Source organism: Thomasclavelia spiroformis DSM 1552, from assembly GCF_025149465.1.
GTDB lineage: Bacteria > Bacillota_I > Bacilli_A > Erysipelotrichales > Coprobacillaceae > Thomasclavelia > Thomasclavelia spiroformis.
This window is the reverse complement of sequence record NZ_CP102275.1, coordinates 1,903,161-1,960,831: the sequence shown is the minus strand read 5'-3', so window position 1 is coordinate 1,960,831 and position 57,671 is coordinate 1,903,161. Positions and strand designations below refer to the sequence as shown.

Sequence of the window (57,671 nt, the reverse complement as noted above, 5' to 3'; positions counted from 1 at the left end):
GTGTATGGCTTTCATATCCATTAACTGAATTGCTTGTTGCTTTGTTTGCTGTTATAATATATTTTAAAATTTCAAGATATGAAAAAAGATTATAATAATAAAATAAACCCTAATTATTTGAATCCAAATAATAGGGTTTATTTTATTATAGTTTTTCAATTATTTAAACCATCTACAAAAGCTAAATCAAAACCAAACATAATACCAGTATTAGGATTATTAATACCCCCTAATGCTTCATCGATAACTTTTCGTGCAATTTCTACTTTTTCTTTTTCTAAAATAAAAAATAAAGTTTTACTAGCTTCTCGAGGATCTTCTAAAAAGATTTTTAGTGATTCAATAATAAAATTATTATTACTTTTTAATGTGTTGATCATTCCTTTACTTTCAATAATTGTACCACCAGTAATTCCATTATTTTGTAAAACAACTAATAAATCATCTAGTTTTTCTACTTTGTGTAAAACTAAAAATAAAACTTGCATAAAATTACTTTAATATATCTTAATTGATATACTTTTCCTTTCTTCTAATTTATTTAGAAATTAACTTTATCTTATTATAAACTAAATTATAGTGCTTTGCATTAATAAATGTTTAGTTTATAATAAAATATATAAAGGGGGCAAAATAATGGAATTTGAGTTTTCAAAACGAATTAGTGGTGTAAAAGCATCAGCAATTAGAGAAATTTTAAAAATGATGAATGATCCACAAATCATTAGCTTTGGAGGTGGTAATCCAGCTAGTGAGACTTTTCCAATTGAAAAATTAAAAGAAATTAGCAATGATATTTTCAATAATAATCCAAATTCAATTTTAGAATATGGTATTAGTGAAGGAGATATTGATTTTAAACAAGAAGCAATTAAATTTTTATCACGACATGAAAATATTATAAAAGAATATGATCAAGTAATGGTTACTTCAGGATCACAACAAATTATGGATTTTATGGCAAAATGCTTATGTAATGAAGGGGATTTGGTAGTTTGTGAAAATCCTAGTTTTTTAGGAGCCTTAAATGCTTTTAAAAGTAATGGTGCCAAATTAGTTGGGGTTGAAATGGAAGATGATGGAATCAATTTAACTAAATTAGAAGAAGTGTTAAATCAACCTAAAAAGCCTAAGTTTATTTATTTGATTCCAAATTTTCAAAATCCTACAGGAATTACAACATCCCTTGCAAAACGTAAAGCAATATATGAACTTGCAAAAAAATATCAAGTATTGATTTTAGAAGATAACCCATATGGTGATTTAAGATTTAAAAATGAAGCTGTGCCTTCTATTAAATCATTAGATGATGAAGGGTTAGTAGTATATGCAGCTAGTTTTTCTAAAATAATTGCACCGGGTATGCGTGTTGCAATTATGATTGGTCATCGTGATTTTATGGTAAAATGTACAGTTGCTAAACAAACGAGTGATGTTCATACAAATGCCTGGGCTCAAAAAGTTATGGCACGTTTTTTACATGAAACAGACATGGATGAGCATTTAAAAAAATTACAATTAGTATATAAAAATAAATGTGAATTAATGTTGCGAGAAATGGAAAAACATTTTAGTAAGGATTGTACTTGGACGATTCCTGATGGTGGAATGTTTATTTGGGTTACTTTGCCTATGCGAATTGATATGCCAAGTTTTGTTAAAAAAGCGATTGAACATAAAGTTGCAGTTGTGCCTGGTAATGCATTTTTAGATGATGATAGTAAGGCGTGTCAATCATTTAGAATGAATTTTTCTATGCCGACTGATCAACAAATTATTAAAGGGGTAGCTATTTTAGGGAAATTAATGTCTAAGTGATAAATTACTAGATAAATAGCAAGTAAAATGGTAGAATACTAGAGAATTAAATAGAAATTTAAAGAAGTAAGAGGGTATTTATGAATACAGGAGATGTGATTGCGGGTAAGAGGAAGAAAAGAAGAATAAGAAAAGAATTTATTGTTATTTTATCGTTGATACTATTAATTATTTTTATTTATTTTATTGGCAGTATTTATTTTAATGATAAGTTTTTAAGGGGCACTTATATTAATGCTCTTGATGTAAGTGGGTTAACGATAGATGAAGCTAATAAAGAACTTGCTAAAACGATTGATGATTATACATTAGAATTAAGATTTAGAGATGGAAATGTTGAGCAATTATCAGGTGAAGATTTGCAAGTTAAGTATAATGAAAATAATAATGTAAAAGATGTATTAGAAAAACAAAATTCTTTTGAATGGATTCAAGCTTTTTTTTCAAAACAAAATCATACAGTTAATAATTTAGCATTAGTTGACGAAAATGTTTTAAAAGAAAAACTAGCTTCTTTACAACATTTACAAACAGCTACACAAATACCGCCAGAAGATGCTAAAATAGAGTATGTAGATAATAAGTTTGTAATTAAAAATGAAGTAATGGGATCGACAATAGATCTAGAAAAAGCAAGCCAAGCAATTATTTTAGCATTTAGTGAAGGGAGTAAAGTTCTTGATTTAGATAAAAGCAATTGTTATGTTGAACCAAATGTAAAGGCTAGTGATGAATTAATTCAACAACAGTGTCAAGCTGCAAATCAATATGCTTCAGCCATTATTACATATAAGACAAGATCAGGTGATGTTGTTTTAGATGGGAATGAATTAATTACATGGTTATCAATTGATGAAACGGGAAAATATTATCGAGATGATAGTGTTTTTAAGAAAAAAGCTACAGAATTTGTAAGTTCTTTAGCTAAAAAAATAAATAGTGTAGGTGAAACAAGAACTTTTGTAGGTGCTAATAATCGAACTATCACGGTTAGTGGTGGAAATTATGGTGTGAGATTACAAAATAGTAAAGAAGTTACGGGCTTATTGAAGGATATTTATGCTAATAAAGTAGGAGTTAGAACTCCAATTACAGTAGGTAAAGAAGCTTCGATTGACAATGGTGGTTTAGGTAACACTTTTGTTGAAATCGATTTAAAAGGACAACATATGTGGTATCATAAAGATGGGCAAATTATTTTAGAATCAGATATTGTTTCAGGAACTTATAATGATCCTGATAGAAGAACTCCAGCAGGTACTTATTATCTTTATAATAAGGAAAGAAATCGTGTTTTAAGGGGAACAAAATTACCTGATGGTACATGGCCATATGAAACACCTGTTTCATATTGGATGCCATTTAATAAAGGTATTGGTTTACACGATTCTTCTTCATGGCGAAGTAAATGGGGTGGAACGATTTATATGAATAGTGGATCTCATGGTTGTATTAATTTACCTACTAATATAGCAGCTCAGTTATACAATAATATTGAAATAAATTGTCCAGTAGTTTGTTATTATTGATTTTATGAAATTAAATATTAAAGTAGAATATGAATGAATTTTCTTTTATTGAAAATATGCGTTAAAAATAAATATTATGATGAATAGTGTCTAATAGTGTGGTATAATTAAGTGGCGACATTGACATTATAAATGTATTTTGTTAGTATTCTTATAGATGTAGTTATCTGTATGATTTTGCTCTAAATGATGATTAAAGGAGGAATTTGTAATGAATAAAAAAAAGTAGAATTAAAGATATAATCAATAAAACGATTTTTGTTGAAGAAGAAGAGGAAGAAGAAGTTGCTGCTGATGTAAAGGTTAAAACGACACCAGTAAATTCTACAAAAACAACAAAATCTGTTGAACCAAAAATTGAAAAAAATGTGCAAGTTAAAACTTTTAAAGAAGAAACTCCAAAACCAACTACTTTTGCGAAACAACCTAAAGTTGAACCTGAATATGCACCGACTGTTATTTCTAATGGAACAAAAATAAACGGTGATATTACTTGTAAAGCAGATTTACAAATTGAAGGTAGTGTAGAAGGTAATATTAATTGTGATAAGAGTGTAACAATTAAAGGAAATGTTAAAGGAAATATTAAAGCTAATTCATTAACTACAATTGATGCAACAATTGTTGGAAATGTTGGTTGTAAAGGAATGGTTAATATTTTAGGAACAACTAATTTACAAGGTGATGTAAATAGTAGTGATGTTGTATTAGAAGGTGAAATTAAAGGTAATATCGTTGCTGAAAACAAAGTTTCTTTGAAAGGAACATCTGTTTTAGATGGTAATACAACTTCTGCTAAGATCATGGTTGAAGAGGGATCAACTATTATTGGAAGTATTCAAACTGTTTCTAACAAAGCCGCAAAAAAATAATTGCTTTCTTATTAACAATATTTCAGTTTTTACTGGGATATTGTTTTTTTAGACAATTATTTATTTAATATTATTAAATATTTAGTTTTCATTGTCATGTGTCATTTTTATTTTATGGTGATATAATAAATACTGATATAGGTGGTGGAAAGAGATGAACGAAAAAACAGAAAATTTAGTATTAGATTTTTCTCATACTTATCCTCAAGATATAGAAAAATATGTGAGAAATTTAAAAAGAATAGATTTAAGTGATATTAAAGAAACAGCAATGTATTGTTCGTTGGAAGCTAAACAAGAAATTAAAAGACGTTTATGTAATTATGGAGTGCATGGTATTCATTTTTTGGATAACGGCAACTATCATTATATGACAAAAATATTTGCAGAAAAGATTAATATGCCTTTTTCACTTGTTTTGTTTGATCATCATAACGATATGCAACAACCTTTGATTCATCAATTAACAGGTTGTGGCAGCTGGGCAGCAGAGATGTTACAGGAAAATATTTATTTAAAACAATTAATTTTAATTGGTCCTAATCAAGAAACAATTAGAGAAATTGATGATGATTTTAAAGAAAAATTAGTATGTATTAGTATTAATGAAATTGAAGAGGGTTTAGCAAAAGAGGAAATTAAAAAAATAGATATAACTTTACCTGCCTATATATCTATTGATAAAGATGTTTTAAATCATTATCACGCAAGAACGAATTGGGATCAGGGAAATATGTCTGTTTATACTTTGAAAAAATTACTTGAAGAAGTTTTTAAACATCAAGAAGTTATTGGTATAGATATTTGTGGAGAGTGTAATTTACAAGAACCCTTACAGCAATTAATAGAAGATGAAAAGATTAATCATATTACAAATGATATTTTATATCATTTTCTATCTCGATATATTTCATGAATATATGATTGCTAAATACTTTTATAAAAGTTTCTTTTAAATTATGAAATGTAAAAAAGCTGAACGTTCGTTACAGCTTTTAATATTCGATACTATGTTTTTTTAATAGTAAATAACAACTTATAATCATAAAACTTAAAATGATTAATAAAGGGAAAAAATCATTTAAATTGAATTTATTTTGAATAAGTAATGAATAAGCCCATGATGCAGGAAATAGTTTACCAAGATTACTTAAGAATTTTGGTAAAAGATTTATAGGAAACATAATTCCTGATAACATAATTGATGGTAAAAAAACTAGTTGACTAAACATAGTTAATTTTGCTTGGTTTTTAACTAATAGTCCTAAAACACAAGCGATACTTATAGAAGTAATAATAAATAATATTAATGATCCAAAATATAATAGTAAATTAGAAGGAATTTTAGCATCAAAAACAATTGGTGCAATTATAATGATGATTATGCTCATTATAATTAAATGAATTAAAGTTGAAATCGTTAAAGAGACTAAACCAAAATATATAGGTACATTATTTGCATAATACATTTTTTTAATCTTTGTACCATAAATTTCTATTATTGAAGGCGGTAGACCTATCAATGTACCCATTGATATGCCCATAATTGTCATTGATTGGATCAAAGTATTTTTAGATTCAGGGATAATTGATGTGAAAATTTCTCCCATAATAGCAAAAAATAATAGTGGTACAAGATAGCATGTGATTAATAAAGATTTACTACGAATGTCCATTTTAAATTGTAAAATTATTCCATAAAATAAGGCTTTCATTTTAGTGCTCCTTTGTAATATCAATAAAATGTTGTTCTAATGTCCCATGGTTAATTTTAATATCTAAAATCTCTAAATTTTTTGTTTTATAGTCTTTTAAAATAGACAATAAAGTATCATTAATATTATCAGTTATATATTTGTCTTGACCTAATTTAGTTAATATTTCAATATTATATTTCTTTTTAATTTGTAATGTTAATTTATCAATCGTTCCTAAAAAAGCAATTTTACCATTATTTAAAATAGCAATGCGATCACATAAATTTTCAACTTCACTCATATCATGACTAGCAAGAATAATCGTAGTCCCATGTGCTTTTAATTTACGAATTTCATTATGAAGTGATATTCTTCCTTCAACATCTAATCCATCAGTTGGCTCATCGAGAAAAAGAATATCCGGTTTACCAATTAATGCAAGAACTAAATGTAAACGACGTTTTTGACCAGTAGAGAGTTCAAGATATTTTTTATCTTTTAACTTATCTATTTTATAAGTAGTTAAAATAGAATTGTCTATTTTAACTTTTTTCCATTTAGAAAATAGTTTAATAGCCTCAATAACCTTGATATAAGCAGGTAGAGATGATGATTGTAACTGGATACCAATTTTACCATTAATTAAAATTTTACCATCATCATATTTACAAAGACTTTCAATACATTCAAGCAATGTTGTTTTTCCAGCTCCATTAACACCTAATATTCCAAAAATCTCTCCTTTTTTAACATTAAAACTTAAATCTTTTAATACATTATTATTTCCATAACTCTTTTTTAAATTAGAAACTTGAATCACATAGTTCATAATTATCGCTCTCCAGAAGGATCAACATTAGAATTTTTAAAATATAGTTGTAATGCAGGTTGAATATATTCGTTGATCGTTGCTTGTTTTTTAAACCATTCATTATCTTCTTTTAAATTACTAAACTCTATTAGTTTTGGTAATATAGACATATCACCGTTTGTAAATTCCATAACCATCTGCCAAAATTCTTTAGCAAGAGCTTGAACACGACTATCTTCTGGAGGAATGTTTTTATGTTGTAAAGCCAATATCTTATCATTTAACTGATTAAAATGCTCAATGAATTGGAGGCCACTTTCTTTATCAAATTGATTTCTAATATGATCTAACGTATCGTTATCAAAGTATTTGATAAGCCAATAATGTTCATTATTCATTTGAAGATTAATAATAATATCTGCATATTTTTTAAAATCAACAGTCTTCATTTGTAAGACTTCTGTTTTTAAAGTTTCAATAGCAATCAATGTTTCTTCTAGCTTAGTTATTTTATCTTTAATTAGTGTTGCTTGTTTATTTAAAACATCAATTACTTGATTAGGAGTATCAAGTGAAACTAGATTATTTTCGATTTCATCTAATGAAAAACCTAATGATTTTAGAGTTTGAATTTGATGAAGTTTGATCATATTCTTATAATTATAAAGTCTACGGCCACCAATACTTTTAGTAGTTGGTGATAGTAATCCTTTTTTATCATAGTATTGTAAAGTACGAACAGTTGTTTTCATTATTTTAGCGAGTTGACCAATAGTCATTAAATCGTTTGAAATATCTTGTTTTGACATATTATTTACCTCCTAGTTATATTATAGTTTATGACGTAACGTCATAAACAAGGTTTTTTATAATAATTTTTATATTAATAAAAATAAAATATTTGATATAATAAATTAAAAGATTTAATAAGTTAAGGAGTTTTTATGAAATATGATGATTATTTAGTAGTTCAAAATAAAATAAATAATGATGTTGTTAGTTTAAAGAAGCGCTCTACAGCAATATCATTATTAAGATTTTTAACGATGATAGGATGTTTGATTTGTTTATTAGCAGGATATTTTTTTAATCGAGAATATTTATATATTATAGTATTAGTAGCGGTTATTTTATTTAGTTATTTAGTTTATTTACATAGTCAAGTAACTAATCAATTAATGTATTTTGAAGCTAAATTGGTTGTAATTAATAATTATCTTGCACGTTTTGAAGATAAGTGGCATTCTTTTAAAGAAAATGGAGCTGATTATGTTGATAAAATAAGTGGCTTGATGAAAGATTTGGATATTGTCGGTAACAATTCTTTATTTCAATATCTAAATACAGCAAGTACTCGAAGTGGTAAAATAAGATTATTACATAAATTAACTAGAAGAGATTATGATATTAAAGCATTAATTGAAGAACAAGAAGCAGTTAAAGAATTAGGAAATAATGATGATTTTGTTATTGATATAGAAACATATGGTAAAATGATAAAAAAACCTAAATTTGTTGAAAAAACTGTTGAAGAGTTTATTAATGGAATAAAAGATTATCAAATTAGTTATGATTTAAAACTACTTTTAATAATTATTCCCATATTAACAATTATCATGTTTTTAATGTTTACTTTTAATATCATGTTTAAAGTTGCTGTAATTGCAGTAGCAATTTTAATTTTTGGTCAATGGATTTCAACGCTTATTTTTTTGCCTAAACATAGCGAAATATTTAAACAGGTTAGTGATTTATCAAAATGTTTAAATAGTTATCAAAATATTTGTAGATTAACATTACAAACTACATTTACTTCAAAACATTTAAATAAGTTAAAAAGTCAATTAAATCAAGCTTATGAAGCTTTCGATGAATTAAAAAAAACAAGTTCAATTGTAAAACAGAGAAATAATATTTTAGCCGCAATATTATTAAATGGAATTTTATTATGGGATTTTAATTGTAAAAGAGCTTATGATAATTGGATCAAAAAATACGGAGATGAAGTAGAAAGTTGGCTAGATGCAATTGGAGAATTAGAAAGTTTAATTAGTTTACAAGTGTTATTAAAAACAAAGAAACAAACAACATTTCCGTTATTTAGTGATGAATTATGTTTAGAGTTTGAAGGAGCTTATCATCCTTTGATTGATGATCGAAAAGTTGTTGCTAATTCATTTATGATGAAAAAGCAAGTTTGTGTTATAACTGGTTCAAATATGTCAGGTAAAACTACTTTTTTAAGAACGATTGGGACAAATTTAGTATTAGCTTTTGCTGGAGGGCCAGTTATGGCAAAAACATTTAAATGTTCTTTGATGAAAATATATACTTCAATGAGATTAGAAGATGATCTTAGTGGGATTTCAACTTTTTATGCGGAATTATTGAGAATAAAAGAAATTGTTGATGCTAATGACCGTGGAGAAAAAATGATTGCTTTAATTGATGAAATTTTCAAAGGAACTAATTCTAAAGATCGAATATATGGAGCAGCCAAAACAGTAGAACAATTATCTAGTAGTAATATTTTTACTTTTATTACGACTCATGATTTTGAATTATGTGAATTAGAAAATCAAATACCATGTACTAATTATCATTTTAGTGAGTATTATCAAGATAATAAGATTATGTTTGATTATTTAATTAAAGATGGACGTTGTAAAACGACTAATGCAAAGTATTTATTAAAGATGGTTGGTATTACAAAATAGCTGATATTTCAGCTATTTTTTGTATTATGATAACTGTAGATATTTTTAATTATTATGACAATAAATTCTTATTCATGAGTAAATTTTTATGTAAAGATATTGAAATAAAATAGTAAATACAGTAGAATACAAAAGATAATGTTATATTTATGAAAAATATAACAACACTATTGATAAGATATAAGAAAGGAGACGTATGATAAAAAATATCATACACGTGAAAAATGAAAATAGGATTTGATAACGATAAATATTTAACGATGCAATCTACCCATATTAAAGAAAGAATAAACCAATTTGGTGATAAGTTATATTTGGAATTTGGTGGTAAATTATTTGACGATTATCATGCTTCTCGAGTTTTACCAGGTTTTGCACCAGATAGTAAATTACAGATGTTGTTACAATTAAAAGATCAAGCTGAAGTTGTTATTGCGATTTCTGCTAGTGATATTGAACGAAATAAAGTTCGTGGTGATTTGGGAATAACTTATGATGATGATGTTTTAAGATTAGTTGAAATATATCAAAGTAAAGGTTTATATGTTGGTAGTGTTGTTATTACTCAATATGATGGACAAAAAGCAGCTGATATCTTTAAAAGTCGTCTAGAAAAAAGAGATATTAAAGTATATTTACATTATTTAATTGATGGTTATCCAACAAATACTAAAAAAATAATTAGTAAAGATGGATTTGGTAAAAATGATTATATTGAAACAACTAAACCATTAGTAGTAGTAACAGCTCCAGGACCTGGTAGTGGTAAAATGGCAACATGTTTATCACAGTTATACCATGAAAATATAAGAGGAATAAAAGCGGGTTATGCTAAATTTGAAACATTCCCAATTTGGAATATTCCTTTAAATCATCCAGTTAATTTAGCTTATGAGGCAGCAACTGCAGATTTAAATGATGTTAATATGATCGATCCATTTCATTTAGAAGCGTACAATGAAGTTACTGTTAATTATAATCGTGATATTGAAATTTTCCCAGTATTAAAAAATATGTTTGAAGAAATTTATGGAACAAGTCCATATAATTCACCAACTGATATGGGAGTAAATATGGCAGGACATTGTATTAGTGATGATGAAGTATGCAAAGAAGCTAGTCGACAAGAAATTATTAGAAGATATTATAATACAAGAAATCGTTATGTAAAAGAACAATGTTCTTTAGATGAATATAATAAACAAGAGCTTGTAATGAACCAAGCTAAAGTTAATGTAGAAGATCGTAAATGTGTTGCTGCTGCTAATAAAAAAGCTAGTGAAGCAAATTGTTATGCTGGAGCTATTGAATTAGATGATGGAACAATTATCACAGGTAAGACATCTGATTTTATGGGGTCATGTTCAGCTATCTTAATTAATGCTATTAAATATTTAGCTGATATTAATGAAGATATTCATTTAATTTCTCCTAGTGCTTTTGGACCAATTCAACATTTAAAAACAGAATATTTAGGTAGTATCAATCCAAGATTACATAGTGATGAGGTATTGATTGCTTTATCATTAAGTGCTGTAGATAATGACAATGCTAAACTAGCATTAGAACAATTACCTAAGTTAAAAGGAACACAAGCACACATTACTTCATCGATTGGACCAATGGATGCTAAAGTATTTAGCAATCTAGGAATAGAAGTAACATATGATGCTAAACAACAATAATATTAAAGCTATGATAAATAGTTTTTAACTGTTTATTCATAGCTTTTTTAAAATAAAAGCACAACAGTTTAACTGTTGTGTATATTTTTAAATATTATAATCTTAACCCTTTGATATCTTTAATACGTGAAAATATCATGTTACAAGAACATTCTAAAACTCCTGGTAGACAGTCTATAGTTTCATAAATTAATTTTTCCATTTCTTCATGGCAAGAAGCAATGGCATGTACATGGAGTTTACTTTTTCCAGTTACTCGATAAATTTGGGTAATGGTATTATTTTTTTCAAGAATTTTAGCGACTTCCATTAATGTTTCAGGTGTTGTTTCAATTTCAAAATAACAAGAAATAGCACCACTGATTTTTTGCGGGTTAATAATTGTTGTATATTCTTCAATAATACCTTTTTTTTCTAATGCTTGTACTCTCATTTTTACAGCTACCCTTGAGATTCCAATTTTTTGTCCAATATCAGAATATGACATTCTTGCATTTTTGATAAGCAGCTGAACAATTTTTTGATCAAGTTCGTCTAATCCATCTAAAAACATAAGTTTATTTCTCCTGTCTTATATTGAATTTAAAATATTATATAATGTTCTTTTTTTTTAAGTCAAGCTAATAGTTGACATTAAGAAAATAAAAAAATATAATATATTACGAATGTTAATATAAATATTTCGAAACGAAAGTTTGGTGATGGGATGAAAAATGAATTAACACATGGACCAGTTATGAAAACCATGTTACGTTTTGCAATACCAATGATTTTGGGAAATCTTTTACAACAATGTTATAATATTGCAGATACACTTATTGTTGGTCGATTTTTAGGATCGGATGCTCTTGCAGCAGTTGGATCATCATTTACCCTTATGACTTTTCTTACATCGATTTTATTAGGACTTTCAATGGGGAGTGGAACAGTTTTTTCAATTCGTTTTGGTCAAAAGGATATACAAGGATTAAAAGAAGGGATACTTGCATCATTTTTTCTTTTAAGTGTAGTTACAGTTGTTTTAAATGTTTTTATTTTTGTTGGAATTGATTGGATTATTTGGTTTCTTCGCACTCCAATGCAATTAGTTGATTTAATGAAAGAATATCTTATTATTATATTTTCAGGTTTAGTAGGTATTTTTCTCTACAATTATTTTGCTTCATTATTACGTTCGCTTGGTAATTCACTAACACCACTGATATTTTTAGCTATTTCTGCTATATTAAATATAATATTAGATATTTATTTTGTAACTAGTTTAAATCGAGGTGTCGCTGGAGCTGCTGAGGCTACAGTTATATCACAGTATGTATCTGGTATTGGGATTGCAATTTATACGAAAATAAAGTATTCAGATTTATTAAAAAGAGATCAAAATATTCGTTTGCGATTGAGTCGAATAAAAGAAATTACAAGTTTTTCAACTTTAACTTGTTTACAACAATCCATCATGAATTTTGGTATTTTGGCAGTTCAAGGATTAGTCAATAGTTTTGGAACAACTGTAATGGCAGCTTTTGCAGCAGCTGTGAAGATTGATGCTTTTGCATATCTGCCGGTTCAAGATTTTGGAAATGCATTTTCAATATTTATTGCACAAAATTATGGAGCTCAAAATACAAAGCGAATTAAAACAGGAATACGTGTTGCTACTATTGTATCAATAAGTTTTAGTCTTGTTGTTTCGTTATGTGTTTTTCTATTTGCTGAACCATTAATGACTTTTTTTATCAATGCAAAAGAAGTATCGGTTATTATGGAGGGAGTTCGTTATTTAAGAATTGAAGGAGCTTTTTATTTTTTAATAGGTGGATTATTTTTATTGTATGGCTTATATCGGGCTATTGCCAAGCCTGGAATGTCAGTTGTTTTAACTGTTGTTTCACTTGGGGTAAGGGTCATTTTATCATATATATTATCTTCTATAAGTATTATAGGTGTAATAGGTATATGGTGGTCTATACCGATTGGATGGCTTTTAGCAGATATATTAGGTGTAGGATATTATTTCTTTAAATATAAAAAGCTTAATTTGTTTATAAATAAAATAGATTGATTTAAGATAATATTTCTATGATTTAATTACATCAAAAAAGGCAATGTAAATCAGTTGATACTGATAACATTGCCTCTTTTTGGCTGTTACGATTTATCGTTACAGTCTTTTGCATGCTGAGATTTTTAATGCCATTAGTTCTCGACAGCTTTTTAAAAGGAGGTGATTTAATATACTACTCTAATTCCTGCTTAAATAATATACTTTAAATAGAATTATTGCAATTATAATGATAATAAAATTAAAAAAAATCGCATTGTAACAATATTTTTGCTATGGAAATTAGTTCTATGCTATAATAAATATATATAAACTGAAGGAGGGGTAGAATGAATTTTATATTTATTTCACCGATGTTTCCTAAATCATATTGGCATTTTTGTGATAGGATGAAAAATCATGGTGTAAATGTTTTGGCAATTGGGGACATGCCAAATGAATTAATTAGCAATGAATTAAAAAATTCAGTAACTGAATATTGTTATGTAAACAATATGGAAAATTATGAAAATGTTTATCGATGTGTTGCTTATTTAATTAGTAAATATGGAAGAATTGATTGGATAGAATCAAATAATGAATACTGGTTAGAACTTGATGCACGTTTAAGAACAGATTTTAATATTAATACGGGAATGAAAGAGGATGTAATAAAGATTTTTAAGACTAAATCGGGAATGAAAGATTATTATAAAAAAGCTGGGGTTAAAACAGCTCGATATCATTTAGTTGATACTTTGGAAAATGGAAAAAGATTTGTTAGCGAAGTAGGTTATCCTGTTGTTGTAAAACCGGATAATGGAGTTGGAGCGGCAGCTACGTATAAAATCAGTAATGATAAAGAACTAGAAGAGTTTTATAAAATTGAACATATTACACAGTATATTATGGAAGAATTTGTTAATGGTTTAATAATTTCTTATGATGGTATTGCTAATAGTAAACATGAAGTTATTTTTGAAACATCTCATGTATTTCCTAATTCGATTATGGATGTAGTAAATAAAAATAGCGATATGCATTATTATTCTTTAAGAAATATTCCTGATAAATTAGCTGAACTTGGAAGAAGTGTTGTTAAAGAGTTTCCGGTTAATCGTAGGTTTTTTCATTGTGAGTTTTTTAAATTATTAGAAGATCGACCAGGTTTGGGTAAAAAAGGAGATTTTATTGGATTAGAAGTTAATATGCGACCTCCAGGAGGTTATACACCAGATATGATGAATTTTGCTAATGATATTGATGTGTATAATATTTATAGTGATATGGTTGTTAATGATTATAGTAATTATTATACGAGACGTCCTTATTATTGTGTTTATTGTGGTAGACGTGATGGTAAAGAATATTGTTTAAATAATGAAGAAATTGTTTTAAGGTATAAAAATAATCTTGTGATGAATGAAAGAATGCCTGATATATTATCAGGTGCAATGGGGAATTATACGTATACAGCACGTTTTGAAACAATGGATGAGGTAAATAGTTTTATAAATACGGTATTACAGGAGGTAAATTATGAAAGTTGAGTATTTTAAAAAATATAGTAATTGTTTACAACGAGATATGGAGTTTAAAATTTATGGTCATGGAGGAATTCCGTTATTAGTGTTTCCAGCTCAAGATGGACGCTTTTATGATTTTGAAAATTTTGGAATGATTAATACGATCAGTGACAAAATTGAAGAAGGAAAAGTACAAGTATTTTGTATAGATAGTGTTGATAGTGAGAGTTGGTCTGATGAATGTGGGGATAAAAGACATCGTGTCTATATAATGGAACAATGGTATTATTATGTGGTTGATGAGCTAGTGCCTACTATTTTTGATATAAATGGTAATGGGAAGTTAATCTATACAACTGGATGTTCAATGGGGGCTAGTCATGCAGCTAATTTTATGTTTAGAAGACCAGATTTATTTCAAGGGTGCATTTGTTTAAGTGGATATTATGATAGTGATTTATTTTTTGGGGATTATCATGATGAAATTTTGTATAATAATAGTCCAATTCAGTTTTTAAATGGAATGTCGTATGATCATCCATATGTAGAAATGTATCGTCATCGAGATATTATTTTATGTTGTGGTCAAGGCGCTTGGGAAGATAATATGATTCGTTCAACAAATAGAATGAAGGAGTTATTAGAATATAAAGATATTCCGGTATGGATTGATTTTTGGGGAAAAGATGTTAATCATGATTGGAATTGGTGGCAAGTTCAATTACCTTATTTTTTAAATCATATTTTAAAAAAGGAGGAAGATTAAATGAATGTAGTATTTATTTCTCCTCACTTTCCTCTTTATTTTCATAATTTTTGTTCTCGTTTAAAACAGCGTAATGTTAATGTTCTAGGAATCATTGATACTGATTATCAAAATATTAGTCAAGAAACTAAAAATAGCTTAACTGATTGCTATTGTGTTAATAGTTTAGATAATTATGATGAGGTTTATCGTGCTGTTGCTTATTTTATAAGTAAGTATGGAAGAATTGATTTTATTGAAAGTCAAAATGAGTATTGGTTAGAGATGGAAGCTAAGTTAAGAGATGATTTTAATATTGTACATGGAACTAGATTTAATGATTTATCATGGATGAAATATAAATCTAAAATGAAACAAGTTTTTTTTAAAGCTGGGGTAAATGTTGCTAGATATTGTTTAGTAAATAGTTTTGAAGAAGTAAAGGCTTTTATTGAAAAAGTTGGTTATCCAGTTGTTGTTAAACCTGATAATGGAGTAGGTGCAAGTTCTACATATAAATTAAATAATTATCAGGATTTAGAATACTTTTTTGCAACTAAAGATGATAAAGTTTATATTATGGAAGAATTTGTAAAAGGTCATGTTGAAACTTATGATGGAATTTGTGACAGTAATAAAAATGTTTTGATTGCTAATAGTTCAATCATGTTGAATTCAATCATGGATAATGTAAATGAGCACTGTGATACAGCGTTTAAAAATCGTTATGTAGTCAATAGTGATATTGAAGAAATTGGTAAACGAGTTGTTGAAGCTTTTGATACTAGAAGTCGTTTTTTTCATTTTGAATTTTTTAGATTAGATGAAGATCAAGAAGGATTAGGTAAAAGAGGTGATATAATTGGTTTAGAAGTTAATATGCGAGCTCCAGGAGCATATATGCCAGATATGATTAATTTTAGTTATGATAGTGATGTTTATACATTGTGGGCAGACATGATTATTCATGATAAATGTTTCATGAATTTAAATCAAAAGTATTTAGTAGCTTATATTGGAAGACGTAATGACTTTGGATATATGTACAGTGATGAACAATTAAGAAATTGGTATAAAAATGAGATTGTTTTAGATGTTGATGTGCCCGAATCTTTAAGTGCTGCTATGGGAGATCATGTATTTATGGTAAGAAATAGTGATCCTAAAAGATTGGATTATTTAGTTGATGAGTTTTTAAAAAGAGCAAATGGAAGTAATTGGAAGTAAACTAAAGTATATTTTTAGGTGTTTATATTAAAAATATTTAACACATATTGTGTTATTTAAAAAAAAGCTTTTCTTTTTATTTTATTGTGGTATTATGTAAATGGCTCAAGTGAGTGCGTTATAAAATTAGGGAAGCTTCTAAAAGGGCATAAGAGGCAAAATAAAGGGATCCGCAAGGATCTTTTTTGTTTTTATATAAGAGAAATGACTAAATGTTATTAAGAATGTACGTGGTTTTATATTATATATTGATTTGTTGTAATTTGATATAGTAAGATAGATGTGTATTTTATATATAGGAGGTCTACAATGAAATTAGTTATATTTGATATGGATGGATTAATGTTTGCAACAGAAGGTGTTGATATGCAATGTTTTAAAAAAGCATGTAATGAATTTGGTTATACAATTGAAGAAGAGTTTCAAATGGGATTAATTGGAATGAATGAACATGATACTATTTTAAAACTTCAAGCTAAATTTGGAGAAACTTTTCCAGTTTATGATATTAGAGCATTATCATGGAAGATGAAAATGGAATATTTTTATGAAAAAGGCTTACCAATAAAAAAAGGTTTAAAAGAGTTAGTAAGTTATTTAAAAGAAATGAAGATTAAAATTGCAGTAGCGTCTTCTTCATCAATTAAAATAATAAATGAATATTTACAATTATCTGATTTAGAAAATCAGTTTGATTATATTGTTGGTGGTGATAAAGTAGTTCATAGTAAACCTGATCCAGAAATCTTTATAAAAGTATTGGAACATTTTAACTTTGATAGTAGTGAAGCACTTGTATTAGAAGATTCAAATAACGGAATTCTTGCAAGTCATCGTGCTAATATTCCGGTTATTTGTGTACCTGATTTAGTTGAAAATAAACCTGAACTTTTAGCACTTACATATAAAACTTTACCATCTTTACTAGAAGTTAAAGATGAAATAGCTAAGATTTTAGAGGGTAGTAAATGTTAGGGACATTAGTTAATACATTTGCCGTTATTATTGGAGCAAGTATTGGGCTATTGATTAAAAAAGGCATTCCTGAAAGAATCGGTGATTCTTTAATGAAGGGACTTGGTTTATGTAGTCTTTATATTGGGATTAGTGGTGCATTTAAAGGTGAAAATACTTTAATTATGATTGTATCAATAGTAGTGGGGATTATTATTGGTGAAGGAATTGATATTGATAGCCGAGTAAATAGTGTTGTAAAAAGAATAGAAAGTAAGTTTTTTAGAAAAAAAGGTAAAAATAATATTGCTCAGGGATTTATTAGCGCTAGTTTACTTTTTTGTGTTGGTTCAATGACATTGGTAGGTGCTATGAATGCTGGATTATTGGGCGATAATACGATGTTATATACGAAATCAGCAATGGATTTTTGTTCATCAATTATTTTTGCCTCTACATTAGGAATTGGAGTGTTATTGTCGGCAATATTTGTACTTATTTATCAAGGAGGTCTTACTCTATTAGCAATTTATGCAGCCCCATTATTAAATAATCAAGTGATTAATGAAATGACATGTGTTGGATCGTTAATTATTATTGCAATGGGTTTAAATATATTAGGAATCACTAAGATTAAATTGATGAATTATATACCGGCAATGTTTTTACCAATCGTTATATGTATGTTTATGTAATAAAAATGTAAAGAAATTGTTATAACTATTTTAGCAATTTCTTTATTTTTTTAAGTCTAAGTTAAAATAATTAAGTGTTAGTTAAAAGTATTGTTCAGGTGAAAATTGGATGCTAAGATGTGCCTGTAAAACTTGAGAAGGAGAAATAACATGAAAAAACAACAGAGTAAAGTTTTAAAAGTTTCAATGGCTACATTAGCATTATTAATGGGAGCAGGGTACGTGGCTGATAGTTATCAAGTAATGCCAGCACATGCTGATACTGTTAGACAAAATGAAACAACAAATCTAATTAATGCTTCAACAACTTGGAATTATCTAGATAACAATGTTGATCCTGGAACTAGTGAAGATCGTTATGCATGGACTAAAGAAGGATATCAAGTTGATAGCTGGAAAAGTGCAGCGGGCAAATTTGGTGCTAAAAATGGAGCTTTAGGAAATCTTGGTGGAGGGTTTACACCAACTGTATTGTTAAATCAATATATTGAAGGAACAAGTAATGACATTCCTACTTTCTTCTTTAGAACAACAGTTAATGTAAATAGTTTAGATGATTTAGGTTCACTTACAGGTAACCTTTATTATGATGATGCAGCAATCGTTTATATTAATGGAATCGAAGTAGCATCATTTGATAAACCATCAAGTGGTTATGATACAAATATGTCTTATGGTGGATCAAATGATAGTAATCCAAGAGAAGGACAAATTAATTTAACAGCAGACCAATTAAAAGATGTATTAAAAGTAGGAGAAAACGTAATTGCAGTTGAATTGCATCAAGGTAGAGCTAGTAGTTCTGATGTATATTTTGAATTTGCAAATTTACAAGTTAATTACGGACAAACTCCAATTGAACAAAAAGCACTTAACTTAACAGTAGGTAAAGATGAAACAGAAATGAATTTGACTTGGTATGCTAATACTAGTGAAATCGGAACTGTAGAGTATGCTAAAGCTAGTGAAGATGGTGAGTTCCCAAGTGAATTTACAACTGTAAATGCTACTGGTAATCAATCAAATGACAATGGTTTCTATTACAATCAAGCAACTTTAACAAACTTAGAAGAAAATACAAAATATGTATATCGTCTTGTAAACGATGATACAGTAAGTAAAACTTACGAATTTACAACTGAAGACTTTGATGGATCATATAACTTTATTTTAGCAGGGGACCCTCAAATTGGTGCAAGTGGAAATGCAACAAATGATACAGAAGGATGGAAAAAAACACTTCAAGATTCAATCAATAAATTTGATCCAGACTTTATCTTATCAGCTGGAGATCAAGTAAATACTGCAAGTAATGAATCTCAATATAGTGGTTATTTAGCATCAGAATATTTAACAAATACACCTCAAGCAAACGTTGTTGGTAACCATGATTCAAGTTCAAATGCTTACTCACAACATTTCAACTTACCAAACGTATCAGGTAAAGGAGCAACAACTGCTGGAAGTGATTACTGGTATGTTTACAACAATACATTATTCATGAACATCAACTCAAATAACATGTCAACTGCAGAACATAAAGCATTTATGGAAGAAGCAATTGCTGCTAATCCAGATGCTCGTTGGAAAGTGGTTTCATTCCACCATTCAGTATATTCTGTAGCAAGTCATGCTGTTGAAGGAGATATTTTACAACGTCGTGAAGAATTGACACCTGTATTTGATGATTTAGGAATTGATGTAGTATTAATGGGACATGATCATGTTTATGTACGTAGTAATATTATGAAAGGTATGCAAGTAGTTACTGATACTAGTAATTTACAAAGCGTTACTGATCCAGATGGAGTATTGTATGTAACAGCAAACTCTGCTTCAGGAAGTAAGTATTATAATATTAAAACAGATATTAGTACTGAATTTGTTGCAAAAATGGATCAATCAAAACAACGTTCTATTTCAAATATTGAAGTAAGTGAGAATGAATTCAAAATCACAACATATTTATATGATGCAAATAATGATGATTGGGCAGTTTTAGATACATTTGCAATCAATAAAACTGAAGTACAAGAAGCAGATAAAACAGCATTAAAAATTGCAGTAGATTTAGCAAATGCCATTACAGATGAAGATTTAACTAATGTTGTACCAGCAGTAGTTGATGAATTCATCGTGGCTAGAGATGAGGCTAATACAGTATATAATAACGCAAGTGCTACACAAGTTGAAGTAAATAATGCATTTGACAGACTTGCTAGTATCATGCAAAAATTAGAATTCTTCAAAGGAGATAAAACAGCATTAAAAGCATTCATCGATAAAGTTAGCGGGTTAGATTCAACTCAATACACTGAAGCTACATGGACAGTATTCAATGATGCATTAATAGCAGCAAATAGTGTATATAATAATGTTAATGCGATGCAAGAAGAAGTAAATAATACATACAGTGAATTAGTAACAGCATTTATAAACTTAAGATTAATACCAAATAAAGATTTATTAGAAGATTTAATTAATCAAGCAGAAGGGTTAAATAGTGCAAATTACACTGAGGAATCATATAAAGTCTTAAATGAAGCTTTAGTTAATGCCAAAGCAGTATTTGAAAATCCAAATGCTTCACAAGTTGAAGTAAATAGTGCAAAAGATGTATTAGAAAAAGCAATCAATAGCTTAGAAAATACAACAACATCAGTAGACAACACAGTAAAAACACCAGTAAATAAAGGTGATAGTACAAGTGTTAAAACAGGTGATAATAGTAGTTTAATTGGATATGCAACATTATTATTTACAGCACTTGGTAGTGCATTTGTAGGAATTAAAACTAGAAAAAATAAACAAGAAAACTAAGAAGTAAATAAATTTAGTGGTAATAAAAATTACCACTAAATTTTATAATTAGAGGTAGTAGATGAAAAGATTTATTAAAGAACTTAAAGAAAACCGTTTGATTATCATTATTATTTTATTAACAGTTATTTTAACATCATTATTTAACACATATTTAAAAAAAGATTACTCAAGAGTAAACAATGAGACTACAGATTTTGTTAGTGCAAAAGTCACAGAAGTAACAAGTTCTGAAGTTGAATATGATAATAATTTAGATATTAATTTAGGGGAACAAGTAGTAAAAGTTGAAATTTTAGAAGGTAAGAGTAAAGGTAAAGAACTTACTATTGATAATTATTTAACAGCTGCTCACAATGTAGAAGTTAAAACTGGTTCAAGAGTAATTATTTCTGCTGATGAACCAGATGGAATAGAAGCGTATTATACAGTTTATAATTTTGATCGTGAATTGGGGATGATTATTTTTACCTTAGTTTTATTTATAGCAGTTATTACTATTGGTAAATCAAAGGGATTGAAATCAATTATTGGATTGGCTTATACATTATATTTAGTAATTTTCTTATTATTACCAACTGTATTTTCAGGTTATCCGCCAATTATTATGAGTGTAATTTGTGCAATACTCTCTACGGTTGTTACATTGATGTTATTAAATGGAAATTCTAAAAAGACATATGGAGCAATAATTGCTACTGTTTTAGGAGTTGTGTTAAGTGCAATTTGTTTTTATTTAATGTCTGAGGTATTAAAAATTAATGGATTTAGTAGTGATGAGGCTGAAAGTTTAGTACTTATTAATGAAGCAACTAATTTACAAATTAAAGATATTTTATTTGCAGGAATTTTGATTTCTTCACTTGGAGCAATTATGGATACAGGAATGTCAATTGTTTCAGCTTTATTTGAGGTTTATCATCATCAACCAAATCTCACGAGAAAAGAATTATTTAATTCTGGAATAGAAATTGGTAAGGATATGATAGGAACAATGACGAATACTTTGATTTTAGCATTCACAGGAAGTGCCTTTGTATCATTATTGGTATTATTTTCTTATAATGTTGATGTACAGCAATTAATGAATTCTAACTATATAGCAATTGAATTTGCACAAGGTATTGCAGGAACTTTGGGAATAGTTTTAACTGTGCCGATTGCTTCTTTGATTGCATCTACTTTTTTGGTTAAACAAGATTAGTGGTTTATTTAAAGTGATAACTAATATGGTTTTAAAGTACTTTAATAAAGATATAATGTTAGATTAAAAATAATAATGATTTGGACAACTAGAATTTATTCTAGTTGTTTTTGTTTTGGTTGAGGAATATTTTAGATAATAGTATAATTATTTATGCATTTTGGAGGAATATATGAAAGAACGAGGTTATTTTTTAACGATTTTATCTGCGATTATTTTTGGGTTTACACCAATATTAGCTAAAATTACATATAATATGGGTAGTAATGGGATTACTTTAGCTTTTTTTAGGCATTTATTTGTCATACCGATATTGTTTTTAATAATTAAATTATTAAAAATTAATTATAAAATTACACTGGAGCAATTAAAGAAAATTATTTTAGTAGGTGTAATAGGAAATGCTTTTACAGTTGCAATGTTATATACATCGTATAGTTATATTCAAGTAGGTAGTGCAACAGTATTGCATTTTCTTTATCCAATGTTTGTTTCATTGATTTGCTTTTTTTATTATAAAGAACAGTTATCAAAAGCAGTAATAATTTGTTTAGTAATTGCAAGCATTGGAATATTGTTTTTTATTGAGGGTGGAAATACTTCTTTTATTGGTTTGTTTTTAGCGTTATTTTCGGGAATAACGTTTGCTTATTATATAGTTGGTGTTGAAAAATTAGGTTTACAAACAATTAATCCTTATGTTTTAAATTTTTATTTTGCAATTGTAATTGCTATTACATTACTAATTATTGGAATTATTAGTAATCAATTAGTTTTAAGTTTACCAATGAAGGCATATAGTTATTCATTTATAATTGCTATTTTAACTTCAATCATTGGAATAATTTGTTTACAACAAGGGATAAAATATTTAGGCGCAACAACAGCTTCAATATTAAGTATGTTTGAGCCAGTTACTAGTGTTATTTTTGGAATTATTATTTTACATGAACGATTGACAATTGTTAAAGCAAGCGGTTGTTTGATTATTTTAGGGGCAGTAATTGGACTAATAGTAAGTAGTTCAAAAAAGGAAGACTAATGTGTTTAAGTATATTATAGCGTTAGATCAAGGAACAACCAGTAGTCGATGTATTATTTTTGATTATTATGGAAAGATTGTAGCAAAAGCACAAAAAGAAATCACACAGATATTTCTTAAACCTAGTTGGGTTGAACATGACCCAATAAAAATCTGGGAAACACAATTAGAAGTGATTAGTGAAGCAATTAAAGCAAGTAATGCTAAAATGAATGAATTTGTGGCAATTGGGATTACTAATCAACGTTAAACAACGGTAATTTGGAATAAAGAAACAGGTAAGCCAATTTATAATGTTATTGTCTGGCAGTGTCGAAGAACGGCCAAAATGGTTGATAAATTAAATGAAGATGGTTTAAAATAAAAAATTATTGAACCAAGAGCTTTAATGGTAATTTATTTAGCGTGATTTGCAGTTGATTTTTGGAAAAGTAAAGAGAAAAAATAACTGACTATTAAATAAAAACTTTAAACCAGTCATTGATAATACACAAAGAGATCAATTATTAACTAATTGGCATAAAGCAATTCATTTAGCATTATTATGGAAAGATATTTAAAAAGAAAAGAGTATAGATTATTGATTAATAATTTATACTCTTATTATTTTGAACTAAAATTAGTTAAATAGGTAATCTAATAATATATAAAATCTAATTATATATTATTTTTTTAAATAAAAATGGCACAGATTTTAATAAATATACAATAATTTTAAAAGATGAATGTTGTTACTAAAATAATTTAAAAAAAAATATCGGTTATGGTAGAATTTTTATTAAAGGAGATGAAAATTATGGGGCGATTGGTATTAGGTCTAGATATTGGAATAACCTCTGTTGGATATGGGGTTATTGATATTGATAAAAATGAATTTGTTGATTATGGAGTTCGATTATTTAAAGAAGGAACTGCTATTAATAATGAAGAAAGAAGATCGAAAAGAGGAGCTAGAAGATTAAAAAGAAGAAAGACAAATCGAATAGCAGACATGAAAAAGCTTTTAGAAAGAAATGGATTAATTGATGAGCAATATACGGCCTTAAATAATCCCTATGAAATTAGAAAGAAAGGTCTAAAGAATAAGCTTTCAAATTATGAATTAGCAACTGCAATTTTACATATTACAAAAAATAGAGGAACTTGTTTAGAAAGTAATGCAGATGAAACTCAAGATGAAGAAAGTACAAAAAATATCTTATCTAAAAATGCACTGGAATTAAAAGATAAATATATTTGTGAAATTCAATTAGCTAGATTAGAAGAAAGTGGAAAGATTAGGGGGATTAATAATAATTTTAAAACCGAAGATTATTTAAAGGAATTAAGTAAGATATTAGAAAATCAGGATTTAGAAAAAGAAACAATTGATAAAATAAAAGAAATTGTAGCTAGACGTAGACGTTATGATCAAGGTCCTGGAAGTGAAAAATCACCAACACCATATGGTAGTTATCGAATGGAAAATGGTGAATTAGTACATGTTAATCTTATTGATATGATGAGAGGAAAATGTAGTGTTTTCCCTGACCAATTAAGGGCACCACAACAATCATATAGTGCAGAATTATTTAATTTGTTGAATGATTTGAATAATCTAAAAATAAATGGTGAAAAATTATCTAGTACTGAAAAACAAAAAATTATAGATTTTGTAAACGAAAAAGGTGGTATTACTGTAAAACAACTTTTGAAACTAATTGATGTAGGAATTACAGAAATAAGTGGTTTTAGAATTGATAAAAATGAAAAGCCATTAATTACAGAATTTAAAGGATATAAAAAAGTATTAAAAGTCTTTAAAAACTATAATCAAGAAAGTTTGTTAAATGATAAAAGTATTGTTGATACGATTATGGATATTAACACAAAAATTAAGAGCATTGATGAAAGATCAGACCAATTAAAACAAGTACTACCTAGCTTAGATACATCAATTATAAATGATTTAGCTTCTATAAAAGGAGTATCAGGATATCATTCTTTATCATTAAAAGCATTGAATTTGATTAATAATGAAATGTTAAAAACAGAAATGAATCAAATGCAAGTATTACATCAATTAGATATTTTTGATAAAAATAGGGTATCATTAAAAGGACAAAGACAAATATACGCTGATGATAATGCAATTTTATCACCAGTTGCTAAAAGAGCGCATCGTGAAACTTTTAAAGTAATAAATAAATTAAGAAGTATTTATGGTGAATTTGATAGTATTGTTATTGAAACAACTAGAGATAAAAACACTCAAGATCAAAAGAAAAGAATAAAAAATAACCAAAAAAATTATGAAGAAAGAAATACTGAGGTAAATAACTTTTTAAAAGAAGCAGGATATAATCCCGAAAATATTAATGCTAAAACAAAAATGAAAATAAGATTATATATTGAACAAGACGCTAAAAGTGCCTATACATTACAAGACATAAATTTAAAAGAATTAATCGAAGATGAAAAAGCATATGAAATAGATCATATTATTCCTATTTCGATTTCTTTAGATGATTCATTTAATAATAAGGTGTTGACAACACATGATGAAAATCAAGAAAAAGGTAACCTAACGCCAATATCAGCGTTTTTAAAAGGAAAATTTCATAATGGTAACTTAAATACTTATAAAGTATTTATTCAAAATAATAAAAATTTAAACAGAAAAAAGAAAGAATACTTATTATGTGAAGATGATATAACTAGATATGAAGTAGTTCAAAATTTTATAAATCGTAATTTAGTAGATACTAGCTATGCATGTAGAACAGTAATGAATACTTTAGTGCACTATTTTAAAGATAATGAAATAAATACAAAAGTACATACTATAAAAGGACAGGCAACAAGTACTTTTAGAAAAAGAATAGGTCTAATTAAAGATCGTGAAGAGGATTATTTCCATCATGCTATTGATGCATTAATTGTTGCATCTTTGAAGAAAATGAATTTAATAAATTCATATTTAATGAAAGTTGATTTTAATGAAATGTATGATGAAGAAACAGGTGAGATATTTAATGTCTTACCGGATAACAGTTATTTAGATGAAAAATATATTTCATTTGTTTCAAATTTAAAAAATATTTATGAAGAATCAAATAAATATATTAGAGGCGTAATGATAAAAGAGAAAATGACGTATCCATTGATTAAAGTATCACATAAAATAGACACGAAACCTAATCGTAAAATTTCTGATGATACTATATATAGTACGCGTAATGTAGACAATCAAGATATGTTAGTAGAACGTATTAAAAATATCTATGATCCTAAAGAAAATGCAGCAAATACATTAATTAATGACATTATTAATGATAATACTGATAAATATATTATGTATCATAAAGATCCACAAACTTTTGATAAAATAAAAGCAATTGTTTTAAATCATTTTAATGAATTTAAAACAGATAAAAATTGCTATATTGTAACTAAAGAGGGATTATATAAATTAAAAGGAACAAGTCCTTTAGCTTTATATTATGAAGAGTTTGGTCCAATTACAAAATATGCTAAAAAGAATAATGGACCTACTATTCATTCAATGAAATTCTATTCAGAAAAATTAGGAAATCATTTATCAATCACGCATAAATACAGTACGGTAAATAAAAAAGTTATTACTAAACAGATAAGTCCATATCGTACAGATTTTTATCAATCGCCTGAAGGAAAATATAAATTTGTAACAGTTCGTTATAAGGATGTAGCATATAATGCAAAAAAAGATAAATATATAATTGATCATAGCTGGTATAGAGAACAAAAAAAATTGAAAAAAATTGCTGATGAATGGATTTTTGTTTGTTCAGTACATCGTGATGAATTAATTGGTATTATGAAAGCGGATGGACAAAAAAGAATTTTTGATTCATCAACTGAAAGTGATGGTGAAACTTTATATCATGATGCTAAAACTTATGAAATCTTAAAATTTACTGCAACAAATAATGATATTACTGGTAGATTTGAAGTCAAACCAATCTATTGTTATTGTAAAAAACAACTAATGGTAAGTATTGGAACGTGTAGAAAGATTCAAAAATTTGCAACTGATGTATTAGGAAATCTATATATTGTTAAAGATAATGTGTTGAAATTAGAGTTTAAATAGGATATAATGAATATGGTTATATTCTAGCAAAAATTTATATGACCTAACAAAACAAGGGTTTATCCCGGATTCGGCTCTTTTTAGAGCCTTTTTTTTGTATATAAAATGAGTCATAGAATAATATATATTGAAAAATGTGAATGTTTGAGATTATATTTAGATAATTTAAAAGTTGAATGGAAAGATGATGAGCTTTTATTACCAATCTCAGATATTCAAATATTAGTAATAGACAATTATAAATCGAATTTAAGTGTTCCATTAATTAACAAATTAACTGAAAATAATGTATGTACTATTTTGTGTGGAATTGATCATTTACCTAAGAGTTATATATATCCAATGAATGGTCATTTTTCTCAAAGTGGTAATATTGATAAACAAATAAACTGGGATAATACAAAAAAACAAATAATTCATCAGAAAATAGTTAAAGCAAAAATTTATAATCAAATAGAAGTTTTAAAATATAATAATAAAAATTCTTTGGTTATTGATAAACTAATGCAATTTATGAATGAAGTCGAATTAGATGATATAACAAATCGTGAAGGATTATCAGCGAAAATGTATTTTAGAGAGTTGTTTGGTGATGATTTTATTAGATTTGAAAATGATGTGATTAATGCAGGATTAAATTATGGTTACAGTATTTTTCGTTCACTAATAACATCAATTATTGTAGCTAAAGGTTATTTACCTAACATGGGGATTTTTCATAGAGGAAAACAAAATATGTTTAATTTAAGTGATGATATTATAGAAGTATTTAGACCAATTGTTGATAATTATGTTTATAATCATATGCTTGAAGATATTTTATTTAAACAAGAACATCGAGAACAACTTATTCAATTAATATTAAAAAAAGTAATTATAGATAACCGAAAACAAACTATCACTAATGCAATTTATGTTTACCTTGAAAATATTTTTAAAGAAATTGAAACTGGTGAATTATCTTATATATTTCCTAAATTGGATTTTTATGATTTATGAGTTTATGAGATTAGTAATATTTTTTGATTTACCAATGACTACTAAAAAAGAAAAGCGTGTTTACAGTCGATTTAGAAAATATTTAATAAAAAATGGATATATGATGATGCAATATTCCGTATATTGTAAAATATTTCCTAATCGTGATGCAGCAGTTAAGCATGTTTCAATTTTAAGAAAAAATGTTCCCAATGATGGACAAATTAGATTGCTTATGGTTACAGAAAAGCAATATTCTAAAATAGAAATAATTGTAGGTGGTAAATCTAATCAAGAAAAAATAATTAATAGCGAGTCATTTATTAAACTATGAAAAATTTAGTTATAAAAAAAGGAATATATAAATATCAATTACAAATAGATAAGATTAAATATTGCTTAGGTTTTAATTTTGTAGAAAAGTATCAATTCAAAAATATGCTTTTTGAATATTTTTATAATTCAAAATTAAGTGAATACAGTAAAGAAAATATTGGTGAAGTATGTTTGGAAATAAATGAAAATAAAATAAAAAATAGAGACGTTTCTTTTTATTATGTGGATCATAATTATTCAATTGATATAGATTTAAAATTAAATAGTAAATCATTAATATCAGCATATCTAGAGATGTTGTTGTTGGATGAACAATATATTGACACAATTAATTCAATCAATATCTTATTTGAAGCTTTTGCTAGTGAATTGGATGATAATTTAATTACATCTAAATTTATCACATATACACCCAAACAATTTTTAAAAATACTCTCACCTATGTTTTGTTATGAAGAAGAGCAAGCAAATGAACATGATTTATCATATAATGAATTAATTATTTTTCAATTAAAAATGATTAATTATATTGCTAAAAAGCAGCAAAAAATAGTTGTTTGTCTTGTAGAAATACCTGAATTAACAATAGAAATAAATGAAATTTTAAAAAATATGAATAATTGCATAGTTATTGTTTTACTTTGTAAATACAACTTAGAATTGAATCTAAAAGATATAATTTTGTTTGATAACATAGTCTTAGATTTAAATGATGAAGAACAGCTTTATAACTATTTTATTGACAAAGGAATATACACGGTACAGGAGGCTAAAGATAAAATGAAAAAAATTATTGATAATGGAATTACTAAAATTGATATGTCTATACTAAAAGACTAAAATTTTATGATTTATTAGTTTTCAAATATATGCTATTATGTATTTGAGGTTTTGTTACCATATGGATTTTTGCTAGAATGAGACCAGAATGGAAAAAAATATGTATATCCTATTGTTTTGTTACCATATGGATTTTTGCTAGAATGAGACATTACCGTATACCCTAGCATCATCGCATACGTTTTGTTACCATATGGATTTTTGCTAGAATGAGACTTGAAACTGATAAATGTGATGGGTGCGTATGTTTTGTTACCATATGGATTTTTGCTAGAATGAGACGAAATTCATCACTAAATATATCTAATTTAGGTTTTGTTACCATATGGATTTTTGCTAGAATGAGACTACCACCGGTTGGACTTTGTTTAACTAACTGTTTTGTTACCATATGGATTTTTGCTAGAATAAGATGAACATAAGGTTTGTCCATTTTGTCCGCCAGTTTTGTTACCATATGGATTTTTACAAAAGTGGATGATCATAGATTATATATTTTTATTATAAAACGGAAAATAAATAAGACAGGATCAATACTAATCTATTGATTCTGTCTTTTTAGATGATAATCTTTAATTTTATTCTTCCATAATAAACATTTTATATATTGCTCTAATTGCATTATTAAAATGAATATTTTTAACACCAACAATAATATTTAATTCTGAAGAACCTTGATCAATCATTTTTATATTAATATTTTCACGTGCTAAAGCTGTAAATATTTTAGCAGCAGTGCCACGACCATCTTTCATTCCTCGACCCACGATTGCAATTAAAGCTAAATCTGATTCTAACTCAATTGAATCTGGTTGAACAGCACGATGGATACCAGATAAAATTTCTTGTTCTTTTTTGATAAAAGATTGTGTTTCAACAATGATTGTCATTGTATCAATTCCTGAAGGAGTATGTTCATAGGAAATATTATTATTTTCTAAAACTTGTAAGACTTTACGACCAAAGCCAATTTCACTATTCATCATGTCTTTTTCAATCATAATTGTTGCAAACCCTTTTTTACCCGCAATTCCAGTAATTACATGATCAGGTTTATGACATGTTGTTTCAACAATCAAAGTTCCTGGATCTTCAGGATTATTAGTGTTTTTAATTTGGATTGGAATTCCTTCACTACGTACTGGAAAGATTGAGTTTTCATGAAGAACACTAGCTCCCATGTATGATAATTCTCTTAATTCTTTATATGTTATTGTTCTAATTGTTGCAGGATTTCTAACGATTCTTGGATCAGCAATTAAAAATCCCGAAACATCAGTCCAATTTTCATATAAATCAACATGTCCATTTCGAGCAACAATTGATCCTGTTACATCACTACCACCGCGTGAAAATGTTTTTATTTTTTTACTGCCATCATTTAATGAGCCATAAAATCCTGGAATAACAGCATTTTTTATTTTACTTAAACGCTTTGATAAAATAGGATCAGTCTTTGTTTCATCATAATTTCCATTTTCATCAATAAAAATTACTTCACTAGCATCAATAAATTCAAATCCTAAATAATTAGCTAAAACAATTCCATTTAAATATTCACCACGACTTGCAGCGTAATCAATTCCAACTTTTTCTAAAAATGCTTTTTTTATTACCTTAAATTCATTTTCTAAAGATAAATCTAGATTTAATTCATCGATAATATTCTGAAAACGATGTTTAATTTGATTAAATATCGTTTCAAAAGTTTTATTATCCTTGGCATTATATGCCTGATATAATAAATCTGTTACTTTAATATCTTCACTAAAACGTTTTCCTGGTGCTGAAGGCACTACAAAACGTCTAGATTCATCACTTTTTATAATTTTTGCAACTTTTTTAAATTGAGTTGCATCAGCTAAAGATGAACCCCCAAATTTAACTATTTTTTTCATGTTTTTCCCCCTTAAAATCTCTTTAATAAAAAATAACATTTTTTTATTATTTCATCAAGTTAATTATATAAAAAGATCTTTTTAACAATTTTTAGTTAAGTAATTAATATATTACTTGAAAAATATTGACTGTTTTTGATATAAATAAACTGGAGGAGAAAAAATGGAATATATTAAATTAATAGGTATTGTTATAATTGTTGTGGGATTTGCACTAAAGTTAGATGTACTAGCTGTAGTCATTGTTTCTGGAATTGTAACAGGATTAGTATCTGGAATAGATTTTATAGAAGTTTTAAGAATATTAGGAGAATCATTTGTGAATAATAGATTGATGTCTATTTTCTTAATTATTTTTCCAGCGATTGCAATTATCGAAAGATATGGTTTAAAAGAAAGAGCCGCATATTTAATTGGAAAAATCAAAAATGCATCAGCTGGAAAAGTTTTATGTATCTATAGTGTGATTAGATCAATTGCATCAGCGTTAAATGTAAGAATTGGTGGCCATGTACAATTTGTTAGACCACTAATTTTACCAATGAGTGAAGCAGCAGCAACTGCTAGAAAGAAAGCTCCTTTAACAGAAAATGAAAATGAAAAAATTAAGGGATTATCAGCAGCAGTAGAGAATTATGGTAATTTTTTTGCACAAAACTGTTTTCCTGCGAGTTCAGGAGTTGTTTTGATTCAAGGTACATTAGTTGGTTTAGGGATTGAAGAAGTTACTTTATCAATGATTGCATCTTCTTCTATGTATATTGCTCTTATATCTGTAGTACTTACATTTATTCAAGTACTTTGGTTTGATAAGAAGACAAAGAAAGGAGATAAATAATGATCGATTTTTTAGGTACATATTTACCAGAGTTTTTCTATGTCTTATGTGGTTTAGTAAGTTTTGATACAGCATACCGTGCTACTAAAAATAAAGAGGCTCGTATTGGAACTTCATTATTTTGGTTTTTATTAGGAGTTATTTTTATGTTTGGAAAAATAATTCCACCTGTTGGTGTTGGAGTACTATTAATTTTAATGGGGTGTTTAACAGCTTTAAAACAAGTTAAAATGGGCAGTTTTGTAGAATCAACTCCAGAATTTAGAAAAAAAGCCAGCGAAAGAGTAGGTAATAAAATTTTTATTCCTGCTGTTGCTATTGGGGTAGTTGCATTATTGTTATCATTTATTCAATATAGTAGTGATGGAATATATTTTGTATTTAAACAAGTCGTAATTAAATTGATATCATTTAGTAGTAATGGTGATGTTGGTTTAACAGCATTAAATGGTGCGGTAATGACAGGAATTGGTTGTTTATTAGCGTTTTTATTAGCGCTTATTATATGTAAACCAAAGATGTCAGAAACTAGGGCTGATACATCACGTCTTTTAATGCAAGTAGGAGCGGCATGTTTATTACCACAATTATTAGGAGCGCTTGGAAGTGTGTTTTCTGAAGCAGGAGTAGGTGATGTGATTTCAAATATTATTGCAGGTGTTATTCCAGCTGGTAATCCTGTTATAGGGGTTATTGTTTATGTTTTAGGAATGGTTATTTTTACAATGATCATGGGTAATGCTTTTGCAGCTTTTACAGTTATTACAATTGGTATTGGTTATCCTTTTGTAATTGCTCAAGGTGGTAACCCGGCAGTTATTGGTGCTTTAGGGATGACAGCTGGTTATTGTGGGACTTTATTAACTCCAATGGCAGCTAATTTTAATATTGTGCCATGTGCGGTCTTGGAGACTAAAGATCAAAAATGGGCTGTTATTAAAGAACAGTTACCAATGGCATTAATTATGATTGTTATTCATATTGTTTTAATGTTAGTTTTAGGTTTTTAGGAGGTAATGATGAAAATATTAGTAACAGGATTTGATCCTTTTGGTGGTGAAAAAATCAATCCAGCAATTGAATCAGTAAAAAAACTTCCTGATGAAATTTCAGGAGCAAAAATAATTAAATTAGAAATTCCTACTGTTTGTCATCAATCATTGAAGGTAATTGATGAAGCGATTGCAAAATATAATCCTGATATAATTTTGTCAATTGGTCAAGCAGGCGGACGCAGTGAAATTAGTGTTGAAAGAATTGGGATAAATATTGATGATTGTAGAATTCCTGATAATGCGGGAAATCAAATTATTGACGAACCTGTTTTTAAAGATGGACCTGCAGCATATTTTGTTAATCTCCCAATTAAAGCGATGGTTGCTAAGATAAAAGAACATCAAATTCCAGCAGCAGTATCAAATACAGCTGGTACATTTGTATGCAATCATGTTACATATGGTGTAAGACATTTAATAGAAACAAAATATCAAGGTAAAAGAAGCGGTTTTATTCATATTCCTTTTTTACCACAACAAGTAGTTGATAAAAAAAATATGCCTTCGATGTCTTTAGATACAATTGTTCAAGCTTTAGTTTTAGCTATTGAAGCAATTGTTGAAACAAAAGAAGATATTAAAGTTACTGGAGGTGCCACTCATTAATGGCAAGAATTTTTGTATATGGGACATTACGTACAGGAATGTACAATTATGATCAATATTTAAAAGATAAGCAGAGCTTTAAAAAATATGGTTATATTAAAGGTAAATTGATGAGTATTAAGGGTCAAAAATATCCAGCTTTTTTACTTGAAGGTGATGATATGATTTTAGGTGAGATTCATGAAGTTGATGATGAGTTTATCAAGGTATTAGATGTATTGGAAAGTTATTTTGGTGAAAATAATCCTAATAATGAATATAATAAAATTGTTTGTGATATTTATGATGATAATGAAACGATAATTGAACAAATTCCTGTTTATGTCTATAATGATAAAAATGAGGATAATGCTAGATTGTTGGATGAAGAAATTGGAAATGATTTCGTTAAATATTTTTTAAATAAGAGCTAGTAATAGCTCTTTTTTGATTATATACTAATAAAAAGGAGAAAATATATGGAAGATTATGTAATTGGGTTTGCTAAAAAAATATTAGCTATTGATAGTCCTACGGGATATTGTAAAAATGTAATTGAATATGTTAATAAAGAGGTAAAGAAAATGGGTTATCAAACTTCAATGAATAATAAGGGAAATTTATTTATTCATGTTGAAGGAAAGAGTGATAAAACAATTGGATTATGTGCGCATGTAGATACTCTTGGTCTAATGGTAAGAAGTATCAAGGAAAATGGAGATTTATCTTTTACTAATGTAGGGGGACCGATTATTCCTACTTTAGATGGTGAATATTGTCGTGTTATTACTCGTGATAAAAAAGTATATACTGGAACGATTTTAAGTGATTATCCAGCAGCACATGTATATGAAGAATCGAAAACAGCAATTCGTAAATGTGAAAATATGCATATTCGTTTAGATGAAATTGTTAAAAATAAAGAAGATGTAAAAGATTTAGGAATTGAAAATGGTGATTTTATTGCAATTGATCCTAAAACAGTATATACAGATAGTGGTTTTTTAAAATCAAGATTTTTAGACGATAAGTTAAGTGTTGCTTGTTTAATAACAGTTTTAAAGGAGCTAAAAGAAAAGAATATTGTTCCATCTAATAATGTAACTATGATAATCTCAACTTATGAAGAAGTTGGTCATGGAAGTTCTAATATACCTGAAAATATTAGTGAATTGATTGCGGTTGATATGGGATGCATTGGTGGTGATTTAGCATGTAGAGAATATGATGTAAGTATTTGTGCTAAGGATTCAAGTGGACCATATGATTATGAAATTGTTTCTAAATTTATTGAACTTGCTAAAAGTAATGATTTAAATTATGCGGTTGATATTTATCCGTTTTATGGAAGTGATGTAAGTGCTGCTTTAAGAGGTGGCAATGATATTAAAGGTGGGTTGATTGGACCGGGAGTTCATGCTTCACATGGTATGGAGCGTAGTCATAAAATGGCTATTGATAGTACAATTAAACTTATTTTAGCTTATTTACAAGATTAAAATAGACACCAAACATAACTCAAATAGAGATGTTTGGTTTTTATTTTATTTATTTACATAATTAAAAATGATCAAATTTTTCTTAAAAATTACAAATATAATTCCTTGCTAATGCAATATTTATCAAGTATCATAATAATAGAAAGGGTTTACACTATATCGTAGGAAAGGATAGGAGATGATATAAAAAATAAAAATTTTGATCATTAAAATATTTTAAATATGTATATTAAAAATGTCATTAACTATGGAGGAAGATATGAAAAAGAAAATAAGTGTTCTTTTCTTAACATTAATGATGGTTGTTGGATTGTTACCATTTTCATCGATTAATGTTAGTGCACAAGAATCAGAACTAATTATTAATGACTCTGAAGTTGGTCAAGAATTGCATCAATTCAATTACCAAGGAAATTGGGGAACAAGTGAAGGTTATCCAGAGCGTTTTTATGGTGGAGATGAACATTGGTTTAATTTTCAACGTTATACACAAGGAGATCCATTACCAAGTTATGAAATTAAATTTAAAGGAACTGGTATTGAATTATATGGTGAAAAACAACCTCAATTAGGTATTTATAATATCTATTTAGATGGTGAAAAAATTGATACTGTTGATGCTTATAGTGCACAAAATGTAGCAAGCGGAAAAATTTATTCAAAAACAGGTATTGAGTATGGTGAACATACTTTAAAAGTAGAGTTATCTAATACTAAAAATCCTTCATCATCAGCATGTGATGGGGAAATAGATTATGCTAAAGTATTAGGAGTACAAGAAGAACAAACAGATACTTTTGTTTCTAAAATCGAAGACAGTGATGTAACTAATGATAATGAATTATTCAAATTTAAATACACTGGAGCTTGGACAGCAGGAACAGGTAGTAGTGCTTTTTCAAATGGTGATGAACACTATGCACATGCAGGTGATTATTTTGAAATTACATTTATTGGTACTAAAGTAGAAATTTACGCTACATTAGATAGTGGGCATGGTGTTTATGATGTGTTCATTGATGGTGAAGCGGCAGGAACAGCTGATGGAACTACAACAGGTGGACGCGTTAATCAACAATTGATTTATGAATCTGAAGAATTATCAGATGGACAACATATAATCAAAGTTATGTTACCAGAAGATGCTACTGGAGCAATTCAAGTAGATTTTGCAAAAATCTATCATGGACCAATCGCTCCTACAGGAATTTCATTAAGTGAAACAGCTGTTCGTTTAGAAAGTGGTATGACTAAACAAATTACAGCTGAAGTATCACCAAGTGTCGCAACTAATAAAGATATTATTTGGGAAAGTGAAGATGAAACAGTTGCAACTGTAGATGAAAATGGACTTATTAGGGCGGTTGGTACTAAGGAAGCTACAACAACTGTAACTGCTACAGTTAAAGGAACTGATGTTAGTGCAACTGTAGATGTAAAAGTAGTACCAGCTATAGAATATTTATCTGCTACAGTAGGTGATATTAATGCCTTAGACACACAAGAAGACTATAATGATTTGATTGCAGCATATGAAGATAGTTGGAAAGATGTAGCTTGGAAAGGTGATGTTTTAAATTCTAAAATTATTACTTGTACAAGAAAAGCAGTAAACAATGCTCAAATTACAGCAACTGATTTTGTAAGTGGTGATGCTGTTATTTCATCTGATAATGTTGAAATTAAATGGCTAAAAGAAATCAAAGCTAATATTGGTCGTGGAAATTCTTCCGCACCAGTTAAATCATTCCCAGATATTATTTATAAAGGTGGAAGTCTTGATATCGAAGCTAATAAAGTACAACAAGCTTGGATCAATATCAATGTTCCAAAAGATGCTAAACCAGGAGTATATAAAGGAACAGTAACTGTAACTGCAGATGAATTAGAAACACCTTATGTATTTAACTATGAATTTGAAGTATTGGATTTAGTACAACCAGAAACTAGTGAAGTAGGTACAGAAATTCAAGTTTGGCAACATCCATTCTCTGTTGCAAATCATTATTTAGGATTAGGTTCTACTCCATCTGGAGGAATTTCAAATGAACTTGCAGAAGATTTCTATTTTACAGAAGAACATTTTAATTTAATGAGAGCATCAATGGAAGAATATCGTGATTTAGGCGGAAGAGATGTTGTTGCTAATATTGTAGAAGAAGCATGGAATCATCAATCATATTATAATGATTTATCAATGGTAAAATGGACAAAGAATGCAGATGGAACATTTGAATTCGACTATACATGGTATGATGCATGGATTAATTTCCAAATTGAATGTGGTGTACTTGATCCAGAAAATGGAATTGGACAAATCAAATGTTATAGTATTGTACCATGGAATAATCAAATCGCTTATTATGATGAAGCAACACAACAAACAGTAAAAAGATCATATACTCCAGGAAGTGCAGACTGGAAAGAGATATGGGAAATTTTCTTAACAGATTTCATGAAACATTCAAAAGAAAAAGGATGGTTTGAAATCACATATATTTCAATGGATGAAAGAGGATTGGATCAATTAGAACCAGCTGTTGAAATGATTGAATCAATTACAGATGAAGAAGGGAATCATTTTAAAATTTCATCAGCATTGAATTATGCAGCACCACAATACTATGATTTTACAGATAGAATTGATGATATTTCAATCAATCAAGGTAATGCTGCTAATAGAGAACAAATGCAAGCATTATCACAACATCGAAAAGAAAGAGGATTGAAAACAACAATTTATACATGTACAGGAGATTATCCAAGTAACTATACAATCAGTGATCCAGCAGATAACTATTGGACAATGTGGTATTCATTAACTACTCAAACAGACGGATTTATGAGATGGGCATGGGATAACTATGTATACAATATGCATGAAAACATCAGTTATCGTTATTGGGAACCTGGAGATGGATGGTTTATCTACCCAGTAGAAAAAGAAGAATTAGATGAAAATTATAATGCTTCTTTCTATAGTACTCCAAGATACGAAATGCTTAAAAAAGGAATTAGAGATATTAATAAAGCAAAATATCTAATGGAACAATCAGATGAACTAAAAGAAAAAGTTAATGATTTAGTTGGTTCAATGGAAATCCCAAATGCTGGGGGATCTTATGGAAGTAAGGTACCAGCAAGTGAAGCTGATCGTCAATTAGTATATTCAGAAGTAAATAGAATGAAAGACGGAATTATTGAGCTTTCAAGAGAACTATTAACTGAAACACCAGGAACAGTAAATAAAGTTGCCTTAGAAACAGCAGTAACTACTGCTAAAGCTCTTGTAGAACAAGGAGCATTAGATGATGTTATTCCTGCTGTAGTAACAGAATTCAATGCAGCACTTGCAGAAGCTGAAACAATCTTAGCTGATCTAAATGCTGATCAAGCTACTGTTGATACATCATTCTTCCGTTTAGCAAAAGCTATTCAAATGGTAGACTTTAAAAAAGGTAATAAAGAAGAATTAATTAAATTGATTGAAGAATACAGTAAACTTGATGAAAAAGATTATACAGCAGATTCATGGAAAGTATTCAAAGATGCATTAGATGCAGCAATTGCTGTTAATGATGATGTAAATGCATTAGAATACGAAGTACAAGATGCATTAAATAACTTAAAAGACGGATATGCTCAATTAGTTGTAGTAGCAGATAAGACTGCATTACAAGCAATGGTAGATAAAATTAATGGATTAGACAGTGAATTATATACAGAAACTTCATGGAATAATTTAACTGGTCCAATGACTACTGCTCAAGCAGTATTAGATAATCCAGCAGCAACACAAGATGAAGTAAATGCTGCTTATGAAGCATTAGTAAGAGCATACTTAGATTTAAGATTAATTCCTAATAAAGATTTATTAGAAGAATTAATCAATAAGGCAGAAGGATTAAACGGGGCAAACTATACAAAAGCAACATTTGATGGCTTAACAAAAGCATTAAATGAAGCAAAAGCAGTATTTGATGATCCAGATGCAACTCAAGAAGAAGTAGATAATGCAAAAGATGTTCTAGCCAAAGCTCTTGCAGGATTACAAGCAAGTACACCATCAAATGTAGATAACACAGTAAGTACACCAGTAAATAATGGTGATACAACTGCAAGTGTAAAAACCGGAGATGAAAGCTTAGCAGGAATGTTTGCAACAATTGCATTATTAAGTGTAGCTGGATATACAGTACTTAGAAGAAAAGAAAATTAAAATTTGTTATGCAAAAGGTAATATTTTATTGAAAATGTTACCTTTTTGGATACATTTGTTGATTTATGAGAATTTTGCTACATATTTATAAATGATATAATGTTAACAGATAGAAAAATATATTAATTTTGACATGTATTTATGAATTAATAGTAGTATAATATAAACAGAGGTAAGGAATTAAATAAGGGTGGTAAAATAAATAAGATATTATTTTTACTTGGAAGTTATAGTAAATGAAAAATGTTGTAAATTTATGCTTTATTGTTATTTTTAAGTAATGTGATTTAAAATTTTATTTTACGAAATAATATTGATAATAGTTATTTTTATATATGAATTTGATGATTTTAGTAAAGTTAAAAATATATTATATTTTATAGCTGAATAATTAATTGTGTTTTTTATTTATTTTTTACAACAATATGAGAATGATTCTTTGATTAAGTATAAAAAATACCTAATATTATAATGTACATATGATTGATTTTATAAAAAAATAATTAGTTATAAAACGTTTGTTAAAGTAAGCGCTTAAATATATAGAGGAATGTGTTATTGTAATGATATATTGGATAGAAAATAGTAAGATAGATAAGAGGAATATATAATAATATTTATTCTTTCTGTCTTTTTGATAAAATTATTTTATTTAAAAAAAGAAGTAGATATTATAGGAGGTGATAAGGGAAATTTTTAATGGGGAAAAGTTTAATAAATAGTTTATTAGGTACGTAGTAATACGGGAAAGGAAAAGAATATGGGGAAAAAATTAAAAAAAGTATTAACAATCGTTGTAACATTTGCGATGGTATTTAGTTCATTGATTATATTAAATCCAGTAAATGCAGAAGACGAGGAACAAACATATGCTGTTTTTCCAACACCTCATGAAGTAGTTTACAGAGAAGGAAATTTTGTTATTTCTGATGATGTAAATGTAGTATATGGTAAAGGAATTGATAGCTATACTAAAGATCATACAGTTGATGTATTAGGTTTATTAAATAAGACATGTACAGTTGGTGAAGCTGTTAATGTTGAAAAAACAAATGTAGTTGTAGGAATTTATAATTCTGATGATTATGTAGACAAATATTTTAAAGAAAATAATTTAATTGATAGTGAAGAATTATTTGATAAATATGATTCTTATATTTTAAGTATTAATGATGGTACTATTGCAGTACTAGGAAAAGATACTGATGCTGCTTTCCACGGGATAACATCATTAAAACATATTTTTACACAAGTAGAAGATAGTACTATTTTGAACTTGAAAATGAATGATTATGCAGATGTTAAGGCCAGAGGTTTCATTGAAGGATATTATGGAAATCCATGGTCAAATGAAGATCGTGCAGATTTAATGACTTTTGGAGGAGATTATAAATTAAATCAATATATCTATGCTCCTAAAGATGATCCTAAGCATAATAGCAATTGGAGAGAATTATATACTAAAGAAGAATTAGAAGGAATATCTATGGCTGCAGAAGCAGGTAATAGAAGTAAATGCTATTATGTATATGCATTACATCCATTTATGTCAAACGCCTTTAGATTCTATTCTGATGAAGTTTATAATGAGGATTTAAATGTTGTTAAAACAAAATTTGAACAATTAATGGATGCAGGAATAAGACAATTTGCAATCTTAGCTGATGATGCTTCTATGCCATATGGAGGCGATTCAAGTTATATAAGATTAATGACAGATTTGACAAATTGGTTAAATGAAAAACAAGAAACAGTAGAAGGATTAAGAACAGATATGATGTTCTGTCCAGCTAATTATTATGGAAATGGTACAGGTGTAACAGGATTAAGAGGAATGCCTGAAAGTGTTAAAATCATTCAAACTGGTGGACAAGTATTTGGATCAACAAATTCAACTTTCTTAAATAATTTCAATAACAGTATGTCAAGAAGCCCATATATGTGGATTAATTGGCCATGTAGTGATCAAACTAAAGATGGATTAATCATGGGTGGAGCAACTAGATTCTTAATTCCAGGTGCTGATCCAGAAAAAATAGCTGGAATTGTTTTAAATCCAATGCAACAATCAGAAGCAAGTAAACATGGAATTTTGGCTAATGCAGATTATGCATGGAATATCTGGGAAAGTGAAAGTGATTATGAAAAAGTATGGCATGATTCTTTCAATTATATGGATCATGGAACAGTTTATGATACAGAAGCATCAATTGCTCTAAGAGAACTTGGAAAGCACATGATGAATTCTAATACAGGAATTCCAGAATCTGTAGAGCTAGCACCAAAGTTAAGTCAATTTATGAGTGATTTAAGAGCTGGAAATGATATTATTGCTCAAGCAAATGACTTAATTGATGAATTTACATTATTACAAAACTGCGCTAATACTTATACAAATAATCCAGGAAATGAAAGAACAAGAGACCAAATTATTTATTGGTTAGATTGTTGGAAAGATACAACAGAAGCAGTTATAAATTATTTAAATGCTGCTAAAGCATTACAAAATAATGAAGAAACAAGTGTAATTTGGGATTATTATTCAAATGGACAAACTGCATATGATGCTTCAAGAGAACATGGTTTCCATTATGTTGATCATACAGAATATGCAAGAGTAGGTAGACAACATATCTATTCGTTTATGCAAAATTTAGATACTAATTTATATGGTAAAGTTATAGGACTTATTAATCCAGGACAACAGAATGTTACGTTTATTACAAATCGTTTAGATGGTGCAACAGGTACAATCAGTAATGTATTAGATAATGACGCAAGTACGGAAATTATTTATAAAGTACCTAATTCGATTGAGGCTGGTACATATGTTGGTCTTGAGTATAGTAAGCCAATTGATATTAATAGTGTTACATTTAGATTAGGACAAAGTGGAAATTATAATGATACTTTCCAAAGAGCTAAAGTTCAATATACTACAGATGGAGTAGAATGGATAGATGTTAATGGTGAAGAATATAATTTACCACAAGAAATAAATATTACTGGTCTTGATTTAAAAGGTGTAAAAGCAATTAGAGCAATTGCTACTGCAGATAGAACAAATACATGGTTAGGGGTTCGTGATATCGTAGTAAATGACGAAAGTGGTAATACTGGTACTAAATACCCTGCAAATGTTATTAAAACAGACACTTATGAAGTTTATAGTAATTATTATGAATCTAGATTGACTGATGAAAGCGATGATACTTTTGTATGGTATAATAAAAATTCTAAAGTAGGAGATTTTGTTGGTCTTGATTTAGGTGAAGTAAAACCATTAGGTTTAGTAAGATTTGTTATGGGTGCTTCAGGAAATGATTATTGGGCTGGCTATGATTTAGAATATTCAACAGATGGTCAAAATTATACTGTATATGGAAGTTACAGTCAAAATGTAGAAAAGAAAACAGTAGAAGCAGATTTAACAGGAGTCAATGCTCGTTATGTACGAGTTAGAAATACTAAAGAAAAAAATGTTTGGTTAAAAATGTCTGATTTTAGAGTTAATAAACCAAAAGATACTTTTGTTGATACAAATAATGAAAGTTTAAAGAATATTGCAACAGTAATTGATGCAGAAAAAGCATCAATTGTACCACCAGCTGATGCTATTACATTAAATTCTGATGAATATATTGGAGTTACATTATTAGGAATTAGAGAATTAGCAAATATTGATTTACAATTGGTAAATGGTGAAGCATTAACTTTACAAGTATCTAAAAATAACCTTGATTGGGTAGATGTTGATTTACAAAATGCAGACTTACCTAGTGCTCGTTATGTAAGATTGATTAATAAAACAGATACACCAATTACATTTGAACTTACTAAATTTTTAGTAACAGTTAATGCTGGTGATGCTGCATTTGAAGCAAGTGCACCTGAAGTAAACGGTTATGCACCACAAAATATGTTTGATAGTAATTTATCTACTGCATATAAACCAGATACTACAGAAGCAGGATATATTAGTTATACACTTTCTGAAAAATTAGATGTTACAAGAATGAACATTATTCAAAAAGGAGACGTTTCTAATGCTAGAGTATTAGTGTTAGTAGATGGTGAAAATGGTAGAGAATGGGTACAAGTAGGTACTTTAAGCAAATCATTGAATGAAATCTATTTACCATTCTGGGATAATATTTATGAATTGAAATTTGAATGGGATGCAAATAGTGTTCCAACTATTACAGAAGTAATTAAATTAAATGGTATTGATTTATTACCAAATCGTAGTGTATTACAAGAATATATTAATGGTTTAAATATTGATGAAGATGAATATACACCAGAATCTTATCAAGTATTTGCTGAAAAATTAGCTGCTGCTAATGAAGTATTAGCTAATAATAACAGTAATCAAAAAGCTATTGATAATGCACTAGCTGATTTACAAACAGCTGTAGAAAACTTAGTTCCTAGTGTTGAAGCTGATAAAACAGCATTAAAAATTGCAATTGATCTAGCAAATGCAATCACTGATGAAGATTTAGCTAATGTTGTACCAGCAGTAGCTGATGAATTCAAAGCAGCAAGAGATGAAGCTAATGCTATTTACGGTGATAGAGGCGCAACTCAAGAAGAAATAAATAATGCATTTGACAGACTTGCAAGTGCAATGCATATGTTAGACTTTGTAAAAGGAGATAAAACAGCATTAAAAGCATTCATCAATAAAGTTAGTGGATTAGAAGCTGATAAATATACAGAAACTACATGGGCAGCATTTGAAACAGAATTAAATGAAGCTATAGCAGTATATAACGATGAAAATGCAATGCAAGAAGAAGTAAACAATGCATACAGTGAATTAGTAACAGCATTCTTGAACTTAAGATTAATTCCAGATAAGAGCTTATTAGAAGACTTAATCAATCAAGCAAATGGATTAAATGCTGTAAATTATACAAAAGCAACATTTGATGGATTAACAAAAGCATTAAATGAAGCAAAAGCAGTATATGAAAATCCAAATGCAACACAAGAAGAAGTAGATAATGCAAAATTTACATTAGAAAAAGCAATTGCCGGATTACAAACAGTAACAACTGATAACACAGTAAGTACACCAGTAAATAATGGTGATACAACTACAAGTGTAAAAACAGGAGATGAAAGCTTAGCAGGAATGTTTGCAACAATTGCATTATTAAGTGTAGCTGGATATGCAGTATTAAGAAGAAAAGAAAATTAAAATTTAACAGAAGGTAACACTTAGCTAAAAGTGTTACCTTTTTGGATACATTGATAAGTTAATGGGAATTTAAATGAATTCTTGTCAATGCTATAATATTTATGGGTAGTAGATTAATAAATATTCGTTTAGTGTAAGCCTTTTTAATAAATATTTAAATTTTTAATAGTTTATATATTTATAATTGATTTATTAAATGCTACCTTTTTAATTTTATGAATAAATTTCTAATATTTTAATTAACATATATTAATTTTTGTGAATTGGAAGATTTTTTATAAAGAAAGACAACTATATTAAAGTCAAGTAGTAGATTATGAAATAGTATGAAAATAAATTACTTGAAAATATAGTATTTGATCTTTGAAATTGTGAATGAAAAAATGTTAAAAAGAACTATCGTAAAAATAGCTTATTTTAATAGAATTTAGTTCGATAAATGTTTTGATTATTTAAGAGAATTTATATCAAAAGTAATATGATTTATTTCAAGATGATAAATGATTCTTAAAAGTTTTCTTACACAATGACCTAAAGCGCAAAGATGTCCTTTGCCTTGACTTCGTTTTAAATGATAGTAGTTATTAAATGCAGGGTTGTGGCGTATTACAGGTATGATGACTCGATAAAGTGTTGCCCTTAGATATTTAGAACCTTTCTTGGTTATGGCTGTTTTATCAGCTGAAAATTCGCCAGATTCACTGATATATGGATTCACACCTGCAAATTTAATTAATTTTCCTGCATTTGAGTATTTACTTATATCACCAAGTTCAGCTAAAATAGAAGTACCAGTAATAATTGATATTCCTGGTATTGATGTGATAGAAGAATCTTGTGTGATGGCGAGTTCTTCTATTTTTTTATCTAATTCTTCAATTTGAGAGTTTATTAAATCAATACTGGAAATAACCGATTGAATGATAAAAGAAATAGAAACATCATGAATACCCACAGAATTAGAAGCTAATTCTTTTAAGTCTTCTGCTGAGAAGATATTACAGTATTTAAAACATTTTCTTAAAGAACGAATATCTGTATGTGCAATGGTATAGGCATCACCATATTTTCTTAAAATATTTAAATATGTAATGGTGTATTCATTATTAAATAATGTATTAAATTCAGGAAAAACAATATCAATATGTCTTTGAAGAATATTCTTCTTACGATTCATTTCAATTGTCAATTGTGTACGATAGCGCGTTAATTCTTTGGCCTCCTTTAATTTCTCATCTTGAATAGAGATGATGCGATAGTAATCTTTATCTAGGAGAGCTTTGGTAATTAAAATAGCATCTTCTTTATCGCTTTTAACAGTTTTTAAAGAAGCTTTTCTAAGGTTCTTAGTGGTAATAGGATTGATTAAAGCAACTTTATAACCTTTAGCCAATAAACAGCTTTCAATGGCAAAGTTATAGTGTCCTGTATCTTCCATACCGATTAAAAGTTCATCTTGTGTGTATTTATTAAGTTCGTCATAAAATTTTTGAAATCCATCTTTATTGTTTTTGAATAAAAAAGGATCACATAAAGATTCGCCAGTAGAAGCATCCATGATAAAAGCGGCATGTTTATATTTGGCAATGTCAATTCCAACAAGTTTCATAATTATCAATTCCTTTCTTAAGATGATTTGTGATTGTGAAATCAGATCCACTTCAAAGGTATCAAAAACCTGGTGTGTTCAGAATTCAAAAGACTCATACAACTAATAATAAATGCGATACAAAGAAGTGGTAAGATCCTTTCTGAAAAGTCAAAGCAATAAGGAAAAAAATACAAATCCACATTCACAATTACACATTTTAACACAACCTGAAGTGATACCAAATAATTCAGGTAGAAAGGAGAATTGGTATATTAGATTTATTACTCTTTGTATGAGTAACTTCAATATACCAGGAAGATTAAAGTGAGTAGAATATTTAGTAAAATAAAATATTTACTTGTTTTTTGTATTTCTCTTGGAATGATTGTTCCCACTTATGCAATAACAATAAACCAAACATCTCCAGCAAATATTATTAGGCCGTATACTTTTGGTTTCGGTAGTCAAGGAGACAGTGACGAAGGAGTTGAAGAGTTAGTTAAAGCTGGTAATTTTAAACATTTGATGTTTACTGATTCGACTGGTTATTCTATACCTTATTGGGTACATATTCCTACTGATGATAAGGGAAATCCAATTGAAAATTTACCATTAGTAATGTATATGCATGGATATTCAGATGGTGGAAATAATGAAATTGCCATAAGATATCACAATGCTGTAGTTTTTAGATTGATTCAGGAACAAGATAATCCTGATCGACAGGCTATAATACTTGTTCCTCAAACACCTAATGCAACTAATGGATTAAATGAAATTGATTATTTTAAAGATCAATGGGTTGGAATAAAAGGTGATGATAAATGGTCACAGTGGAATATTGAACAATGGAATATGGATGAAACTCCACGTACAAATAATTTAAATGCAGTTGTTGAATTGGTTGAAGCTGTACAACAACAAACAAAAAGTGATATAAATCGTGCATATGTTACTGGTATTTCTATGGGTGGCTGTGCAACTTGGGATTTAATTTCAAGAGATAATGAAAATATCTTTGCTGCAGCCGTACCAATTTGTGGAATTGGAGATCCTAGTAAAGCTAAAAATGCTCAAAATATTCCAATAAAAATGTATCATGGATTGAAAGATACAACAATTGATCATATTTCTTCTTTAAAAATGTATTCTTCATTAAGAAAATATGGAAATGTTTCTTTAGTTGAATATAATCAAGAGAGTCATCCATGTTGGAATGCTGCTTATAGTCCAATATTAGATGATGACAATGATGGAGTAAGTAACATTGATGATTTAATTAATTGGATGTTTAATCAATCAAAAAATGGAACACTGGATGGAAAGGTTGATAAAGATCCATTGATTTCAGTGTTATATGATGCAAAGCAAGAAAAAGAGATAAACTATTTACCTACACAATGGAATGAATTACAAGAAATAATTAAAAAAGCAGAAATATTATTAAATAATGAATGTACTGATAGTGAATTAAAAGAAATAATAAAAAAACTTGATGAAATTATAAGTGATAAGAAAACATCATATATAGGAATGTGGAACTTAGATGAAGGTAAAGGTAATACAATTACTGATACAGAAGGTAAGTATACAGGAACACTTCAAGGGGATGTAAGCTGGATCGATGGTGTTAAAGGAAGTGCCCTTGATTTCAATGGAAGTGGTTATGTAGATTTAAATATCGATGATCTAGAGGGCAACTGGAGTGCTGGAATGTGGGTAAAACGCAGTGAAAACAGTGCTACAAATACTGCTCTACTTTCAGGAGACCAAGGAGAAATCAAACTAGAACAATGGGAAAATACGACAAAGGTTGGAATTACAGAATTTGGAGTAGAAGATTATTCATTCAATTACACAGCACCAATCGATGAATGGGTACATTTAACATTTGTAAGTGATGAAAGTGGAACAACATTATATGTAAATGGAGAATATCAAGATCACTTAAATGTAACAATAAATGGACCGTTAAAAAGAATAGGAGCCAATGCTAAATCAGATTTAGCAGACACAGGAAGTTTATATGGTTCATTAGATGAAATAAGTGTTTACAATCGAGCTTTAAGTGCAGATGAAGTAAAAGAACTAGCTAAACTACCAGAAGTTGACAGTGATAAAACAGCATTAAAAATTGCAGTAGATTTAGCAAATGCAATTACAGCTGAAGATTTAGCTAATGTTGTACCAGCAGTAGCTGATGAGTTCATTGCAGCAAGAGATGAAGCTAATGCAGTATATAATAATGCTAGTGCTTCACAAGTTGAAGTAAATAATGCATTTGATAGACTTGCAAGTGCAATGCATATGTTAGACTTTGTAAAAGGTGATAAAACAGCATTAAAAGCATTCATCGATAAAGTAAGCGAATTAGAAGCTGCTAAATATACAGAAACTACATGGACAGCATTTGAAACAGAATTAAATGAAGCAATTGCTGTATATAACGATGAAAATGCAATGCAAGAAGAAGTAAATACAGCATACAGTGAATTAGTAACAGCATTCTTGAACTTAAGATTAATTCCAGATAAGAGCTTATTAGAAGAATTAATCAATCAAGCAAATGGATTAAACAAAGCAAACTATACAAAAGCATCATTTGATGGATTAACAAAAGCATTAAATGAAGCAAAAGCAGTATATGAAAATCCAAATGCCACTCAAAAAGAAGTAGATAATGCAAAATTTACATTAGAAAAAGCAATTGCAGGATTACAAGCAAGTACACCATCAAATGTAGATAACACAGTAAGTACACCAGTAAATAATGGTGATACAACTAAAAGTGTAAAAACAGGAGATAATGCACTAGTAGGAACATTAGCAGGGCTTGCATTATTAAGTGTAGCTGGATATACAGTACTTAGAAAAAAAGAAGATTAAAAAGTAAAATAACGTCTTAGTTAATAACTTTGACGTTATTTTTAAATGAATTAAATATTGAAATTAAAAAAATATATTAATGGTTTATTAGTTTACTATTTTGATGAAATTATTTATATTATTCTTATGAGCCATGCATTTATTATTTTCTATAAATTATTCTTTTGAAACAATATAAAATTGAATATAAATAAGTTGTTAAATTTATTGAAAGCGATTTTATAAAAAAAGTATAATGTTATATATATTATGTATGTAGGGGGAGGATGATAATAAGATAATATTTTTTATTAAGGTTATTTATTATATAGGAAAGAATAATTTAAAGGAAGGTAAAGGAAAGTGAAATTAAACAAAGTATTGTTATCATTAGTGATGACGATGTCTTTGGCAACAGGGATGATTGGGACAACTTCTGTAAATGCTATTGATGGTTATATTAGCGATGATGATTTATCAGATACCCAAACTGATGTGCCTAAGGCATGGGGAGTTACGCCTACAAATGAACAATATCGTTATCAAAAAGAGGAGTTAGCAGGTTTTGTTCATTTTGGGCCAAATACATTCAATGAAATTGAATGGGGAGAAAATTACGGTGATCAAACACCAGATGAAATCTTTAGATTAGAAAAAGATTTTGATGCTAAAACATTAGTGAAGGCATTTAAAGATGCAGGATTTAAAAAAATTATTGTAACGGCAAAACATCATGATGGTTTTTGTATATGGAATAGCCAATATACAGATTACGATGTGGCTAGTACAAGTTATAAAAATGGTGATGGCGATATTCTTGCAGAAATTTCTGAAGAATGTTCAAAATATGATATTGATATGGGATTATATTTATCACCATGGGATATCCATGCTCCTAGTTATGGATATTATGATGAAAATGGTAATCCTACAACTGCAGATAAAGATGTATTAGATTATAATGATTATTATGTTAATCAATTAAATGAAATTTTAGGTAATGACAAATATGGTAATAATGGTCATTTTACTGAAATTTGGATGGATGGTGCTAAAGGAAGCGGTGCAAACGCACAAGAATATGATTTTAAACGTTGGTATAATACTATCCAATCACAAGAAGGCGAAGAAGCTGGTTTTGACAGTGAATGTATGATTTTCCAATGTGGAGCAAATACCACAGTTCGTTGGATTGGAAATGAAAATGGATATGCAGCAAAAGATACATGGTCAAAATCAAATGTTAATGTTGAAGCTGATACTTGTGATGATAATATGCAAGGTAGTTATTCAGTAGGTTATGAAAATGGGAATAAGTGGACAGTACCAGAAGCTGATGCTCGTATTACTTCTGGATGGTTCTGGGGAACAAAAAAAATACGCCTAAAAGTATTACTGATTTAGGTAATATGTATTTTAATTCTGTTGGACATAATGCACCATTATTGTTAAATGTACCACCAAATACTGATGGAACAGTTGATGATCAAATATTAGAAAGGTTAGCTGAATTTGGACAAAATATTAATGAAACATTTGATGAAAACTTAGCTGCTAGTGCTGATGCTAAAATAGTAGCATCAAGTGTTCGAGGTAATGATATTACTTACAAACCAAGTAATGTTATTGATGGAAATGATAGTACATATTGGACAGTTGATGATCAAGGACAAAGTGGAACTTTATTAATTAATTTAGGTTCAACTAAGTCTTTTGATGTTGTATCAATTGAAGAAGCAATTCAATTTGGCTAAAGCATTAATGAATATAAAGTTGAATATCGAAATGGTGACGATGGTCAATGGAAAACAATGGATGAAGGTAAGACTATTGGTGCAAAAAGATTAGTTAGAACAGGAACTGTAAAAGCTGATCAAATTAGAATTACAGTTGATACAAATAAAACAGATGCCTTACCAATTATTAGTGAAATAGGAGTATATAAAACAAGTGAAGCATTTGAGTTAGCTGGTAGTGCTCCTGATGGAATGGATGTCATTGATATTGAAGATACAAATATCAATGATGGAGCTGGTTTTGCTTTTAGTGGTACATGGAATAAAGAAAATGGCACAAATTTTATTAATGGAACTAACCGCTATGCCTATACTGGTTCTTCATTAACGCTTACATTTACAGGAAGTAAAGTTTATTTATTAGGAACTAAAGATCCAAATCATGGTAATGCTACTATTACAATTGATGATGGAACACCAATAAATATTGATACAAGCGCTAGCTCACGTGCTACAGGACAAATGTTGTTTGCTTCTGATGATTTAACAGATGGGAAACATACATTAAAATTAGAAATTACTTCAAAAGCTGTTGGTATTGAAGCTGCATATGTTATTAATAATGGTGGAAAAGGAATGATTGGATTAGAAGCTTCTGAATATATAATGAACGAAGATGAAAGAATGAATGTAAAAATTGTTCGTGTAGGAGGAACTAATGGAACAATTTCCGCTAAATTACAACCTAATCCAGGAACAGCAATCCAAGATGACTTTAATACTGAATTAATTAGTAATATTGTTATGGAAGATGGAGTAAAAGAAGTTACAGCTCCAGTAGAAACAAGAAGAAATACTAATGCTACTGGTGATCGTATGTTTAGTATTGAATTAACAGATCCAAGTACAGATTTGATTTTAGGATTTAATGATAAGGCAAATATTACAATTAGAGATACTGAAACAAGTTTCTTAAAAGAATTAAATGAACTTATTAAATCAGTAGAACATAAACAAAAAGATTGGTATATTAGTGGTTGGGAAGATTTTGAACAGGCATTAGCATATGCAATCGAAACTGCTAACACACAAAATGTAAGTGTTACACAGATACAACAGGCAATAACTGATTTAAATAATGCAGTAAATGGATTAGTAGAAAGAGAAAAATATGCTAAAGAAGATCCATTTATTTTCCCAAAACAAATCGGTGATGTATCATCACTTGAAGCTGAATTTGCAAGTGAAATTGTAAATGATCCAAGTAATGATAATGGTTGGCCATGTATTGTAACTGAAGGTTCATGGGCAAGTAATGGAAAATTTGTTGATGCAATCCTTCAAGGAGATGTTGTTAAATATAACTATGATGTTGAAACTGCGGGAATATATCATGTAAAAGCATATTATCGAAGTGGTTCAAATGCTAACAAACTATCATGGTCAGAAGAAAATGGAAAAATTGAAAGTGGTGAAGTATCGGCTGATGCATCAAGTACTGCTGAAACACATATTGCAGAATTTGATTTAAATATCTTAGAAGCAGGTGAAGGTATTTTAGTGTTTACTGGACCTGAAGGAAAATCACCACAATTAGATAAACTAGAAATTGAATGTATAGAATTACAAGTAGATAAAGCTGCTTTAAACGAAAAAATAAAAGAAGCAGATAGTTTAAATGTAGCTAATTATACAGATGATACATGGAAAGTATTACAAGAAGCATTGACTAATGCTAAAACAATTGCAGCAAAAGAAGATGCTACCCAAGAAGAAATTGATAATGCATATAATACTTTAACTAATGCGATTGATAATTTAAAACCAGTAGTAACTGATGTAGATAAAACAGCATTAAAGATTGCACTAGATTTAGCTAATGCAATTACTGATGAAGATTTAAAAGATGTAATACCAGCAGTAGTTGATGAATTCAAAGCGGCTAGAGATGAAGCTGATGCAGTATACAATGATACAAGTGCAACACAGGCAGAAGTAAATAATGCATTCGATCGACTTGCAAGTGCAATGCATATGTTAGACTTTGTAAAAGGTGATAAAACAGCATTAAAAGCATTTATCGATAAAGTTAGTGGATTAGAAGCTGATAAGTATACTGAGGATACATGGACAGCATTTGAAACAGAATTAAGTGAAGCAAAAGCTGTGTATAACGATGAAAATGCAATGCAAGAAGAAGTAAACAATGCATACAGTGAATTAGTAACAGCATTCTTGAACTTAAGATTAATTCCAGATAAGAGCTTATTAGAAGACTTAATCAATCAAGCAAATGGATTAAATGCTGTAAATTATACAAAAGCAACATTTGATGGATTAACAAAAGCATTAAATGAAGCAAAAGCAGTATATGAAAATCCAAATGCAACACAAGAAGAAGTAGATAATGCAAAATTTACATTAGAAAAAGCAATTGCTGGATTACAAACAGTAACAACTGATAACACAGTAAGTACACCAGTAAATAATGGTGATACAACTACAAGTGTAAAAACAGGAGATGAAAGCTTAACAGGAATGTTTGCAACAATCGCATTATTAAGTGTAGCTGGATATACAGTACTTAGAAAAAAAAGAAAATTAATGTTTAGAGGTAATGGTCAAAAGTGCCATTACCTTTAATTTTGTGTTAGAATATAGAAAGGAGGTTTAGTGATGAAAGAAAGTATGCACTATTTAACTAATTATTATCAGTTAAGAGAATTTGTATTAATTAGGATGTTAGAAATTATTAAACAAAGATATTATGCTAAAGAAAATGGTGTTGTTTTTTTTGGTGATTCAATAACTCAGTATTGTGATTTGGATAAATACTATCCAGAAATTTTAAATAAATATAATTGTGGACTTGCAGGAATTAGCTCTAAAATATTATTGAATTTTATTGATGAGGGAGTTATTAAGTTTAAACCTAATAAAGTTGTTATTATGATTGGAACGAATGATTTAGGTGATACCGTAATGGAAAGTCCTCGTGATATTGCATTAAATGTTAAAGAGATGGTTGAATTAATACATTATAATTGTAAAGAATGTAAGATATATGTAGTATCTCCATTACCATGCTTGGAAAAGGAATATGGTTATAAAGCATTAAAAAAAGGAATGCGTAGTAATGATATGTTAAAGATAATTTTTAAGGAATTTAAAAAAATAATTCCATATGATTATGTTACCTTTATTAATGCTTATGGTTCATTGTGTAATAAAAAAGGAGAACCAATTGAAGATTATTATGTTGATGGTTTGCATATCAATGATAAAGGATATTTAGCTTATACAAAAACAATTAAAGAAATATTGGAGAATGATTAAAGGTAAGATTATGGCTGAAATATTAATTGTAGAAGATGAGATAAAGTTAAGACAAGAATTAAAAGTATTTTTAAATAATAATGGTTTTAAGACAAAAGAGATTATTGATTTTGATGATACTTTAAAACAAATGCTTTGTTTTGATGGTGATTTGATTTTATTGGATGTAAATTTACCTAATGTAAATGGTGAATTTTTATGTCGAGAATATCGCAAAATTGCTAATAAACCAATTATCATTGTGACAAGTCGAAATAGTGAACTTGATGAATTGATGTGTATTAATTATGGTGCAGATGATTTTGTAACTAAACCATATAATCCATTGATATTGCTTGCAAGAATTGAAGCTGTTTTAAAACGTACTAATCCTAAAGAAGAGCTAACAATTAATTATCAAGATATATGTTTAGATGTTTCCAAAAGCAGTATTATTAAAAATAATCAAGTAGTTGATTTATCGAAAAATGAATTAAAGATATTTTATTATTTATTATCACATCGAGGGATGATTATTTCTCGTGAAAAATTAATGTCTTATTTATGGGATAGTGATATGTTTGTTGATGATAATACTTTAACTGTTAATATTAATCGTTTACGAAAGAAATTAGAGGATGTTGGTTTAAAAGATGTGATTTTAACTAAAAGAAAACAAGGGTATATTATTTTATGAGTTTAAAAGATTATATAAAAGATCAAATTATTAGTATTGTAGTAGCTGTAGTAATAATTTTATTAAGCTGGGTAATATTATGGATATTTAATTTACATTTATTTTTAATAACGTATCTGCTGGTGTTATTTGGGTTTGGATATATTTTTTTATTTAGTTATAATTATTTACGTAAACGTAATTATTATAATAATATGATTAAGTTACTTGATAGATTAGATCAAAAATATTTAATTACAGAATTATTAAATAAACCACATTTTCTTGAAGGTAAAATTATGGTTGATAGTTTATATGAAATTGATAAAGCGATGAAAGAACATATTAATGAAATTCGTTATCAACATAGTGAATTAAAAGAATATATTGAAATGTGGTGTCATGAAGTAAAAACACCACTTGCAACATGTTTAATGATCGTTGAAAATAATCCTAATTCAATAAATCAAAGTATCCAAGAAGAGTTGATTAAAATAGAAAATTATTTACAGCAAGTTTTATTTTATGCTCGTAGTGAAAACGTTGAAAAAGATTATTTAATCAAAGAAGTTAATCTAAATGATGTAGTTAATACAGTTATTAAACAAAATAAAAAAGATTTAATTAGTAAAAGAATTAAAATTGAATTAAATAATTTAAATATTCAAGTATATAGTGATAAAAAATGGTTGGAATTTATATTAAATCAAATTATTAATAATGCTATTAAATATATAAACCAAGATCCTGTTATAATTATAAGTGCTAAAAAATATCAAGATCACGATGAATTGATGATTAGTGATAATGGAATTGGAATTTTGAAAGATGAAATTGATCGAGTTTTTGATAAAGGATTTACTGGAACAAATGGACGAAGTAATAAAAAAAGCACAGGTATCGGTTTGTATTTATGTAAAAAACTTTGTTTACGACTTAATCACGAAATTAAGATTTCTTCTAATGAAAAAACAACAGTAACAATTATTTTTCCTCATAGCTCTTTTATAACCTTACGATAATGTAAGGTTATGTTATTTTATTCGATGGTTTAAAATAAAATAATCATTATAATGATTATTGAGGTGAAGATAGATGGAAAAAATATTAAGAATTGAAAATATTGAAAAATATTATGGTAATAAAACAAATCTTACTAAAGCAATTGATAATATTAGTTTTGATATAAATGATGGTGAGTTTGTTGTTATTATGGGGGCTAGTGGCAGTGGTAAAAGTACTTTGCTTAATTGTATTTCGACGATTGATCGAGTTACTAGTGGACATATTTATTTGAAAGATCAAGATATTACAAAATTAAAGGGACGAAAATTAACTAAATTTAGAAGTGATTCTTTAGGTTTTATTTTTCAAGACTTTAATCTTTTGGATACTTTGACAGCTTTTGAAAATATCGCTCTAGCTCTTACAATTAAAAAAACTAATTATAAATTAGTTGATGAAAAAGTTAAACAGATAGCTATTGCACTAGGAATTGAAAGTATTTTAGATAAATACCCATATGAAATGTCTGGAGGACAAAAACAACGTGTTGCTTGTGCTAGGGCTATTGTTGGTGATCCTGATTTAATTTTAGCCGATGAACCAACAGGAGCCCTTGATAGTAAATCAGCTAAAATGTTGCTAGATAGTTTAAATGCTTTAAATCAAAAATTAAATGCGACAATTTTAATGGTTACTCATGATTGTTTTACAGCTAGTTATGGTGATCGAGTTATTTTTATTAAAGATGGTAAATTGTTTAGTGAAGTTATTAAAGGAGAACATTCACGAAAAGAATTCTTTAATATGATTATGGATGTTCAAACAGTATTAGGCGGTGAGCTAAATGAGCTTATTTAAACTAGCGTTTAAAAATATCAAAAAAAGTATTAAAGATTATTCGATTTATTTTATTACTTTAGTAATTGCAATTAGTATTTTTTATTTGTTTAATTCATTAGATAGTCAAACTGCAATGTTAGCTTTAAATGAGTCAACTAGAAAAATGGTACAGGCATTAGTTAATGTAATAGGTTCTCTTTCGATATTTGTTGCTATTGTATTAGGTTTTTTGATTGTTTATGCTAATAATTTTATCATTAAAAGAAGAAAAAAAGAAATTGGGATTTATTTGATGCTAGGAATGTCAAATATTAAAGTATCGATGATTTTAGTTCTTGAAACTATTTTAGTTGGAATTATTTCTTTAATAACAGGGATATTGATTGGAATTGGTCTATCGCAATTAGTTTCTGTTTTTGTAGCAAAGTTATTTGAAGCTGATATGACTAAGTTTAGTTTTGTTTTTTCGAGTGATGCTTTGATATGGTCAGTAATTAGTTTTAGTTTGATATATGTAATTGTAACGGTTTTTAATTTAATTACATTAAATCGTTTTAAATTAATCGATTTATTATCAGCAAAGCGTAAAAATGAAAAAGTACGAATTAAAAATAACTGGTTAATTTTAATTATTTTTATAATTTCTTTGATAACAATTGGATATGCTTATAAATTACTTTATGATGGAGCAATTT

43 protein-coding genes, 1 pseudogene and 1 CRISPR repeat array (2 of these 45 cut by a window edge) are annotated in these 57,671 nt (G+C 28.1%); of the genes and pseudogenes, 37 read left to right on the top strand and 7 right to left on the bottom strand.

Annotation, left to right across the window (positions count from 1 at the left end):
- Positions 1 to 95, top strand: partial view of an MATE family efflux transporter gene (locus NQ543_RS09370; RefSeq protein ID WP_004609625.1) — the 3' portion only. The gene continues 1,225 nt to the left of window position 1, outside the view; the window shows 95 of its 1,320 coding nt (coding positions 1,226-1,320); the start codon falls outside the window, past its left edge; it ends in the stop codon at positions 93 to 95.
- Between the two features lie 60 nt (positions 96 to 155).
- Here NQ543_RS09370 and NQ543_RS09365 read toward each other — a convergent pair whose 3' ends face one another.
- Positions 156 to 488, bottom strand: coding sequence for a hypothetical protein (locus NQ543_RS09365; protein WP_004609626.1), 333 nt, complete (start codon positions 486 to 488; stop codon positions 156 to 158).
- A 148-nt stretch (positions 489 to 636) separates the two neighbouring features.
- Between NQ543_RS09365 and NQ543_RS09360 the strand changes: the two genes are divergently transcribed.
- From NQ543_RS09360 to NQ543_RS09345, 4 genes are all read left to right on the top strand, one after another.
- Positions 637 to 1,818: an aminotransferase-like domain-containing protein gene (locus NQ543_RS09360; RefSeq protein ID WP_039904009.1), complete on the top strand. Its 1,182-nt coding sequence runs from the start codon at positions 637 to 639 to the stop codon at positions 1,816 to 1,818.
- A gap of 80 nt (positions 1,819 to 1,898) precedes the next feature.
- Positions 1,899 to 3,347: a L,D-transpeptidase family protein gene (locus NQ543_RS09355; RefSeq protein ID WP_004609628.1), complete on the top strand. Its 1,449-nt coding sequence runs from the start codon at positions 1,899 to 1,901 to the stop codon at positions 3,345 to 3,347.
- A gap of 368 nt (positions 3,348 to 3,715) precedes the next feature.
- Positions 3,716 to 4,219: a bactofilin family protein gene (locus NQ543_RS09350; protein WP_259935276.1), complete on the top strand. Its 504-nt coding sequence runs from the start codon at positions 3,716 to 3,718 to the stop codon at positions 4,217 to 4,219.
- Between the two features lie 154 nt (positions 4,220 to 4,373).
- Positions 4,374 to 5,135 carry an arginase family protein gene (locus tag NQ543_RS09345; RefSeq protein WP_004609630.1) on the top strand — a complete coding sequence of 254 codons (762 nt, stop codon included), beginning with the start codon at positions 4,374 to 4,376 and terminating at the stop codon, positions 5,133 to 5,135.
- Between the two features lie 79 nt (positions 5,136 to 5,214).
- On the opposite strand, the gene NQ543_RS09340 is transcribed toward NQ543_RS09345, so the two are convergent.
- From NQ543_RS09340 to NQ543_RS09330, 3 genes are read right to left on the bottom strand one after another with little or no spacing between them, the layout of a single operon-like run.
- Positions 5,215 to 5,934 (bottom strand): ABC transporter permease, encoded by a 720-nt coding sequence (locus tag NQ543_RS09340; protein WP_004609631.1) that lies wholly within the window; start codon positions 5,932 to 5,934, stop codon positions 5,215 to 5,217.
- Between the two features lies 1 nt (position 5,935).
- Positions 5,936 to 6,745 (bottom strand): ABC transporter ATP-binding protein, encoded by an 810-nt coding sequence (locus NQ543_RS09335; RefSeq protein WP_004609632.1) that lies wholly within the window; start codon positions 6,743 to 6,745, stop codon positions 5,936 to 5,938.
- 2 nt (positions 6,746 to 6,747) lie between these two features.
- Entirely contained in the window at positions 6,748 to 7,536 is a 789-nt protein-coding gene (locus NQ543_RS09330) for a MerR family transcriptional regulator (protein WP_004609633.1), read from the bottom strand.
- Between the two features lie 135 nt (positions 7,537 to 7,671).
- Here NQ543_RS09330 and NQ543_RS09325 point away from each other — a divergent pair, with 135 nt between their 5' ends.
- Together NQ543_RS09325 and NQ543_RS09320 are read left to right on the top strand one after the other, a co-directional pair.
- On the top strand, positions 7,672 to 9,444 hold the full coding sequence (locus tag NQ543_RS09325) for a MutS family DNA mismatch repair protein (RefSeq protein ID WP_004609634.1): 1,773 nt from the start codon (positions 7,672 to 7,674) through the stop codon (positions 9,442 to 9,444).
- Between the two features lie 224 nt (positions 9,445 to 9,668).
- Positions 9,669 to 11,129, top strand: coding sequence for a DUF1846 domain-containing protein (locus tag NQ543_RS09320; RefSeq protein WP_004609635.1), 1,461 nt, complete (start codon positions 9,669 to 9,671; stop codon positions 11,127 to 11,129).
- A 94-nt stretch (positions 11,130 to 11,223) separates the two neighbouring features.
- Here the strand turns inward: NQ543_RS09320 and NQ543_RS09315 are convergent, their stop codons facing one another.
- Positions 11,224 to 11,682: an Lrp/AsnC family transcriptional regulator gene (locus NQ543_RS09315; protein ID WP_004609636.1), complete on the bottom strand. Its 459-nt coding sequence runs from the start codon at positions 11,680 to 11,682 to the stop codon at positions 11,224 to 11,226.
- A gap of 153 nt (positions 11,683 to 11,835) precedes the next feature.
- Here NQ543_RS09315 and NQ543_RS09310 point away from each other — a divergent pair, with 153 nt between their 5' ends.
- From NQ543_RS09310 to NQ543_RS09245, 14 genes and pseudogenes are all read left to right on the top strand, one after another.
- The gene (locus NQ543_RS09310) at positions 11,836 to 13,188 is read left to right on the top strand and encodes an MATE family efflux transporter (protein ID WP_004609637.1); all 1,353 of its coding nucleotides are present in this window, start codon (positions 11,836 to 11,838) and stop codon (positions 13,186 to 13,188) included.
- A 329-nt stretch (positions 13,189 to 13,517) separates the two neighbouring features.
- The gene (locus NQ543_RS09305) at positions 13,518 to 14,717 is read left to right on the top strand and encodes an ATP-binding protein (RefSeq protein WP_004609638.1); all 1,200 of its coding nucleotides are present in this window, start codon (positions 13,518 to 13,520) and stop codon (positions 14,715 to 14,717) included.
- Positions 14,707 to 15,459 (top strand): esterase family protein, encoded by a 753-nt coding sequence (locus tag NQ543_RS09300; protein WP_004609639.1) that lies wholly within the window; start codon positions 14,707 to 14,709, stop codon positions 15,457 to 15,459. The genes NQ543_RS09305 and NQ543_RS09300 overlap by 11 nt, the downstream gene beginning before the upstream one ends.
- Entirely contained in the window at positions 15,460 to 16,665 is a 1,206-nt protein-coding gene (locus tag NQ543_RS09295) for an ATP-grasp domain-containing protein (protein WP_004609640.1), read from the top strand.
- Between the two features lie 309 nt (positions 16,666 to 16,974).
- A complete protein-coding gene (locus NQ543_RS09290) occupies positions 16,975 to 17,640 on the top strand; it encodes an HAD family hydrolase (RefSeq protein WP_259935275.1) in 666 nt (221 codons plus the stop codon).
- Positions 17,634 to 18,314, top strand: a complete 681-nt coding sequence (locus NQ543_RS09285; RefSeq protein WP_004609643.1) for a DUF554 domain-containing protein — start codon at positions 17,634 to 17,636, stop codon at positions 18,312 to 18,314. The genes NQ543_RS09290 and NQ543_RS09285 overlap by 7 nt, the downstream gene beginning before the upstream one ends.
- 150 nt (positions 18,315 to 18,464) lie before the next feature.
- Positions 18,465 to 21,134: a metallophosphoesterase gene (locus tag NQ543_RS09280; protein ID WP_004609644.1), complete on the top strand. Its 2,670-nt coding sequence runs from the start codon at positions 18,465 to 18,467 to the stop codon at positions 21,132 to 21,134.
- A gap of 61 nt (positions 21,135 to 21,195) precedes the next feature.
- A complete protein-coding gene (locus NQ543_RS09275) occupies positions 21,196 to 22,338 on the top strand; it encodes a YibE/F family protein (protein ID WP_004609645.1) in 1,143 nt (380 codons plus the stop codon).
- A 172-nt stretch (positions 22,339 to 22,510) separates the two neighbouring features.
- Complete coding sequence (locus NQ543_RS09270; protein WP_004609646.1) at positions 22,511 to 23,380, top strand: DMT family transporter; 870 nt, start codon at positions 22,511 to 22,513, stop codon at positions 23,378 to 23,380.
- A 1-nt stretch (position 23,381) separates the two neighbouring features.
- Positions 23,382 to 23,744 (top strand): annotated as a pseudogene (locus NQ543_RS09265) (FGGY family carbohydrate kinase).
- A gap of 432 nt (positions 23,745 to 24,176) precedes the next feature.
- Positions 24,177 to 27,494 carry a type II CRISPR RNA-guided endonuclease Cas9 gene (gene cas9 / locus NQ543_RS09260; RefSeq protein WP_039904014.1) on the top strand — a complete coding sequence of 1,106 codons (3,318 nt, stop codon included), beginning with the start codon at positions 24,177 to 24,179 and terminating at the stop codon, positions 27,492 to 27,494.
- Between the two features lie 105 nt (positions 27,495 to 27,599).
- On the top strand, positions 27,600 to 28,493 hold the full coding sequence (gene cas1 / locus NQ543_RS09255) for a type II CRISPR-associated endonuclease Cas1 (RefSeq protein WP_004609649.1): 894 nt from the start codon (positions 27,600 to 27,602) through the stop codon (positions 28,491 to 28,493).
- A 4-nt stretch (positions 28,494 to 28,497) separates the two neighbouring features.
- Positions 28,498 to 28,806: a CRISPR-associated endonuclease Cas2 gene (gene cas2 / locus NQ543_RS09250; RefSeq protein WP_039904073.1), complete on the top strand. Its 309-nt coding sequence runs from the start codon at positions 28,498 to 28,500 to the stop codon at positions 28,804 to 28,806.
- Complete coding sequence (locus NQ543_RS09245; protein ID WP_004609651.1) at positions 28,803 to 29,648, top strand: hypothetical protein; 846 nt, start codon at positions 28,803 to 28,805, stop codon at positions 29,646 to 29,648. Before cas2 ends, NQ543_RS09245 begins: the two co-directional genes overlap by 4 nt.
- 48 nt (positions 29,649 to 29,696) lie before the next feature.
- Positions 29,697 to 30,062: a CRISPR direct-repeat array (repeat unit 36 nt; unit sequence GTTTTGTTACCATATGGATTTTTGCTAGAATGAGAC).
- Between the two features lie 164 nt (positions 30,063 to 30,226).
- On the opposite strand, the gene NQ543_RS09240 is transcribed toward NQ543_RS09245, so the two are convergent.
- Complete coding sequence (locus NQ543_RS09240; protein WP_039904016.1) at positions 30,227 to 31,546, bottom strand: aspartate kinase; 1,320 nt, start codon at positions 31,544 to 31,546, stop codon at positions 30,227 to 30,229.
- Between the two features lie 163 nt (positions 31,547 to 31,709).
- Between NQ543_RS09240 and NQ543_RS09235 the strand changes: the two genes are divergently transcribed.
- The 7 genes from NQ543_RS09235 to NQ543_RS09205 all read left to right on the top strand — a co-directional run bounded on the left by NQ543_RS09235 (position 31,710) and on the right by NQ543_RS09205 (position 44,948).
- Positions 31,710 to 32,384, top strand: a complete 675-nt coding sequence (locus NQ543_RS09235) for a DUF969 domain-containing protein (protein ID WP_004609654.1) — start codon at positions 31,710 to 31,712, stop codon at positions 32,382 to 32,384.
- On the top strand, positions 32,384 to 33,394 hold the full coding sequence (locus NQ543_RS09230; RefSeq protein WP_004609655.1) for a DUF979 domain-containing protein: 1,011 nt from the start codon (positions 32,384 to 32,386) through the stop codon (positions 33,392 to 33,394). Before NQ543_RS09235 ends, NQ543_RS09230 begins: the two co-directional genes overlap by 1 nt.
- A 9-nt stretch (positions 33,395 to 33,403) precedes the next feature.
- Positions 33,404 to 34,045 (top strand): pyroglutamyl-peptidase I, encoded by a 642-nt coding sequence (gene pcp, locus NQ543_RS09225; protein ID WP_004609656.1) that lies wholly within the window; start codon positions 33,404 to 33,406, stop codon positions 34,043 to 34,045.
- Entirely contained in the window at positions 34,045 to 34,458 is a 414-nt protein-coding gene (locus NQ543_RS09220) for a gamma-glutamylcyclotransferase family protein (RefSeq protein WP_004609657.1), read from the top strand. The genes pcp and NQ543_RS09220 overlap by 1 nt, the downstream gene beginning before the upstream one ends.
- Before the next feature lie 45 nt (positions 34,459 to 34,503).
- Positions 34,504 to 35,523 carry a M42 family metallopeptidase gene (locus NQ543_RS09215; protein ID WP_004609658.1) on the top strand — a complete coding sequence of 340 codons (1,020 nt, stop codon included), beginning with the start codon at positions 34,504 to 34,506 and terminating at the stop codon, positions 35,521 to 35,523.
- Positions 35,524 to 35,782: 259 nt separating this feature from the next.
- Positions 35,783 to 39,742, top strand: coding sequence for a glycoside hydrolase domain-containing protein (locus NQ543_RS09210; protein ID WP_222848070.1), 3,960 nt, complete (start codon positions 35,783 to 35,785; stop codon positions 39,740 to 39,742).
- A gap of 760 nt (positions 39,743 to 40,502) precedes the next feature.
- Complete coding sequence (locus NQ543_RS09205) at positions 40,503 to 44,948, top strand: beta-N-acetylglucosaminidase domain-containing protein (RefSeq protein WP_004609660.1); 4,446 nt, start codon at positions 40,503 to 40,505, stop codon at positions 44,946 to 44,948.
- A gap of 448 nt (positions 44,949 to 45,396) precedes the next feature.
- Here NQ543_RS09205 and NQ543_RS09200 read toward each other — a convergent pair whose 3' ends face one another.
- On the bottom strand, positions 45,397 to 46,557 hold the full coding sequence (locus tag NQ543_RS09200; protein WP_004609000.1) for an IS110 family RNA-guided transposase: 1,161 nt from the start codon (positions 46,555 to 46,557) through the stop codon (positions 45,397 to 45,399).
- Between the two features lie 306 nt (positions 46,558 to 46,863).
- Between NQ543_RS09200 and NQ543_RS09195 the strand changes: the two genes are divergently transcribed.
- The 9 genes from NQ543_RS09195 to NQ543_RS09155 form a co-directional block, all read left to right on the top strand.
- Positions 46,864 to 49,425, top strand: coding sequence for a LamG-like jellyroll fold domain-containing protein (locus NQ543_RS09195; RefSeq protein WP_004609662.1), 2,562 nt, complete (start codon positions 46,864 to 46,866; stop codon positions 49,423 to 49,425).
- Positions 49,426 to 49,767: 342 nt separating this feature from the next.
- Positions 49,768 to 50,808, top strand: a complete 1,041-nt coding sequence (locus NQ543_RS09190; protein ID WP_050752808.1) for an alpha-L-fucosidase — start codon at positions 49,768 to 49,770, stop codon at positions 50,806 to 50,808.
- A 5-nt stretch (positions 50,809 to 50,813) separates the two neighbouring features.
- A complete protein-coding gene (locus NQ543_RS09185; RefSeq protein ID WP_004609664.1) occupies positions 50,814 to 51,158 on the top strand; it encodes a hypothetical protein in 345 nt (114 codons plus the stop codon).
- A 57-nt stretch (positions 51,159 to 51,215) separates the two neighbouring features.
- Complete coding sequence (locus NQ543_RS09180) at positions 51,216 to 53,783, top strand: FIVAR domain-containing protein (RefSeq protein WP_004609665.1); 2,568 nt, start codon at positions 51,216 to 51,218, stop codon at positions 53,781 to 53,783.
- Between the two features lie 33 nt (positions 53,784 to 53,816).
- Positions 53,817 to 54,476, top strand: a complete 660-nt coding sequence (locus NQ543_RS09175; protein ID WP_039904019.1) for a GDSL-type esterase/lipase family protein — start codon at positions 53,817 to 53,819, stop codon at positions 54,474 to 54,476.
- 10 nt (positions 54,477 to 54,486) lie between these two features.
- Complete coding sequence (locus tag NQ543_RS09170; protein ID WP_039904082.1) at positions 54,487 to 55,152, top strand: response regulator transcription factor; 666 nt, start codon at positions 54,487 to 54,489, stop codon at positions 55,150 to 55,152.
- On the top strand, positions 55,149 to 56,153 hold the full coding sequence (locus NQ543_RS09165) for a sensor histidine kinase (RefSeq protein ID WP_004609668.1): 1,005 nt from the start codon (positions 55,149 to 55,151) through the stop codon (positions 56,151 to 56,153). Before NQ543_RS09170 ends, NQ543_RS09165 begins: the two co-directional genes overlap by 4 nt.
- Positions 56,154 to 56,226: 73 nt before the next feature.
- The gene (locus tag NQ543_RS09160) at positions 56,227 to 56,994 is read left to right on the top strand and encodes an ABC transporter ATP-binding protein (protein WP_004609669.1); all 768 of its coding nucleotides are present in this window, start codon (positions 56,227 to 56,229) and stop codon (positions 56,992 to 56,994) included.
- Positions 56,981 to 57,671, top strand: partial view of an ABC transporter permease gene (locus NQ543_RS09155; protein WP_004609670.1) — the 5' portion only. It continues 1,289 nt past the right edge of the window; only the first 691 of its 1,980 coding nucleotides appear in the window; its start codon is at positions 56,981 to 56,983; the stop codon falls past the right edge of the window. Before NQ543_RS09160 ends, NQ543_RS09155 begins: the two co-directional genes overlap by 14 nt.

What these genes read in the sequence shown, in the direction of transcription:
- NQ543_RS09245 (WP_004609651.1), top strand. Translation starts at nt 28,803, where the DNA reads ATGAAAAATTTAGTTATAAAAAAAGGAATATATAAATATCAATTACAA.
- NQ543_RS09185 (WP_004609664.1), top strand. Translation starts at nt 50,814, where the DNA reads ATGTATTTTAATTCTGTTGGACATAATGCACCATTATTGTTAAATGTA.
- NQ543_RS09365 (WP_004609626.1), bottom strand. Translation starts at nt 488, where the DNA reads ATGCAAGTTTTATTTTTAGTTTTACACAAAGTAGAAAAACTAGATGAT.
- NQ543_RS09305 (WP_004609638.1), top strand. Translation starts at nt 13,518, where the DNA reads ATGAATTTTATATTTATTTCACCGATGTTTCCTAAATCATATTGGCAT.
- NQ543_RS09165 (WP_004609668.1), top strand. Translation starts at nt 55,149, where the DNA reads ATGAGTTTAAAAGATTATATAAAAGATCAAATTATTAGTATTGTAGTA.
- NQ543_RS09180 (WP_004609665.1), top strand. Translation starts at nt 51,216, where the DNA reads ATGGATGAAGGTAAGACTATTGGTGCAAAAAGATTAGTTAGAACAGGA.
- NQ543_RS09220 (WP_004609657.1), top strand. Translation starts at nt 34,045, where the DNA reads ATGGCAAGAATTTTTGTATATGGGACATTACGTACAGGAATGTACAAT.
- NQ543_RS09285 (WP_004609643.1), top strand. Translation starts at nt 17,634, where the DNA reads ATGTTAGGGACATTAGTTAATACATTTGCCGTTATTATTGGAGCAAGT.
- NQ543_RS09270 (WP_004609646.1), top strand. Translation starts at nt 22,511, where the DNA reads ATGAAAGAACGAGGTTATTTTTTAACGATTTTATCTGCGATTATTTTT.
- NQ543_RS09215 (WP_004609658.1), top strand. Translation starts at nt 34,504, where the DNA reads ATGGAAGATTATGTAATTGGGTTTGCTAAAAAAATATTAGCTATTGAT.
- cas9 (WP_039904014.1), top strand. Translation starts at nt 24,177, where the DNA reads ATGGGGCGATTGGTATTAGGTCTAGATATTGGAATAACCTCTGTTGGA.
- NQ543_RS09280 (WP_004609644.1), top strand. Translation starts at nt 18,465, where the DNA reads ATGAAAAAACAACAGAGTAAAGTTTTAAAAGTTTCAATGGCTACATTA.
- NQ543_RS09240 (WP_039904016.1), bottom strand. Translation starts at nt 31,546, where the DNA reads ATGAAAAAAATAGTTAAATTTGGGGGTTCATCTTTAGCTGATGCAACT.
- NQ543_RS09200 (WP_004609000.1), bottom strand. Translation starts at nt 46,557, where the DNA reads ATGAAACTTGTTGGAATTGACATTGCCAAATATAAACATGCCGCTTTT.
- NQ543_RS09160 (WP_004609669.1), top strand. Translation starts at nt 56,227, where the DNA reads ATGGAAAAAATATTAAGAATTGAAAATATTGAAAAATATTATGGTAAT.
- NQ543_RS09310 (WP_004609637.1), top strand. Translation starts at nt 11,836, where the DNA reads ATGAAAAATGAATTAACACATGGACCAGTTATGAAAACCATGTTACGT.
- NQ543_RS09300 (WP_004609639.1), top strand. Translation starts at nt 14,707, where the DNA reads ATGAAAGTTGAGTATTTTAAAAAATATAGTAATTGTTTACAACGAGAT.
- pcp (WP_004609656.1), top strand. Translation starts at nt 33,404, where the DNA reads ATGAAAATATTAGTAACAGGATTTGATCCTTTTGGTGGTGAAAAAATC.
- NQ543_RS09355 (WP_004609628.1), top strand. Translation starts at nt 1,899, where the DNA reads ATGAATACAGGAGATGTGATTGCGGGTAAGAGGAAGAAAAGAAGAATA.
- NQ543_RS09320 (WP_004609635.1), top strand. Translation starts at nt 9,669, where the DNA reads ATGAAAATAGGATTTGATAACGATAAATATTTAACGATGCAATCTACC.
- NQ543_RS09290 (WP_259935275.1), top strand. Translation starts at nt 16,975, where the DNA reads ATGAAATTAGTTATATTTGATATGGATGGATTAATGTTTGCAACAGAA.
- NQ543_RS09230 (WP_004609655.1), top strand. Translation starts at nt 32,384, where the DNA reads ATGATCGATTTTTTAGGTACATATTTACCAGAGTTTTTCTATGTCTTA.
- NQ543_RS09175 (WP_039904019.1), top strand. Translation starts at nt 53,817, where the DNA reads ATGAAAGAAAGTATGCACTATTTAACTAATTATTATCAGTTAAGAGAA.
- NQ543_RS09360 (WP_039904009.1), top strand. Translation starts at nt 637, where the DNA reads ATGGAATTTGAGTTTTCAAAACGAATTAGTGGTGTAAAAGCATCAGCA.
- NQ543_RS09335 (WP_004609632.1), bottom strand. Translation starts at nt 6,745, where the DNA reads ATGAACTATGTGATTCAAGTTTCTAATTTAAAAAAGAGTTATGGAAAT.
- NQ543_RS09330 (WP_004609633.1), bottom strand. Translation starts at nt 7,536, where the DNA reads ATGTCAAAACAAGATATTTCAAACGATTTAATGACTATTGGTCAACTC.
- NQ543_RS09235 (WP_004609654.1), top strand. Translation starts at nt 31,710, where the DNA reads ATGGAATATATTAAATTAATAGGTATTGTTATAATTGTTGTGGGATTT.
- cas1 (WP_004609649.1), top strand. Translation starts at nt 27,600, where the DNA reads ATGAGTCATAGAATAATATATATTGAAAAATGTGAATGTTTGAGATTA.
- NQ543_RS09295 (WP_004609640.1), top strand. Translation starts at nt 15,460, where the DNA reads ATGAATGTAGTATTTATTTCTCCTCACTTTCCTCTTTATTTTCATAAT.
- cas2 (WP_039904073.1), top strand. Translation starts at nt 28,498, where the DNA reads ATGAGATTAGTAATATTTTTTGATTTACCAATGACTACTAAAAAAGAA.
- NQ543_RS09210 (WP_222848070.1), top strand. Translation starts at nt 35,783, where the DNA reads ATGAAAAAGAAAATAAGTGTTCTTTTCTTAACATTAATGATGGTTGTT.
- NQ543_RS09170 (WP_039904082.1), top strand. Translation starts at nt 54,487, where the DNA reads ATGGCTGAAATATTAATTGTAGAAGATGAGATAAAGTTAAGACAAGAA.
- NQ543_RS09345 (WP_004609630.1), top strand. Translation starts at nt 4,374, where the DNA reads ATGAACGAAAAAACAGAAAATTTAGTATTAGATTTTTCTCATACTTAT.
- NQ543_RS09205 (WP_004609660.1), top strand. Translation starts at nt 40,503, where the DNA reads ATGGGGAAAAAATTAAAAAAAGTATTAACAATCGTTGTAACATTTGCG.
- NQ543_RS09325 (WP_004609634.1), top strand. Translation starts at nt 7,672, where the DNA reads ATGAAATATGATGATTATTTAGTAGTTCAAAATAAAATAAATAATGAT.
- NQ543_RS09275 (WP_004609645.1), top strand. Translation starts at nt 21,196, where the DNA reads ATGAAAAGATTTATTAAAGAACTTAAAGAAAACCGTTTGATTATCATT.
- NQ543_RS09340 (WP_004609631.1), bottom strand. Translation starts at nt 5,934, where the DNA reads ATGAAAGCCTTATTTTATGGAATAATTTTACAATTTAAAATGGACATT.
- NQ543_RS09315 (WP_004609636.1), bottom strand. Translation starts at nt 11,682, where the DNA reads ATGTTTTTAGATGGATTAGACGAACTTGATCAAAAAATTGTTCAGCTG.